The sequence below is a fragment of the Parabacteroides distasonis ATCC 8503 genome, from assembly GCF_000012845.1.
GTDB lineage: Bacteria > Bacteroidota > Bacteroidia > Bacteroidales > Tannerellaceae > Parabacteroides > Parabacteroides distasonis.
The window spans coordinates 57,672-115,342 of sequence record NC_009615.1 but is presented as its reverse complement, the minus strand read 5'-3'; the positions used below and the strand labels follow the sequence as shown (position 1 = coordinate 115,342).

At 46.5% G+C, this 57,671-nt stretch carries 50 protein-coding genes (2 of these 50 cut by a window edge); 26 read left to right on the top strand and 24 right to left on the bottom strand.

Annotated elements, in window-relative coordinates; genetic code table 11:
* The 5 genes from BDI_RS00525 to BDI_RS00505 form a co-directional block, all read right to left on the bottom strand.
* A protein-coding gene (locus BDI_RS00525) for a hypothetical protein (RefSeq protein WP_005865661.1) crosses the window boundary here: on the bottom strand, positions 1–215 show its 5' end (the start). 337 nt of this gene lie to the left of the window's left edge; the window shows 215 of its 552 coding nt (coding positions 1–215); the start codon lies at positions 213–215; its stop codon lies beyond the left edge, outside the window.
* A gap of 1 nt (position 216) precedes the next feature.
* Positions 217–765, bottom strand: a complete 549-nt coding sequence (locus tag BDI_RS00520; protein WP_011965888.1) for a hypothetical protein — start codon at positions 763–765, stop codon at positions 217–219.
* 152 nt (positions 766–917) lie between these two features.
* Complete coding sequence (locus BDI_RS00515; RefSeq protein WP_011965887.1) at positions 918–2,141, bottom strand: sugar MFS transporter; 1,224 nt, start codon at positions 2,139–2,141, stop codon at positions 918–920.
* An 8-nt stretch (positions 2,142–2,149) separates the two neighbouring features.
* On the bottom strand, positions 2,150–2,500 hold the full coding sequence (locus BDI_RS00510) for an L-rhamnose mutarotase (protein ID WP_011965886.1): 351 nt from the start codon (positions 2,498–2,500) through the stop codon (positions 2,150–2,152).
* Positions 2,501–2,543: 43 nt separating this feature from the next.
* Positions 2,544–3,170, bottom strand: a complete 627-nt coding sequence (locus BDI_RS00505; protein ID WP_005855292.1) for an NUDIX hydrolase — start codon at positions 3,168–3,170, stop codon at positions 2,544–2,546.
* A gap of 374 nt (positions 3,171–3,544) precedes the next feature.
* On the opposite strand from BDI_RS00505, the gene BDI_RS00500 reads away from it, so the two are divergent.
* Positions 3,545–3,973: an Hsp20/alpha crystallin family protein gene (locus tag BDI_RS00500; RefSeq protein ID WP_005855288.1), complete on the top strand. Its 429-nt coding sequence runs from the start codon at positions 3,545–3,547 to the stop codon at positions 3,971–3,973.
* 87 nt (positions 3,974–4,060) lie between these two features.
* On the top strand, positions 4,061–4,543 hold the full coding sequence (locus BDI_RS00495) for a ferritin (protein WP_011965885.1): 483 nt from the start codon (positions 4,061–4,063) through the stop codon (positions 4,541–4,543).
* Between the two features lie 82 nt (positions 4,544–4,625).
* Here the strand turns inward: BDI_RS00495 and BDI_RS00490 are convergent, their stop codons facing one another.
* From BDI_RS00490 to BDI_RS00470, 5 genes are all read right to left on the bottom strand, one after another.
* Positions 4,626–5,405 (bottom strand): SGNH/GDSL hydrolase family protein, encoded by a 780-nt coding sequence (locus BDI_RS00490; RefSeq protein ID WP_011965884.1) that lies wholly within the window; start codon positions 5,403–5,405, stop codon positions 4,626–4,628.
* The gene (locus BDI_RS00485; RefSeq protein WP_011965883.1) at positions 5,392–6,285 is read right to left on the bottom strand and encodes a glycine betaine ABC transporter substrate-binding protein; all 894 of its coding nucleotides are present in this window, start codon (positions 6,283–6,285) and stop codon (positions 5,392–5,394) included. Before BDI_RS00485 ends, BDI_RS00490 begins: the two co-directional genes overlap by 14 nt.
* A gap of 28 nt (positions 6,286–6,313) precedes the next feature.
* Entirely contained in the window at positions 6,314–7,147 is an 834-nt protein-coding gene (locus BDI_RS00480) for an ABC transporter permease (protein ID WP_005865644.1), read from the bottom strand.
* The gene (locus BDI_RS00475) at positions 7,144–8,370 is read right to left on the bottom strand and encodes a quaternary amine ABC transporter ATP-binding protein (RefSeq protein WP_005855275.1); all 1,227 of its coding nucleotides are present in this window, start codon (positions 8,368–8,370) and stop codon (positions 7,144–7,146) included. Before BDI_RS00475 ends, BDI_RS00480 begins: the two co-directional genes overlap by 4 nt.
* A 170-nt stretch (positions 8,371–8,540) precedes the next feature.
* Complete coding sequence (locus BDI_RS00470; RefSeq protein WP_011965882.1) at positions 8,541–10,409, bottom strand: sensor histidine kinase; 1,869 nt, start codon at positions 10,407–10,409, stop codon at positions 8,541–8,543.
* 172 nt (positions 10,410–10,581) lie between these two features.
* Here BDI_RS00470 and BDI_RS00465 point away from each other — a divergent pair, with 172 nt between their 5' ends.
* Entirely contained in the window at positions 10,582–11,214 is a 633-nt protein-coding gene (locus BDI_RS00465) for a peroxiredoxin (RefSeq protein ID WP_008774437.1), read from the top strand.
* A 38-nt stretch (positions 11,215–11,252) separates the two neighbouring features.
* On the opposite strand, the gene BDI_RS00460 is transcribed toward BDI_RS00465, so the two are convergent.
* Positions 11,253–11,729, bottom strand: a complete 477-nt coding sequence (locus BDI_RS00460) for a pyridoxamine 5'-phosphate oxidase family protein (protein ID WP_005855269.1) — start codon at positions 11,727–11,729, stop codon at positions 11,253–11,255.
* Between the two features lie 109 nt (positions 11,730–11,838).
* Here BDI_RS00460 and BDI_RS00455 point away from each other — a divergent pair, with 109 nt between their 5' ends.
* Positions 11,839–13,134 (top strand): M64 family metallopeptidase, encoded by a 1,296-nt coding sequence (locus tag BDI_RS00455; protein ID WP_005855267.1) that lies wholly within the window; start codon positions 11,839–11,841, stop codon positions 13,132–13,134.
* A 76-nt stretch (positions 13,135–13,210) separates the two neighbouring features.
* Here the strand turns inward: BDI_RS00455 and BDI_RS00450 are convergent, their stop codons facing one another.
* Positions 13,211–13,924, bottom strand: a complete 714-nt coding sequence (locus BDI_RS00450) for a pirin family protein (protein WP_005855265.1) — start codon at positions 13,922–13,924, stop codon at positions 13,211–13,213.
* A gap of 160 nt (positions 13,925–14,084) precedes the next feature.
* Between BDI_RS00450 and BDI_RS00445 the strand changes: the two genes are divergently transcribed.
* From BDI_RS00445 to BDI_RS00420, 6 genes are all read left to right on the top strand, one after another.
* Entirely contained in the window at positions 14,085–15,578 is a 1,494-nt protein-coding gene (locus tag BDI_RS00445) for an IMP dehydrogenase (protein WP_005855263.1), read from the top strand.
* Between the two features lie 70 nt (positions 15,579–15,648).
* Entirely contained in the window at positions 15,649–17,847 is a 2,199-nt protein-coding gene (locus tag BDI_RS00440; RefSeq protein WP_011965881.1) for an alpha-galactosidase, read from the top strand.
* Positions 17,848–17,865: 18 nt separating this feature from the next.
* On the top strand, positions 17,866–18,744 hold the full coding sequence (locus BDI_RS00435) for an AraC family transcriptional regulator (protein ID WP_009276811.1): 879 nt from the start codon (positions 17,866–17,868) through the stop codon (positions 18,742–18,744).
* 364 nt (positions 18,745–19,108) lie between these two features.
* On the top strand, positions 19,109–22,342 hold the full coding sequence (locus BDI_RS00430; protein ID WP_009276810.1) for a SusC/RagA family TonB-linked outer membrane protein: 3,234 nt from the start codon (positions 19,109–19,111) through the stop codon (positions 22,340–22,342).
* A gap of 12 nt (positions 22,343–22,354) precedes the next feature.
* Entirely contained in the window at positions 22,355–24,133 is a 1,779-nt protein-coding gene (locus BDI_RS00425; RefSeq protein WP_005855257.1) for a RagB/SusD family nutrient uptake outer membrane protein, read from the top strand.
* 27 nt (positions 24,134–24,160) lie between these two features.
* Entirely contained in the window at positions 24,161–25,009 is an 849-nt protein-coding gene (locus BDI_RS00420; RefSeq protein WP_005855255.1) for a hypothetical protein, read from the top strand.
* Positions 25,010–26,434: 1,425 nt separating this feature from the next.
* Here BDI_RS00420 and BDI_RS00410 read toward each other — a convergent pair.
* From BDI_RS00410 to BDI_RS00365, 10 genes are all read right to left on the bottom strand, one after another.
* Positions 26,435–27,010, bottom strand: coding sequence for a uracil-DNA glycosylase family protein (locus tag BDI_RS00410; RefSeq protein WP_009276808.1), 576 nt, complete (start codon positions 27,008–27,010; stop codon positions 26,435–26,437).
* A complete protein-coding gene (locus BDI_RS00405; RefSeq protein WP_008774447.1) occupies positions 27,007–27,648 on the bottom strand; it encodes a hypothetical protein in 642 nt (213 codons plus the stop codon). The genes BDI_RS00410 and BDI_RS00405 overlap by 4 nt, the downstream gene beginning before the upstream one ends.
* Positions 27,649–27,711: 63 nt before the next feature.
* On the bottom strand, positions 27,712–28,374 hold the full coding sequence (locus BDI_RS00400) for an MgtC/SapB family protein (RefSeq protein WP_005855247.1): 663 nt from the start codon (positions 28,372–28,374) through the stop codon (positions 27,712–27,714).
* Between the two features lie 43 nt (positions 28,375–28,417).
* Positions 28,418–29,248, bottom strand: coding sequence for an N-acetylmuramic acid 6-phosphate etherase (gene murQ, locus BDI_RS00395; RefSeq protein WP_005855245.1), 831 nt, complete (start codon positions 29,246–29,248; stop codon positions 28,418–28,420).
* 3 nt (positions 29,249–29,251) lie between these two features.
* Positions 29,252–30,106, bottom strand: a complete 855-nt coding sequence (locus BDI_RS00390) for an ATPase (RefSeq protein WP_011965880.1) — start codon at positions 30,104–30,106, stop codon at positions 29,252–29,254.
* Positions 30,107–30,113: 7 nt separating this feature from the next.
* A complete protein-coding gene (nhaD, locus tag BDI_RS00385; RefSeq protein WP_005855241.1) occupies positions 30,114–31,541 on the bottom strand; it encodes a sodium:proton antiporter NhaD in 1,428 nt (475 codons plus the stop codon).
* A gap of 168 nt (positions 31,542–31,709) precedes the next feature.
* Positions 31,710–32,234, bottom strand: a complete 525-nt coding sequence (locus tag BDI_RS00380) for a biotin/lipoyl-containing protein (RefSeq protein WP_029257277.1) — start codon at positions 32,232–32,234, stop codon at positions 31,710–31,712.
* A gap of 17 nt (positions 32,235–32,251) precedes the next feature.
* Positions 32,252–33,763, bottom strand: coding sequence for an acetyl-CoA carboxylase biotin carboxylase subunit (accC, locus tag BDI_RS00375; protein WP_008774450.1), 1,512 nt, complete (start codon positions 33,761–33,763; stop codon positions 32,252–32,254).
* Positions 33,764–33,775: 12 nt separating this feature from the next.
* Positions 33,776–35,320 (bottom strand): acyl-CoA carboxylase subunit beta, encoded by a 1,545-nt coding sequence (locus BDI_RS00370; protein WP_005855235.1) that lies wholly within the window; start codon positions 35,318–35,320, stop codon positions 33,776–33,778.
* A gap of 141 nt (positions 35,321–35,461) precedes the next feature.
* Entirely contained in the window at positions 35,462–36,295 is an 834-nt protein-coding gene (locus BDI_RS00365) for a phospholipase A (RefSeq protein WP_009276805.1), read from the bottom strand.
* A 154-nt stretch (positions 36,296–36,449) separates the two neighbouring features.
* On the opposite strand from BDI_RS00365, the gene BDI_RS00360 reads away from it, so the two are divergent.
* Complete coding sequence (locus tag BDI_RS00360; RefSeq protein ID WP_011965879.1) at positions 36,450–38,258, top strand: MutS family DNA mismatch repair protein; 1,809 nt, start codon at positions 36,450–36,452, stop codon at positions 38,256–38,258.
* A gap of 45 nt (positions 38,259–38,303) precedes the next feature.
* On the opposite strand, the gene BDI_RS00355 is transcribed toward BDI_RS00360, so the two are convergent.
* Entirely contained in the window at positions 38,304–39,095 is a 792-nt protein-coding gene (locus BDI_RS00355) for a M48 family metallopeptidase (protein WP_009276803.1), read from the bottom strand.
* Positions 39,096–39,476: 381 nt separating this feature from the next.
* Between BDI_RS00355 and BDI_RS00350 the strand changes: the two genes are divergently transcribed.
* The 10 genes from BDI_RS00350 (at position 39,477) to BDI_RS00305 (ending at position 50,939) form a co-directional block, all read left to right on the top strand.
* On the top strand, positions 39,477–39,917 hold the full coding sequence (locus tag BDI_RS00350) for an arginine repressor (protein ID WP_005855227.1): 441 nt from the start codon (positions 39,477–39,479) through the stop codon (positions 39,915–39,917).
* Positions 39,918–39,945: 28 nt separating this feature from the next.
* The gene (locus tag BDI_RS00345) at positions 39,946–40,539 is read left to right on the top strand and encodes a GNAT family N-acetyltransferase (protein WP_005855225.1); all 594 of its coding nucleotides are present in this window, start codon (positions 39,946–39,948) and stop codon (positions 40,537–40,539) included.
* 38 nt (positions 40,540–40,577) lie between these two features.
* The gene (locus BDI_RS00340) at positions 40,578–41,777 is read left to right on the top strand and encodes an argininosuccinate synthase (protein ID WP_005855223.1); all 1,200 of its coding nucleotides are present in this window, start codon (positions 40,578–40,580) and stop codon (positions 41,775–41,777) included.
* A complete protein-coding gene (gene argC / locus BDI_RS00335; RefSeq protein ID WP_009276801.1) occupies positions 41,774–42,742 on the top strand; it encodes an N-acetyl-gamma-glutamyl-phosphate reductase in 969 nt (322 codons plus the stop codon). Before BDI_RS00340 ends, argC begins: the two co-directional genes overlap by 4 nt.
* Before the next feature lie 14 nt (positions 42,743–42,756).
* Complete coding sequence (locus BDI_RS00330; RefSeq protein ID WP_011965878.1) at positions 42,757–43,884, top strand: aspartate aminotransferase family protein; 1,128 nt, start codon at positions 42,757–42,759, stop codon at positions 43,882–43,884.
* Between the two features lie 184 nt (positions 43,885–44,068).
* Positions 44,069–44,671 (top strand): DUF4369 domain-containing protein, encoded by a 603-nt coding sequence (locus BDI_RS00325; protein WP_011965877.1) that lies wholly within the window; start codon positions 44,069–44,071, stop codon positions 44,669–44,671.
* Positions 44,655–46,220: a DUF6057 family protein gene (locus tag BDI_RS00320; RefSeq protein ID WP_009276799.1), complete on the top strand. Its 1,566-nt coding sequence runs from the start codon at positions 44,655–44,657 to the stop codon at positions 46,218–46,220. Before BDI_RS00325 ends, BDI_RS00320 begins: the two co-directional genes overlap by 17 nt.
* Complete coding sequence (locus BDI_RS00315; protein ID WP_041525531.1) at positions 46,217–47,689, top strand: TolB family protein; 1,473 nt, start codon at positions 46,217–46,219, stop codon at positions 47,687–47,689. The genes BDI_RS00320 and BDI_RS00315 overlap by 4 nt, the downstream gene beginning before the upstream one ends.
* Before the next feature lie 7 nt (positions 47,690–47,696).
* A complete protein-coding gene (locus BDI_RS00310) occupies positions 47,697–49,466 on the top strand; it encodes a DUF6057 family protein (RefSeq protein ID WP_011965875.1) in 1,770 nt (589 codons plus the stop codon).
* A gap of 6 nt (positions 49,467–49,472) precedes the next feature.
* On the top strand, positions 49,473–50,939 hold the full coding sequence (locus tag BDI_RS00305; protein WP_011965874.1) for a PD40 domain-containing protein: 1,467 nt from the start codon (positions 49,473–49,475) through the stop codon (positions 50,937–50,939).
* Between the two features lie 212 nt (positions 50,940–51,151).
* Here the strand turns inward: BDI_RS00305 and BDI_RS00300 are convergent, their stop codons facing one another.
* Positions 51,152–51,394: a DUF6722 family protein gene (locus BDI_RS00300; RefSeq protein WP_009018619.1), complete on the bottom strand. Its 243-nt coding sequence runs from the start codon at positions 51,392–51,394 to the stop codon at positions 51,152–51,154.
* 163 nt (positions 51,395–51,557) lie between these two features.
* Here BDI_RS00300 and BDI_RS00295 point away from each other — a divergent pair, with 163 nt between their 5' ends.
* From BDI_RS00295 to BDI_RS00275, 5 genes are all read left to right on the top strand, one after another.
* Positions 51,558–52,664, top strand: coding sequence for a glycoside hydrolase family 26 protein (locus BDI_RS00295; protein WP_011965873.1), 1,107 nt, complete (start codon positions 51,558–51,560; stop codon positions 52,662–52,664).
* A gap of 100 nt (positions 52,665–52,764) precedes the next feature.
* Positions 52,765–53,937 (top strand): glycoside hydrolase family 130 protein, encoded by a 1,173-nt coding sequence (locus BDI_RS00290; RefSeq protein WP_005855202.1) that lies wholly within the window; start codon positions 52,765–52,767, stop codon positions 53,935–53,937.
* An 18-nt stretch (positions 53,938–53,955) separates the two neighbouring features.
* Entirely contained in the window at positions 53,956–55,347 is a 1,392-nt protein-coding gene (locus BDI_RS00285) for an MFS transporter (RefSeq protein ID WP_005855201.1), read from the top strand.
* Positions 55,340–56,539, top strand: a complete 1,200-nt coding sequence (locus BDI_RS00280) for an AGE family epimerase/isomerase (protein ID WP_005855199.1) — start codon at positions 55,340–55,342, stop codon at positions 56,537–56,539. Before BDI_RS00285 ends, BDI_RS00280 begins: the two co-directional genes overlap by 8 nt.
* Positions 56,540–56,620: 81 nt before the next feature.
* Positions 56,621–57,671: the 5' portion of a sialate O-acetylesterase gene (locus BDI_RS00275; RefSeq protein WP_005855197.1), read on the top strand. 371 nt of this gene lie beyond the right edge of the window; 1,051 of the gene's 1,422 nt are visible here — the first part of the coding sequence; it begins with the start codon at positions 56,621–56,623; its stop codon lies off the right edge, out of view.

Genomic DNA, 57,671 nt, shown 5'->3' with positions numbered 1-57,671 from the left:
TAACCAAACTCATCCCCTACGTTATAAGGCAAACGTCCTTCACTAGTAGCCAGCTCATGCGCAAGAGTGAACCCTACAATATCCAAGGTATCACCACTTACGATCTCTATCGTCGGTTCAGAATGCAAATCATCCTTACCGAGATCCACCACCCGTGAGCAAGCCACATTAAGGCCCATCATAAAAGTCAGATATATAACAATTAAATGTCTCATATCATTCTATATTTTTTAATTGATCAAAGTCTTCTATTCGGAGATAACGCCATTGCAACTCCTCCGGCCGCACAGGAAGCCAGCGATCGATCTTCTCTCCATCCGAATTCTTCTCTACATATATTAAATAAGTACACGCCAGCACTTGCTTCTTATCCTTTTGCACGCCAAACGTACTGATAACGAAGCCATGCGAACTCAAATCCTCCGAGAATCCCGCTTTCTCATCCAAAAAGTGTCCTATACCTATATCATAAATGCTATCTTCCAATAAAACCACCTTTGCCTCATACGAGAAATAGAGATAAGAGGCATTCATATCAAACTCGCACGCAACAACCTCCGGCAATGTTCCCCATTTCGCGTCATACGCCTCACAAGCCGTGAAGCCCTTCACCAATATGGAATCCATCCCTAAGTCACCCCCCAGATGAATCGTATCCGGCCTTGAGTATAAAGTCATCTGATTAGCGATTTTAACCTCATCATCCCCACAACCAGCCAGAAATAGAGCTATAAATAGCCCACACAAAAACAAACCTTTATTCATATCCACTCTCTTTTATTTTATTTAAAATGAAAACGATATAGATAAGCAGATATTCTTGAGCGTAACATTTATCCCATGAAACCCAAGCCTTCATACACAAGCCATACTGGTTTATTATCCGGATTCCATAAGTAAAAAACAGCATTCCAAATTTACCGCTTGCATTTGATAGCGAAATACAAGATATACAAGAAAGCGATCAACGGGACGATGAAGCCCAGCGCCATATTCTCCTCGCCAATATATCCCATCAGCATCGGACTGAAAGCGCCGCCGGCAACTCCCATCACGATATAAGAAGAGGCTTTCTTGGTATAAACGCCCATACCTTCCAGCCCCAACGCAAAAATCGTAGGGAACATGATGGACATGAAGAAAAAGGATAAATAAAGAGCGTATAGTGAAAGCGTACCTACGGAAGCCACCACCAAAGCCATACAAACGGCACTCAACAAAGAATACCAAGTCAGCAAGCGGCCCGGAGCCAACCACTTCATCGTAAAACTACCGCTCAAACGCCCGATCATAAACAAAGCCATTCCACCGAATGCCAAAATACGAGACGCTCGCAAATTACTGATACCCGGGTCCATCTCCGTCACGTAATTAATAAAGAACCCGAAGATTCCCGTCTGCGCGGCGCAATAACAGAATTGGGCGACCACGGAACGTACAAACTGCCTACGTTTCCATAGGGAGGCAGCGGGTTTCTCCTCGACAATAGCGGTCACCTCCTTCTCTTCTTCCGGCTTAATTTCCGGCAACTTCGTGAAAAAGAAGAGCAACGCTACGAACAAGACGATACCACCTACCAAGATATAAGGTTTAGTCAACGCCATTGAATCTCCCTCCGGTGCCCCGAATATCAACAAACCACCTACCAAAGGCCCCAATATCCAACCTAATCCATTAAAAGACTGGGATAAGTTCAGCCGTTGGGCGGCGGAAGCGGACGGCCCCAATATCGTAGAATAAGGATTCGCCGCCGTCTCCAAGATACAAAGCCCGCAAGCGATCACAAACAAGGCGATCAGGAAAGGCGTAGCCGAATGCAAAAAAGCCGCCGGGATAAACCCGAAAGCACCGATAGCGAACAATAGCAAACCCATGATAATCCCTTTCCTATATCCGTAACGTTTCATGAACGCTCCCGCCGGCAACGCCATCAAGAAATAAGCGATATACGTAGAGAATTGCACCAAACCGCTCTCTGCCTTGGTCATCGTGAAGACTCCTTGAAAATGCTTGTTCAGCACATCCAAGAGTCCGTGGGCGAATCCCCAAAGCAAAAACAAACTCGTGATCAAGATAAACGGGACCAAATAAGATTTCCCTCCCGGGGCGGCCACCAGCGACTGTTTCTTTTGTTTTTCCATCCTTCCGTCTATTTACTCGCGCCCGGCAATTTAAACATACATTCCATTAACTGCCATTTCTCCGACGAGGAACTTCCCGGAACGGCTTTCTGATACTTCGCCACGAAGTCCTCCCATTCCGCTTGCTTATCCATCGTCGCCAAACGGGCGAACGACGCATCCCAACCAAAATCATCGGGCGTCTCCACGATCATGAACAACCGGGTTCCCAAACGGTAAATCTCCATATTCAAGATCCCTACCGCACGGATTCCTTCCGGTATCTCCGGCCAGATATGTTCCGGCGAATGCCAATAGCAATACTCTTTTATCAACTGCTCGTCCTCTTTCAGATCCAAGGTCTGACAATATCTTTTCATAACATTGTTTTTAAAATGAAGTCGCGAAGGTACAAAAGTATCCTTAATCCAGATAAACATCTTCGCCCGGATGCTTATAATAGGCGTACATCCGTTGGATCTGCTCCGGCAGCACACGCTCCAAGGACAACGGGGGCAACTCCTCCAATCGAAAGAAGCCTTTCCCCAAGATATCGAAGGTCTCGGTAAACGACCCGCCCTTCAACTCGCAAAGGATAAAAAACTTATATACATAATAAGGTATAGCGGGATGCGGATGCTTGCTCATATCCATCACGGCCAGCAAGCGGACCGGAAGCACATCCAAGCCCGTCTCCTCTTTCACCTCTTTCGCCGCTACCTCTTTCGGGGAATACCCCACATCGCTCCATCCGCCGGGCAACGACCAACATCCGTCCATTTTCTCACGGACCAGCAAAATCTCGTCTTTCTCGTTAAAGACAACCGCACGGATATCGACTTTCGGGGTTACATACTCTTGGGCCGGGCGGTAACCACTCGCCACATCATCGGGCTTCAATCCGGTAGCCAGAGCCGTTATCTCATCACTTAGGCGGCTCAACTCTTCATAACGTTCCGTATCGTACTCGCTTAATGAATAAACCAACCCCGTCTGAGACAAGGCCCGGATACGCTGGGCCAATAAAATCAATTCCTTACTTCTAGACATAATAGCTTTACTGTTTTAGATAACATGATCCCATATGATTCATGAATAGAACGTCTAAAGATAAAAGTTATTATCCAGTCCGTCATTCTATCGTGCCAAAATAACGTATATTATGCCAATATTACAGATTTCCGTTTCATTGTATTTTATTCCAGTTTCTAAAAGATATTATTCCCTGCACCCGTATCCCCCGAATCATAAGTTCCCCATGCGTGAGTTAAACCTTATTCAATCTCTTTTATCCGCATTAACACACACATTATCAGATTGGCATGCCATTTGAAGTATCTATAGCGAATTCGAGATTAAAAAGGACGAGTTCAGAAATAAGAATAGTAAATAGAATGTTTAACTAATAATTGGAGGACTGTATTATGACACCGATGAGAAGAAGTCAAAATTGGTTACCGTATGTATTCAATGATTTATTTGACAACGACTGGATGATAAAAGCAAACTCTACAGCTCCAGCCATCAACGTGATAGAATCCGATAAGGATTATCGAGTTGAGGTAGCCGCTCCCGGTATGACGAAGAACGATTTCAACATCAAGATCGATGAGAACAACAACTTGGTCGTATCTATGGAGAAAAAAGAAGAAAAGAATGAGGATAAGAAAGACGGACGCTATCTGAGACGCGAATTCTCTTATAGCAAGTTCCAACAAACCATGGTTTTGCCTGACAATGTAGAGAAAGACAAGATTGAGGCGAAGGTTGAGAACGGCGTCTTGAGTATCAGCATACCGAAAAGAACTGAGGAAGAGGCTAAAATGGCCGAGAAAGTAATCGAGATCAAATAACCTCGATACACTTTCCTTCGTAAAAACTCAACAAAACCGATAATGGCTTGTTCTATTTATAAACAACATAAAATAGAATAAGCCATTATGATTTTAAACAGAAAATTATCAGATGCTCTCAACGAGCAAATCAACATGGAGATGTGGTCATCCAACCTATATTTATCCATGTCGATACATTTCACTCAGATAGGGCTGGATGGTTTTGCACATTGGACGTTAAAACAATCGCAAGAGGAACTTGAACATGCCTATAAAATGATCGATTACTCCATCAAGCGTGGCGGACAAGTGACGATCGGAGTAATTAATTCCGTTCCCACAGCATGGGGAGAGCCGTTGGAGATTTTCCAGCATATCTACGAGCATGAGGTGCATGTATCCGGATCAATCGACAAGATTGTCGATATCGCTTCCGAAGAGAAAGACAAGGCGACACAAGATTTCCTATGGGGTTTCGTCCGGGAACAGGTAGAGGAAGAGGCTACAGCGAAAAATATTGTCGAGAAACTTAAATTATACGGAGAACATCATGCCGTATTAATGGATCATCGATTAGGAAAAAGATAAACGAATACCTGCTTGTCATACCTATAAATGGGCCTAAAAAGCCATGTCGTCTTCTTGGGATGACATGGCTTTTTTATAGAGGTCAAAGCCCTAAAGCCTGACGAATCGCCTCACTCCACAATTCGCCTAACCGGACCGCTCCTTTCTCATTCGGATGAAGATAGAACACTCCGGCGTTACCCTTCTCCGCTTGGAAATCTGTCAAATGGTTTTCCTTAAAGTAATCAAATCCCTTCGTATCTCCCAGAAAGACTTGTCCGGGAAAATGAGACGCATAATAATCGACTAATCGTTGTATTTGCGGATAATAATCTTGGAGCCTTCGTAAGCCTTCTTCCAAATATTTAGCCCCATTATACGTATTCGGGCTATACCATAAAGGACGATGCACCACAATACGGCAATTCGGGTATAAAGCTAATAAGCGATTGATAATTGTCTTCATATTCTCATAATACCGCTCGGGCGCTACCGGGCAACCGTTTGTGCCTTCTATCGCGCTATCGTTCGTCCCCAGCATAATAGAGAATACCAAATCCGCCCAAGTCTCATCCTTAAATTTATCGGCAGCACGTACGGCCCACGGGAAAAGCGTATTCGTATCCGGCAAATAATCAACGGTAGTGCATCCGCTCTGTCCTCTATTGGAATACTTGACTGAAGCCACTTCCGGGCACTTGCTTAAAAACAACGCAGCCTTTACAGGAGGCGCATCATGGACAGGCTTCGGTAACCCGGCGCCAAACGTGATACTATTCCCGATAAATACGATATTCACATAACGTTTATTGTTTGCGGCTGAAGCAGACCAACACATAACGATACTTATTAAAATACATATGATTCCCTTAATTTGTCTCATGGCTCCCATTCAATTGATTCTCCTGCGAAGGTAAGAATAATTTGATTATCTCGGGATGTTTTTCAAGCCAAGCACGGGCTGATCGCGATTCCGTACGTGTCCCGTCTTCCATATAATACATCAATTCGCTCAGTTGTTCATCGGTTAACTTAAAGTTCTTGAAAAAAGAGGCTGCATATGGATCTTTCTCAGAGAATCCTTTCGTAGCGATAACCTCGATATGCTCCGAGTCTCCAAATTCCTCTTTCGGGTCTTCCAAGAATTTTAACGGATAACGTGAGAACATCCAATGAGGGGTCCATCCGGTAACCACGATCCATTCGTTCGCATCAATCGATTTCTTCAAGAAAGCAACCATCGTAGCCCCACTGGAAGATTTCAAATCAAAATCCAAAGAATAATCTTGAACCGCCTTATCCGCCGAGTTCATCAAACCGGCGCCGGCATCGATCCCTATAATCTCACCTTTAAATTGATCTTTATGGGCATTCAAATCCTCGATGGAACGAATGGTAACGTACTCCGGAACTACCAAGCCCAATTTCGCATGCTCATAAACCGTTCCGAGTGTCTCAAGCCGGTCCCCGTATTGTTCCATATAATCCGCATGGGTCACCGGTAACCATGCATCCATGAACACATCCGCTTTTCCCGAAGCGACAGAAGTAAAGATCGGGGCGATATCCGCATTTTTTAATGTTACCCGATATCCTTGCTCCTCTAATATCACTTTGGCTAAGTTGGTCATAGCAATGCCCTCCGCCCAATTAGCGTACGCTATCGATATTTTCTTTCGATCCTTGCTATCCACACAACTGAAAATAAATTGTAAGGTCACCAAAAGCATACAGCATCCAATAATAATCGTAAATCGTCTCATATATCTATTTCTTTCTTTTCTATGTTTCTTATTTCTTTTGTTTATTCACTTTACCTTTCGCCCAGCCCTGCGTAATACGGTCCAAGATAATAGCCAAGATAACGACCGCTATACCTCCTTCGAAACCTAAACCTATTTTCATTTGGGTAATTCCTCGCAAGACAATCTCACCCAATCCTCCTGCCGAGATCATGGCCGCTATAACTACCATAGAAAGTGAAAGCATGATCGTTTGATTCACTCCCGTCATGATCGTAGGCAAAGCCAATGGCAATTGCACCTTATAAAGCAACTGAGAGGAAGTAGCGCCAAATGAGCGGGTAGCCTCCACAATATCGGCCGGGACTTGACGGATTCCCAGATCGGTCAGCCGTACAACCGGAGGCATGGCGAAAATCACCGTTGCGAAAGCGCCGGGTACCGGTCCCAAACCAAAAAACAAAACGGCTGGTATCAAGTAGACGAAAGCCGGCATCGTTTGCATCAAATCCAAGACCGGATGGATGATCTTATCCGCCCGATCACTGCGTGCGGTCCAAATTCCTAACGGAACTCCGATCATCAAGGCGATGATGGTAGAAGACAGTACCAAGGCCAAAGTCTGCATCGTTTCCACCCAGAAACCCATTCCGTAAATTAACAATAGACCCAATGCCGTGAACACGCCGACTCCTTTTCCTGCCTTGAACCAAGCCAACAATGCCAAGCCCAAAATCATCACATAAAACGGAATCCAAGTCAGCCCATCTTGAAAAGCATCGATAAATCCTCCGACCCCATCATTTATCACATCAAAAAAACGAGCGAAATGCTCAGTCAGCCAATTAATGGCAATCTCTATATATTTTCCTATATTTATCATAATTCTATCGCATTTTGAACAATTTGATCTATTTCCTCTTTATCCTTCCCCGTCATCTCGATTATAATCGATGAAGTAGAAACCAAGCCAGCCAATTGGTTGGCCTCATTAACGACCGGTAAGGCCTGCCGGATCTCCGGTAACAAAGGAAGCATATCCTCAACCGTCGTGTTTTCCAGAACCGAAGGAACCTCTTTCATCACAATCGACGAGAGATCATGATTCCCCGCTTTCCGAAGAGCCAAGACATCTTTCAAACGAACCTCGCCCAGAAATTGCCTATTTCCATCCACAACCGGCAATACATATAAGTTTTTCTCTTTCATTTTCCTCAACACGGTCTCCGGGCCATCTTTACGGATACGAGCGACAACCGGCTGGGTTATCATTATCGATGAGGCTGTAACGATACGTCCACGATCTACATTTTCCGTAAATCTAGAGACATAATGATTGGCCGGATCTGTCAAGATCTCCTCAGGGGTACCTACTTGCACGACCTCCCCGTCTTTCATAATGGCGATACGATCCCCCAACTTAATCGCCTCGTCAAGATCATGCGTAATAAAGATGATCGTTTTTTGCATCTTCTCTTGTAGTTTCAATAGCTCATCCTGCATCTGTACACGGATCAATGGGTCTAAGGCAGAAAAAGCCTCATCCATTAAGAGCACCTCGGGATCATTCGCGATCGCACGGGCCAATCCGACACGTTGCTGCATACCTCCAGACAACTCGCTAACCTTCTGGTTCTCGTATCCTTTTAACCCTACTAGGGCTACACTTTCCACAGCTTTCTGGTCTCTTTCTTTTTTAGGAACCCCTTGTAACTCCAAGCCAAAAGCGATATTACTCAATACCGTGCGATGGGGCAGCAATCCAAAATGCTGGAAAACCATAGCCATTTCCTTACGCCGTATATCCAATAATTCTTTATCCGAGGAAGTCGTTATGTTTTTTCCGTTGATAAAGACTTCTCCCAAAGAGGGCTCGTTCAATCGGTTAATACAACGTAACAGCGTAGATTTTCCACTTCCGGAAAGTCCCATTATCACAAATAACTCCCCTTCCTCAATTTTTAGGTTCGCATTACGTACAGCTACCGTGCAACCCGTTTCTTTCAAAATGTCTTGTTTACTTTTTCCCGCTACTAGCATTCTTTTCGCACGCATTTTCTCCGGGCCGAAAAGAATAGATAAATTCTTTATTTCTATTTTCGTCATATAAAATCTTTGATTACAGGTATGATACAAAAAGATTAGGCCATAAGTCCAGAATTTCTTATGGCAAAACATAAACCAAAAGCATATATAAGTTAATGCTTATTATGGAAATTGACTACAACCTAAATCATCTCTTATATAGACAACCGAATTTCAAAGAGTATTGTTCACTAGTTTTTCCAACTATTGGGTCTTTTCATAGGTAAAGTGAAAATAAATGTAGAACCAAATCCTTCTTTGGACATCACAGAAATATTACCGCCCATTTTTAATACCAGACCTTTACAAATTGCTAATCCCAATCCGACTCCTTGCTCAAAATCGCTTAATTGCACGAACCGAGCAAAGATATTATCCAATTCATCCTTGGGAATGCCACAGCCTGTATCCGAGACATAAAACTTAACCATTTTCCCCTCATCCTCAAGCGTATATCCAAACCAGATACTACCTTTCTTGGTATGCTTAACCGCATTCGTCAATAAATTCATGCAGATTTGCCATAATCGATTTCGATCTATATTAAATATGATATCGGGACATGCATCCAAGGTTATTTCCACCCCTTCCGGCTTACGTAATTGTATGGAGTTATATAGATCTTTCATAAAGGAAGGTAAATAAACATCCATATAAGTAAATGTCATCATATCAGACTCGATTCTGGAAATATCCAAAACATCATTGACTATACTTAAAAGTAAATCATTGTTCATCTTGATCAAGCTAATATAATTTTGACGCAATTCCAAATCCTCCTCCACTCCTAACAAATCAGAGAAACCGACAATAGCGTTCAATGGTGTACGGATCTCATGGGTCATATTCGCTAAGAAAGTCGACTTAAGCATATCCGCCTCCTCCGCTTTTTCCTTGGCTGAGATCAAGTCTTCCTCAAACTCCAATCGTTCTTGATCATCGATCATACAGCCAACAATCAAATTCGGGAAACCATTTTCATCCTTTTCATGCGTCTTACCGATCACCTCATAGATCCGATAGGTGTTATCATCGTTCTTTAGACGAAAATCTATTTTATATTCATCCAATTTATTCGTACGGATCGTATTGAATAGATAGAAAAAGTCGCCAGAATCGTCCGGGTGACGAAGTTGCGGCAAAGCCTGACAGATGAACTGATTACGTTTCAATAAACTATTGGTCGTGCCATAAAACTGGAAACAACGGTTACAATGTACTTTATCGCAAGACTTAAATCGGCTGAAATTAAAAGAATAAGTCGTAATCTTGCTATTCTGCAAAGCAAGCTCCATCATCATCCGACTTTCGGACAACTTACTGCTTAACGCCTCATTCGCTTTCTCCTGCTCAACGAGCTCCGATACATTCCGTATATAAATAATCACATACCGGTCATGTACAGGTACCAACCGTAGTTTAAAATAAACGACCGGAGCGCTATGTCCCGGAATCGATAAATCTAAATTCATGATCTCCGACTTATTCAAGCAACTTTGCACGATCGTGGCCACACGACGCTTAGTCTCATCCGGATAAATGAAACCCGGAAGATCATCGATACGCCGATTGATCGACTCCGGCGTTATACAAGTCTCCACAGCATAAGCGATAATCCGCTCTACGATCAATTGCTTGTTTACCAAAAGGATCGTATCAGGAACCGCTTCCGCCATCTTTTGCGACATGTCCGTCAATTCCTTCAATTCCCGGTCATAACCAGCCGCCTCCTGCCCGACCGCCGGATTACCCGTTAATAATAAGGTATATCCAAGAATCTCTCTATTCTCTTTCATTGAGGGGATGATAGAATACGGTACAGGCAAAGAACCGGAAACCACGCTTCCCCCACGCAGATATTGTTTTTGAAGATCGGTCAACAAATCTGTACGAAAAAGATTATTTAATAAGAAGTCCGCTTCATTTGTAAAAGGAAATTTCTCGTTTAAGGACTTATTTATATCAATTAGCGCACCGTTTTTATCATACAGAGCACCTCCCATGGGATAATATGTAAAAAAATCTGTCAGCAAACGCTGTTTTACCTCGGAAACCTCCATATACTTTCTTTATTAACATCAATAAGTTACAAAGAAATAAAATCTTTGAAAATCAAAGAAATTTTAAAGCATAAACTTTAGGTCTATTTCACAAGAAAATCAGTCTCTTTACTAAAAAGCAACAACAAACCTTCACTTACGCTTGTTACTTAACAAACAAATTAATTATAATATGAAAGCATTAATAGGTAAAAAGGCACCGGAATTCCACGCTCCGGCAGTAGTGAATGGCAATGAGATCATCGAGGATTTCTCTTTGGAACAATATGTAGGCAAGAAGTATGTAGTCATGTTTTTCTATCCGATGGACTTTACATTCGTTTGCCCGACAGAATTACATGCCTTCCAACAAAAGTTACAGGAATTCGAAAGACGTAACGTAGCGGTGGTTGGTTGCTCCGTTGATTCTCAATTTTCTCATTTCGCATGGTTAAACCAAGATAAGAATAAAGGAGGTATCCATGGGGTGACTTATCCACTCGTATCCGATTTTTCCAAAACCATCTCTGAAAACTTTGGCGTATTAGCCGCTGATTATATTACAAACGAAAGTGGAGAACTTATCTCCAGAGGAAATCCGGTCGCTTACCGGGGTCTGTTCCTGATTGACAAAGAGGGCTTGATCCGTCATTATGTAATCAACGATTTACCATTAGGCCGTAACGTAGACGAGGCTCTCCGTATGGTCGATGCCTTACAGCACTTCGAAGAATATGGCGAGGTTTGCCCGGCAAATTGGTCCAAAGGAAAAGACGCCATGAAAGCGACAAACGCAGGAGTCTCTAATTATTTAAGCCATCATTGATATATTGCAAGAAAGGGGGCTAGGCCCCCTTTCTTATACTATTGAGACAATCGTTTACACTTTCCCGAGATATGCGAGATATCTAGACGTAAGATATTAGTCCGGTAAAAAGATTTCTCAATATACTTTTCGCCGATCTCCTTAAACGCCGATGAATATTTATTCACGAGTAGCCGCAAGGCATACCGACGCTCTTCTTCCGGCAAATCCAAATGTATCTCTCCAAAAGCGATAGTGCTCTCGTAACCTGTCGTGAATTTTCCCGGAACGATTTGTGTAGCGCCAACTACCGTGAAACTCACTTTCGGGTTTTCTCGTAGACATTCCAGCTTATACCCTTCCGGAGCGCAATGGAAATAAATAGAATCCCCTTCCTTTACATAATTGATCGGGATTCCATACCCATACCCATTTATCCCCGACATGGCCAAAAAACCATATTCCGCCTCCTCCAATAAACGAATTGCCAACTCATTATCCAAAATCCGGTCTTTTCGTCTGATCTCTCTAAACATAGGTCTAATTTATTTATAAACGAGTATAATACACTAATCGTGGCAAATCTATAAAAAAATAATATACATTTGCGTCATAAAGTTGACACATGATAAATATTATAGATCTATGAGAGCAAGAATAACCTTATTATTATTATTCGCCATTCTTTTCAGTTTCACTTGTCTGGCACAAACTAATTTTGAAAAACACTTCACGAAGAAAAGTCTCCGGATTGATTTCGCATTGAGCGGGAATTGGGATTTCCAAGCCGCCGCTATACAACAACTCCGGGAAGAACCCGTCTGGGCAGGGCCGGTCAAAAACTTGATCGATCCGTTTGGTTATGGAGGGTATTATATTAATGTATATGATAAAGCCGGTAAAGAGTTGATCTACTCACGAGGATTCAATACGTTATTCGAAGAATGGAGAAGTACGGAGCAAGCGAAGACCGAGACACAATCTTGGACAAATAGCATCTCTATCCCCTATCCGAAAGCTCCTGTCATCATTGAGATTACGGCAAGAGACAAGGCCGACATGCAGTTCCATCTTTTATTGAAACAAGAGATTGATCCGGCCAGTATTTTTATTGACCGGGGAAAACTCAAGGAAAACCGGATCACAAAAATCCAATATAACGGGGATTCCTCCGGGAAAGTAGACCTCGTATTTTTGGCGGAAGGTTATACGGCGGATGAGCAAGAGAAATTCGTAGCTGATGCCAAACGTTTTACGGAGGCATTGTTTAAAACCCCGCCTTATGACACTCGCCGGGAAGATTTCAATATTTGGGCGGTAGATGCCGTTTCGGAAGAATCGGGAACAGATGTATCCGGTAAAGGTATATTCAAGAATACCGCATTGAATTCCGGTTATTATACATTCGGTGTAGATCGCTATTTAACCACCCCGGATATGAAGTCTATACGTGACGCCGTATGGAACGCTCCTTGCGACGCAATCTTCATCTTGGTAAACACGGACGCTTACGGTGGTGGCGGTATGTATAATTTTTATGCCATGGGAACCGCCGATAACCCACGTACCCCGGTCGTATTCGTTCACGAGTTCGGACATAGTTTCGCTGGTCTAGCAGATGAATATTTCAGTTCCGAGGTCGCTTATCAAGATTTTTATAATTTGAAGTACGAGCCTTGGGAACCGAACATCACGACCTTGGTTAACTTCGATGCTAAATGGAAAGATCTTCTACCAACTAATACACCGATACCTACCCCATTAGATGACGCCCATAAGGATAAGGCAGGCGTATTCGAGGGAGGCGGTTACATCGCTAAAGGCATTTATCGCCCGATGGATCACTGTATGATGCGTGATTACGCTCCATTCTGTCCAGCTTGTAGCCGGGCGATCTTAAAGATGATCGATTACTTCACGGATAAACCGATAAAACATTAACAAGGAAAGAGCGGGTACCCTAATAGCTTTGTTACATCAACTATTAAGATACCCGCCAGCACTAACCTATCAACATTTATTTCATCATCGGAATTTCTATCAAAAGAACTTTTGCGTGCTTCAAGACTTCTATCGTAATGCTATCGGTTTCCCAGAATCCGGCCCCGTCACGCTTAGACAGGATCGTATTACTTACCTCCACCTCTCCGTCGATCACGAATAAATAAACTCCATTATTTTTACTATGTAGCTTGTACTCTTTTACTTGACCGGCATCTAGGTTTCCTAAAGAGAACCAAGCGTCTTGGTTGATCGACGCAGGAGCGCTACCGTCCGGAGCGATGATCAAGGACAACTTATTCTTTTCCGAAGTAACCGGACGCACGTCATAACTGGCATAATGAGGCTTGGTATTCTCCTCACGGGGAAATACCCATATTTGCAAGAACTCCAATTGTTCATTACCGCTGTCGTTGAACTCGCTATGCACGATACCGGTACCGGCGCTCATCACCTGAATATCTCCCGGCGTAATCACCTCGCTATTCTTTATGCTATCCCCATGGCGTAAATATCCCTTTAACGGGATGGAGATAACCTCCATATTCTTATGTGGATGCATATCGAATCCCTCACCCGGCGCCACGGAATCATCATTCAATACACGTAGCATCCCGAAATGAACCCTTTCCGGATTGTAATAATTAGCAAAGCTAAACGTGTGATGTGTTTTCAACCAACCGTGATTCGCATACCCTCTGGATTGAGCCTTATCAACTACAACTCTCATATTTTCCTCCTTTTTAAATCTACATTAATAACAAATCCATAACTATAAATGTTGCGTGACGCATATTTCGAACATTTCATGTAAACATGTGATTCATATATGAACAGAAATCGCTACTTTTGCGCAATTAAAAAAACTCATCCTGTAAATATAAAATCTTATGGCAATCTACTTAAACGATGTATCGAGAACATTTGGTGAGTATTTACTTATTCCCGGTTTAACCACCAAAGAATGTATTCCCGCAAACGTTTCATTGAAAACGCCGCTTGTGAAATTCAAGTCTGGCGAGAAATCCGCTATTGAATTAAATATTCCTTTCGTTTCCGCGATCATGCAATCGGTTTCCGGCCCTAAACTGGCAATCGAGTTGGCTCGCAACGGAGGACTTTCCTTCATCTTCGGCTCGCAACCGATCGAGAGCCAAGCGGATATGGTTCGCAAAGTAAAGAAATTCAAGGCCGGATTTGTTATCAGCGACTCTAACCTTACGCCCGAGAATACCTTGGCCGACGTGCTTGAGCTAGTCCGCCGGACAGAACATTCTACGATTGGTGTGACAGATGATGGTACGCCTAACGGCAAATTGCTAGGTATGGTAACCAGTCGCGATTACCGTGAAGGCAAAGACCCGATCGACATGAAAGTGAAAGATTTCATGACCCCGTTCGCTAAACTAATCGTTGGCGAGCTAGGCATGACCTTGAAAGAGGCGAACCAGATTATCTGGGATCATAAGTTGAATACATTGCCAATCATCGACAAGGATCAGAAGCTTCAATACTTCGTATTCCGCAAGGACTACGATAGCCACCGTGAGAATCCGAAAGAGTTATCCGGCGGAGATAAGAAATTATTAGTAGGTGCCGGTATCAACACCCGCGACTATAAGGAACGTGTTCCGGCATTGGTAGAGGCTGGCGTTGACGTATTGTGTATCGACTCTTCCGACGGCTATTCCGAATGGCAGTACGAGACCTTGCACTGGATCAAGGATACCTACGGAGACAAGGTACTGGTTGGTGCCGGAAACGTGGTTGACCAAGATGGTTTCAACTACTTGGCTGACGCCGGAGCGGATTTCATCAAGGTAGGTATCGGTGGTGGTTCCATCTGTATCACCCGTGAGCAGAAAGGTATCGGTCGCGGACAGGCTACCGCCTTGATCGACGTAGCGAAAGCTCGTGACGAGTATTTCAAGAGACACGGCGTTTATATCCCTATCTGTAGCGATGGTGGCTTGGTACACGATTACCATATGGTATTAGCGTTGGCTATGGGTGCCGACTTCCTGATGATGGGCCGTTATTTCGCCCGCTTCGACGAGTCTCCTACGAAGAAGATGAAAATCGGAAACAACTTCGTGAAGGAGTATTGGGGTGAGGGATCTAACCGTGCGAAGAACTGGCAGCGCTATGACATGGGTGGAAACGAGTCCTTGAAATTCGAGGAAGGCGTGGACAGCTATGTACCGTATGCCGGAAAATTGAAAGATAATTTAAACGTAACATTGGGTAAGATGATCGCTACGATGTGTAGCTGCGGTTCCATCTCTATCCAAGAGTTGCAGCAGCATGCCAAGATCACGCTTGTCTCCTCTACAAGTATCGTTGAGGGTGGCGCTCACGACGTGATCCTGAAAGAGCAGAATTAATTACAATATGTATTCTAGTAGAGGCGTGGCACGCTACGTCTCTACTATTTACACATTCAAATAATTTACCATGAAAAATCTATTACTTACAGTTATCCTTTTGTGCTTTTGTTTGCCATTCGTAAAAGCCGCCGATCAAAAGATGATCTTAATCTCGACCAACGAGACGGACTTGATTTTACAAGTAGCCCCCAACGGACGGCTCTACCAAACTTATCTGGGAAATAAATTAGTAAACGAATCCGAATTTGAGAACCTCTCATGGAATATCCAAGCCGGAACGGATGGCAGCGTATCAACCCGTGGATGGGAAGTATATCCTTGCTCAGGAGCGGAAGATTATTTCGAACCGGCTTTCGCCATCCAGCATAACGACGGAAACATGACTAGCATATTCAAGTATGTTTCCAGCGAATCTAAGAAACTAGACAATAACGTTACGGAGACAATTATCTCCCTGAAAGACGATGTATACCCAGTGGAGGCTAAATTACATTATGTAACCTTCGCTAAAGAAAACGTGATCAAGGCTTGGACTGAGATTCGTCATATGGAGAAAAAACCGGTCACGATTACCCAATACGCTTCCAATATGCTTTATTTCGAGAGTCCTCGCTATGTATTGACCGAGTTTAGCGGTGACTGGGCCAAGGAAGTACAGATGAGCAGCCAAGACTTGAAATTCGGGAAAAAGATTATCGATACGAAACTAGGCTCCCGTGCCGCTATGCACGCTTACCCGTTTTTTGAGATTGGATTAGGTGCCCCGGCCAGTGAGAATACAGGAGATGTTTTAATGGGAACGATCGGTTGGACTGGAAACTACCGCTTTACGTTCGAGGTGGACAACGCCGGTAACCTTCGTGTCATCTCCGGCATCAATCCCTATGCGTCCGCCTATGAATTGAAACCGAACGAATGGTTCGTCACTCCTGAGTTTATCTTTACATTGAGTAATCAAGGAACCGGAAAAGCCAGTCGTGATATCCATGATTGGGCACGTAATTACCAGATCAAGGATGGTAAAGGCGATCGCCTTACCCTACTGAACAACTGGGAATCGACCGGTTTCAATTTCAACGAGAAGAAATTGGAGGAATTAATGAAAGAAGCCAAGCACCTAGGTGTAGATATGTTCTTGCTGGACGATGGTTGGTTCGCTAATAAATACCCTCGTCAAAACGATAAGGCCGGATTGGGCGATTGGGAGGTTACACACGATAAGTTGCCGAACGGCATTCCTCATCTGGTGCAGACCGCTAAAGATGCCGGCGTGAAATTCGGTATCTGGATCGAGCCGGAGATGGTAAACCCCAAGAGCGAACTTTTCGAGAAACACCCGGATTGGGCGATCCATCTACCGAATCGTGAGACTTATTACTACCGCAATCAACTTGTCTTGGACTTAAGTAACCCGAAAGTACAGGATTATGTATTCAGCGTGGTGGATAATATCATGATCGAGAATCCGGATCTGGCTTTCTTCAAATGGGATTGCAACAGCCCGATTACCAATGTCTATTCCCCCTATCTTAAAGAGAAGCAGAATCAATTGTATATCGACCATGTACGAGGTGTCTATAACGTATTCAAACGGGTAGCCGAGAAATACCCTCACCTACCGATCATGCTTTGCTCCGGTGGGGGTGCCCGCTGTGATTACGAGGCATTGAAATATTTCACGGAATTCTGGTGCAGCGACAACACCGATCCGATCGAGCGTTTGTATATCCAATGGGGATTCTCCCAGTTCTTCCCGGCAAAGGCAATGTGCGCCCACGTGACTAGCTGGAACAAGAATACCTCCATCAAGTTCCGTACCGACGTGGCCATGATGTGTAAGATGGGCTTCGATATCAGCTTGAAGGAAATGAACGATGACGAGATGAAATACTGCCAAGAAGCAGTTGCCAACTACAAACGTCTAAAGGGCACGATCCTCGACGGCGATCTGTACCGTCTAGTCTCCCCTTACGATACCAACCATTCATCCGTGATGTACGTGGATAAGGCAAAAAGCAAATCCGTCCTATTCGCTTATGATATCCACCCTCGCTTCGGAGAAAAGACTTTCCCCGTAAAGCTACAAGGATTGGACCCGAATAAGAAATATAAGGTACAAGAGATAAACCTCATGCCGGGCCAGAAATCGACCTTGGTTACCGACGGAGGTACCTTCAGCGGAGATTTCTTGATGAAAATAGGAATGAACGTGTTCTCTACGGCTCATGCCCATAGCAAGGTCATAGAGCTGACCGAGGCTCACTAACTAAATTGTCAACAGAGAATGGACATTATCCGCGAGATAACCCCACTATCGGAAAAGGACTGCTTTTACATCGTAGACCGGCGTAAGACAGAATTTACCTATCCGATCCATTGCCACTCGGAGTACGAGCTCAATTTCATTGAGCACGCTCCGGGGGTAAGGCGTGTGGTCGGTGACTCTGCGGAAGTGATCGGAGAATACGAGTTAGTATTGATAACCGGGAAAGAACTGGAGCATGTCTGGGAGCAGAACGCATGTAAATCGCCTTTGATCCATGAGATCACGATCCAGTTCTCTCCCGATCTCTTCGGGAAGAATCTATTGGAGAAAAACCAATTCAACAGTATCCGGAAAATGTTGGAGAAAGCCCAATGCGGCATCAGTTTCCCGATGTCTTCCATCCTGAAGGTTTACCATTTACTGGAAAAGCTGGTTTCCGAGGAGCAAAGCTTTTATGCGGTCATCAACTTCTTAACCATCTTATATGAGCTTTCTGTCGAGGAGAACTACAAAGTATTGGCCAGCTCCTCATTCGCTAAAATAACAGATATCCATTCCGAGAGCCGTCGTATCCAGAAAGTACAAAATTACATTAACGAACGATACCAACAGGATATCCGCCTAAACCAACTGGCGGAACTCGTAGGTATGGCCCCTTCCGCTTTCAGCCGTTTCTTCAAGTTGAGGACCGGGAAGACCCTCTCCGACTATATCACCGATATCCGTATCGGTTACGCCGCCCGCATGCTGGTGGACACGCAACGATCCATCGCGGAGATTTGTTATGACTGCGGCTTCAATAACCTCTCGAACTTCAACCGTATCTTTAAGAAAAAGAAAAACTGCTCTCCCAAAGAGTTCCGGGATAACTACAAAAAGACAAAAATCATTGTATAAGAGACCTTTTTAACAGGGATAAATACATATCCCCCCCTATTTCTATACAAAATCCCCCCTTCTCTTTTCCTTCACACATCTATCTTTGCGACCAGTCACAAAGGCTTTCATGCCTACGGCTACCCCATCGATGTGTTAAAAATACACTCCGGCAAAAAAGTATTATTCTTGGATAAAATAGTATTTGAACGCACTTGGGATCCGACGTAATTTTGCGACAGAAATTAACAATACATATTAACAACAAAAAACAATTGCCTATGAGGAAGGACCGAAAATCTAATGTTTTTAGCAGTTAACCGCTAATGACCCTATTGAGTAAATGAATTTTAGTTTAGCCTTATATGATTTAATGTAAAAAATAATGAATTCAACAATTAAGAAAACGACGCTGTTTTTAGGCGCATGTATGGCCTTCCAGCTAGGTGGCATACCACAAATGTTAGCCGCCCCTAGTACTTCGATGGAAGTCATGCAACAAACAAAAAGAATCACTGGTACCGTGAAAGACGCAACAGGAATGGAAGTCATCGGTGCCAATGTTATCGTAAAGGGAACGACAAACGGAGTGATAACCGATTTGGATGGTAAGTTCAGCTTAGAGGCCGCCCCCGGCTCTATCATAGAGATCTCCTACATCGGTTATATGACCCAAGAGATTCCCGTAACCGCCCAAACATCCGACTTACAGATCACCTTGAAAGAGGACTCACAGAGTTTGGACGAGGTAGTGGTAGTAGGTTATGGTGTACAAAAGAAAAAGTTGGTGACAGGTGCTACCCTTCAAGTAAAGGGAGAGAATATCCAAAAATTAAACACGACAAACCCGCTAGGTGCCTTGCAGAGCCAAAGCCCGGGCGTCAATATCGTAGCGAACTCCGGCCAGCCGGGTAAGAGTTTCGATATCAACATTCGTGGTGCCGGAACGAACGGCAGCACGACTCCGCTATACATTATTGATGGCGTCGAAGGCGACATCAATTCCTTAAGTCCCGCCGATATCGAGAGCTTGGACGTATTGAAAGATGCCGCTTCCGCCGCGATCTACGGTTCACGTGCGGCCAACGGTGTTGTATTGATCACGACAAAGCAGGGCAAACAGGGTAAATTACAGGTTAGTTACGACGGCTATGTAGGTTTCCAGAACGTATATAAGATGCCGGACTTGCTGAATGCAAAGGAATACATGGCAGTCATGGACCAACTGAACTTCAACACGGGTAACCAACCTTACACGTGGACGAATTACATGTCACAAGAACAGTACAACCGTTACATGAGCGGCGAGGATGAGGGTACCAACTGGCTTGACGCAATCCGCAACAAGAACGCCATTACTACCAGCCACTCCTTGAACTTGGCCGGTGGTACGGAACGCTCCAAATTCTCCACGGGTGTATCCTACACGAAACAGGAAGGTACGCTAGGCAAGCCGGTCGCTTCCGACTACCAACGTTTCACGGTTCGCATGAACTCTGAACATATTTTGTGGAAAGAGGGTGACTTGGATATCATCACATTCGGAGAAAACCTGTACTATAATCATAATGAATCTTCCGGTATCTCCGAGGGTAATCAATACGGTAACGACATCTCTTGGATGTTACGTGCCAACCCGCTGGTTCCTATCTATAACGAGAACGGGGATTACTATATGTATGACGACTTGAACAAGGCCGGTTGGTTCAACTACAACTCTTATACGAGTAACCCGATCGCCGCAATGGTCAACTCCTCCCGTGGAAACAACAAGAGCAAAAACTACGGATTAACTATGGTTGGCTACTTGAAGGTACAACCAATCAAGGGACTCGTCTATAAAGGACAGGTCAGCTACAAACAGAACTCCAGCTCTTACCGTGGCTACAGTCCGGCTTATAAACTAACCTCTACCGATCAAAAACTAACCAATGAGGTTACCCAGAACATGACGACTGGTTGGGACTGGCAGATCGAGAATACGCTTAGCTACACCTTCAACATCGAGAAACACAACTTCGATGTATTAGTCGGTCAATCCTTCAAGAAGAGCGGTTTCGGTATGGGTGAGTATCTGGAGGCAACGGCGAACGACCTTCTGTTCTCCGACTGGGACCGGGCTTATATCAGCAATAGCATGGCTTCTCAGCCTACCTCAGCCAAAGGATATCCGACAGGGGATAACGCCTTAGCGTCATTCTTCGGACGTATCAACTATAACTTCAACGAGAAATACATGGCTAGCGTGATCTTACGTACGGATGGTTCCTCGAACTTCGCCCGTGGTAAACGCTGGGGTACATTCCCTTCCGTATCGGCTGGTTGGGTCGTGAGCAATGAAGATTTCATGGAAAGCACGCACGACTGGATGGACTTCTTGAAGATCCGTGCCAGCTGGGGTCAGAACGGTAACTGTAATATCGATAACTTCCAATATTTCTCGACCGTAGCGTTCGACCACCTCGGACAATATTCCTTCGGCAACAACAAGGGTACGGCCACGCAAGGCGGTTATGCCAGCATCATGCCGAACGAGGACGTGACATGGGAGACTTCCGAGCAGTTAGACCTTGGTCTGGATGCCCGTTTCCTAAGCGGCCGATTGAGCTTGAACTTCGATTGGTACAACAAGAAAACCAAGGACCTGTTGATCGTTGCCCCGATCCTAGACTCTTACGGAACGAACGCTCCCTATATCAACGGCGGTACCGTGGAAAATAAAGGTGTCGAGATCGGCTTAGGCTGGAACGACCAGAAGGGCGACTGGACGTATGGCGTGAACCTAAACCTTGCCCATAACAAGAACGAGGTTACGCAGATCAACAACAAAGACGGTTACATCCTAGGTCCGGACAAGGTACTGGCCGAGAACACACGTCCTGTATCCCGTATGGAAGTAGGACACCCGATCGGTTATTTCTGGGCCTATAAAACGGAAGGTGTCATGCAAAACGCCGACGACGTGCAGGCTTATCTGGATAAGAACTGTAAAGGCAACGCAGCCAACTCCCTGCAAGGTAGCTCCATCCAACCGGGTGACTTGAAATTCGTAGACGTGAATGGCGACGGCGTGATCAACGAGGACGACAAGACCGAAGTCGGCAACCCGCACCCGGATATCACGATGGGTCTAAGCTTCAACGTTGGTTACAAAGGATTCGATTTAGCGGTAACCACCTATGGGGCCTTCGGACAACAAAATATGCGCTCTTATCGTAAGTTTACCGACGGCAACGTGGAGAATTACACCTCCGAGGTATTTGAGTACTGGCACGGTGAGGGAACCTCCAATCGTTATCCTCGTCTGGTTCCGGGTAACACAGGTGTCAACTTCCAACAGATATCCGATATCTTCGTGGAAGACGCCAGCTATTTCCGCATCCAGAACGTTACTTTGGGCTACGACTTCAAGAACCTATGGAAGAACTGCCCACTGCCGCAATTACGTCTGTACGTAAGCGCCCAGAACCTCTTCACCTTCACGGGATACAAGGGTATGGACCCCGAAATCGGTACGAACGATAGTTATCGCGAGGACAATCCTTGGGCAAGAGGTATCGACTTAGGTTCTTATCCTTCACCCAGAACTTATATGGTAGGTGTTAACATTAAATTTTAAGAGAAAAGCAACATGAAAAAGTTAATATATGCAATATGTATGGGCGCTGCCGTAGCCTTCTCCAGTTGTGAGGACATGCTCGACACGACCAATTACACAGAGAAGACAACCGCTACATTCCCGGAGTCGTACGACGATGCCCAGCAAATGATAGCAGGCGTTTACGCCAGCATGGCATCCGTTTGCGCCAACCCCGAGAGATCGTTCCTTTATTACGCCCAACTAGCCAGCGATGACGCGCTAGGCGGGGGCGGCTCGAACGACAAGCTGATGCAGGCCATGGACCTGCTCTGCAACTATCAGTCCGACATGACCCGCCAGTTCTGGAAAGACCGTTATGCCGGCGTATTCCGTGCCAACAGCGCCATAGAGACCTTGGATAACTGTCCGGACTTTCCTTCCACGGAAGCACGTAACCAATTGATGGGCGAGGCTCTCTTCATGCGTGCCTATTTCTACTACGAGCTAGCCTCGATGTACAATCGTGTACCCCTAATCACTACATCCCAGACAAGCGATGTGCCACAGGCAAGCCCCGCCGAGATCTGGGGACAGATCTTGCTAGACCTTAAGACAGCCGCCGACATCATGCCCGCATGGCGTGGAGGTACGTCATCCCTTGAGGCAGGACACGTCGACAAGTACACCGCCGAGGCCATGTTAGGCCGTGCTTGGTTGTTCTACACCGGCATGTACGGGAATGGCGAAGATATAGCCGCCTTGACCAGCGCCACTTACAACCCGCTGACCTCCGTCACCTTGGCCGACGGCTCTACCCTAACGAAGGATCAAGTGATCTCTTATATCGATGATTGCGTGAACAATTCCGGATATTCCTTAGCATCCGACTTCCGTAGCCTTTGGGCTTACACGAACCGTTGCACGGTGAACGATTTCGAATACACCGCCGGAAAAGGATTGAAATGGGTAGAGGATGATAACGCCGTCAACCCGGAATCTATGTTCGCCATCAAGTTCAATAAGCTGGCCAGTTGGAATACTACCATCGCTTTCGCCAATGGTTACGCGCTTCATTTCGGTCTTCGCGGAGATCAAGACGTAGCAAATACCTTCCCCTTCGGACAAGGTTGGGGAGCCGGGCCTGTAGCACCGAATTTCGTGAACGATTGGGCAAGCGCAGAACCAAATGACATGCGTCGCGACGCTTCCGTATATCGTACGGACAAATTACCCGCTTATAACAAAGGCGGTTGGGCGGACTTCGTACAGGAAACGGACTACTATGCCATGAAATGGTCTCCTGTCGCATGCAAGACATCCAATGACGAGAGTGGCTACTTCAAGACCTTCGAGAACGAGATGTACGGAATCGATGGCTGGACGCAAGGCGCGAATAACCAAGCCTTGGACAACATCCACGACTTGGTATTGATCCGCTTCGCTGACGTTCTCTTGATGCAATCCGAGCTCAAGGGAGATGCCACCGGTATGAATAAGGTGCGGGAGCGTGCCGGCCTTCCGGCTATCGGCTACTCGCTCCAAGCTCTGCAAAACGAGCGCCGTTGGGAATTAGCTTTGGAGGGTACCCGTTGGAACGACATCCGCCGCTGGCACATTGCCGCCGCTGCCTTGCAGAAACAGATAGGTACGCCTATCTACATCGCTGGTAATCCTGCCACGAACAAGGCGCAAAATGGTGGTTACGCCTCCCGCTACAACACCTCCGCCGGTTTCATGAAGATACCTGAGAGCCAGATCTCACTCTCCAGTGAACTCCAGCAGAACGAAGGTTGGGGAGCGGACGCCGAGTACAATGGCTGGGCTAATTAATAACTTTTTAATTCAGAATATACAATCATGATAAAGAATATATATTATATAGTAATGGCATTGATCGCAGGAATGATGGTTTCCTGCGACCCAATCACAGAAAGTGATCCGGGCATATCCGCCAACTTAACCGAGGCGGATCTGCAAGCCCGTGTAGCGCTTACGCAAACGACGGCCGGACAAAACAAGTTCACCTTCTCCACCAATCCCACACTGACGGTACAGGTATTGGATCAAGACGGGGCCATCCTAGCCACCGGAACCGAGGGTTCCATCATTGGCACTCCTCCCCTCACGAGCTTGACCGTCCGGGCTATGAACCAAGACGGCTCCATCACCTCTTTCTCTAACGATGTGACGATCTCCGAGTATGTGGATGTGCCTTCTATTTATGAAGGATTATTCGGACCGGAGTATAATTCTGTAACTTGGGTTTGGGATACAGATGCCAGCAACGGCCTTTGGGGAAATGGTGCTTATATGGAAAGCACAGGTCCGGAATGGTGGCAAGTTCAAGCCACAGACATCGACCAACAATGTACTGAGAAAGGATATGCCAAAGATGGGTTAGAAGGTTGGATGACTTTTACCTTGGCTGGCAAGAAAGTAGAAACCAGCCGCGGTCAATCCGGAACAATCGCATGGGACTTATCCGCTGTAGCCAAAGAAGGTTGGGATCAAGGTACATTAACGTTCACCGGAACCATTCCTTTATTAGGACTGGTGAAAATGGGAGACACAGATGATACCTTCGCTCCTCAATATGAATATCACATCTTGGAAGCGGATGGTGAGCATCTTAAACTAGCGGCTCCGAAACCCGGCGCAGGTGATTGGGGAGAGGCTTGGTTCTGGAATTTTAAAACAAGAAAATAAAGAAAATATATCATGAAGAAAGTATTATTCATTCTATATTGCACTATTAACAACAACTGTTATTAATATCAATGCTGACGTAAATGGTCCATCACCTTCCTATGCCGCAGAAAGAGAAGGGTATTCAAAAATGTACGTTACAGCTCAAAATCAGGACGCCCATATATCAATGGTTATTGAAGATCAAAATTTCATGGAATATACTATCACCAGTGGTTTTTATAGTGGAGGTCCATGGGTTTACTTTGTTGAACATGGAAAGTATAAAGTTGTTTCCATAGATAAGGGATATAGAGTCTCTTGTAATGGATCTACAGTTCAAGTAGGATCTGTCATAACTTTTAGCGGCGCAACTGGGCATATTGGATTTTACGTAAATAATTGATCTAAAAATGAATATCACGATACTCAATGTTCTCCGTGACATTGAGTATCTCTGATCGGATAAATGAAGAAGATGTATCTCACTAGCAATATTTTATGATGAGATTATCCCAATAATTCATTCATTCTTGTTATATAAGAGGGGCGGAGCGTTTATCGTTCCGTCTCCTCTCTTTTTATCTTACACGGTACTCGCCCTGCAAATATCCTTCCGTCAACCAAACCGCTCTCCGGCCATCTTTTTGATTTCCATAGAGCATTTACCTTGACACACCTATTTTCCAAACCTAGCGAAATAGCGAGAAAGCAGTAGCAATAAGCACCCCTTTTTGTTAAAATACAGCGTTTTCCACACACAATAGGTGCCGGAAGCCTGCGTAACTAGTCGTATTAGGCAACGCCGATACTGCCGTTGGGCATCGTAAGTAGTCAAGAATAGGGTTATGAGTAGTTGCGAATGGGCATTCTTACCCTGTTATAACCCTATTGTAGCACCGTTTTTCTTCCCTTCCTGCCCCCAAAACATGAAATACGATGAATAAATTCCGCTAGAATAAAAGGCCGTTATTCAACATTAGCCTATCAACCAATCGATTGTCGTTTTTTTCTTTCGTTTTCGGGAGCATACCTTACCTTTACCCGAAAGAATCGATTCTCCATGACTTAAATTTACAAACTGTCACTTTGCTAAAAGACGCAAGACAAGGAGATGTCAAGTATCCGTGAAAGATGATACATCTTACAACGGTAATATAATACATCCTACAACAGTAAGATCATACATCTTACGGCGATAAGATGCTACAACTGTACCTTACTGAAAATAAGTTCGTGCATTAAACTCCATAATCGGACGTTTTAAACTGAATAACGTCGCAAATATCGCAGCGTTTCTCCTGTTCTAATGTCGCATCAAGTACTTAAAATATGTATATACACGAAAGAGATAATTGGACATCATTCAGATAGGACGTTTCCGAGCTTACCGCACTCCTTGAAGAGGTGGGGCGTAAACGAGGAATGCTGTATGGCAGACTTGCCTCACACCATCCCCAACGTCTCAAACATCCCCCGGTAAACGGCGGCCTTCTCCTCCAACGGCCTCGGATAAGCTCTAGAGGATGAAGGCATACGGAACAGCCTCATCGTCCTTCCCATACAAGAAAATTCCGACGAGAAGCCCACTTTCGGCTCCTCCGTGCCGGGCAATACGGAGAGGAGGGTATCCATCGCTTTCTGCCCGGTTACCACGATCGCCACGCATTCCGGTATCTGGGACAAGACCTTTTCCGGATCGATCGGCCGTACCACCTCAAGGAACTTATCGGAGGCATTTGCTTTCAAGCGGATCACCTCCATGGCGGTATCACCGATCCCGATCCCCTTTTCCCGGCAGAAAGCCTTCGCCTTCTCCTCGCTGAACGCCTTCTTGTCTCGCAGGAACGCATCCTTGTTCCCATAGAAAATCAAGCCAAGGATGCGCCACATATCATTCTGGATATTCGGGTAATAAAAATCCATGCTCCAACGAGCTCTTGGAGGCGGAAAACTTCCCAGCATCAGCAATCTCGTATTCTCCGGGAGGAAGAAACCTAGCGGATGCAGCTCGGTGGTCATGCTTCCTTGCTCTTTTTGAGTTCCTTCTTCTGATCCTCTTTCGCCAGAAGCACGACGTTATACACGAAGTCCGTGATCCATTGCTCGGAGTAGCCTAGTTTCTCGGCATACTTACGCACGCTCCATGCGGCCTTCTGCACGCTGATATCCTTCCACTCGGACTTGGTCAAGATATCGTGAACCGTCTTCGTCGTCATATTATACAGCAACTTCTTCACCAGCATGGAGAAGCGGAACTTCCACTGCATCAGATTGCCAAGCAAGTTGAACAAGTCATTGCAGAAACCTTGGAACATGAAGAAATACGTCTTGATATCGTTCTGGTTCTTGCAGTTCTTCTTCACCGAGCTGTCGATCTCCTTGAAGAAAGCCTCGCTTAGGCCGTAATCCTCCATCAACACCTTGCGCACACGGGATTTCTCGGCGACACCCAATTTGTTATTCTGGGTCGGTATCTTCAACATGCGTTTGAACAAAGCCATATCGGCGAGCATGTTCAAGTTGGTGATACCCAAGTTCACGGCCATAACGGCTTGATAATATACACGGATTAAAGATACGAACTCCTCCACGGAACCTTTGCCGGCCTCTTCCGCCTCAGATACGTTCTTCTTGAATAGCTTAGAAATAAAATTCATCGTACGATTATTAAATAGTTTCGAGCCGCGAATATACGAAAACTTACCGCCAATACAGAATAACTATTCAATTCTCTCCACCGTAACCTCCGGAAATTGCTCCATCAATAGCAACAGTGGACTTTCCTCCGTGTTTTTACGGGCTTTCAACACGATGCTGACGACGTACTCGTCCTTCTCCTGATGCCCCAGTCTTTTCATGTCATAGCTTACCAACAGGAAACCTTTCTCGTAGATAACACGGGCGATCCGGTTGATCGCCTCCTTGTCGGAGGTAGAGAATACCACCAAGGAACTTCGCATCCCGATGCTTTTAAAAATAACGCTCAACAGCTCCAGCCCGGCGAGCGTCAACAAAGTGGCGGCGATACCGAGCCCGTACATGCCTGAGCCGACGGCCAGACCGATACCGGCGGTCGCCCAGATACCGGCGGCGGTAGTCAATCCCCGTACGAATTGTTTCTGGATGATGATCGTACCCGCCCCGATGAAACCGATGCCACTCACCACTTGGGCGGCCACACGGCTCGGATCGAGACTTACGCTATTCTCTAGGATGACATCTTGGAAGCCATATTGGGAGACAACCATGATCAACGCGCTACCCAACGAAACAAGGAAGTGAGTCCGGTAACCCGCCTCCTTCGCACGGTACTCACGGTCTAGTCCGACAACGGCGCCCAGAATACCTGCCACGAAAAGTCTTAGTATGAAATCCCACATCATAATCAACGATCTTTTAGGTTTTACCCCGAAAGATAGGAATTATTTATTGATTCAGCCGCCATTCACGGTGATAAGAATCGATCGCCTCCCGGACGGAGCCATGTAGGAGCAGGAGGTTCTTGCTCTGCTCGTAATCCAGACGAAGCTCTTCCATGATCATACGGGTGCCACGGTCCACCAATTTTTGGTTGGTCAGTTGCATGTTCACCATCCGGTTCCCCTTCACCCGGCCAAGCTTGATCATCGTGGAGGTCGTGATCATATTCAGCACCATCTTCTGGGCCGTACCGCTCTTCATCCGCGTACTTCCGGTGACGAACTCCGGACCTACTACCGGCTCGATGGCGATCTCCGCCTCCGCCGCCATCGGAGAGTCCGGGTTGCAGGAGATAGAGGCCGTCAGGATTCCCTCGGAGCGTGCCTTACGCAGGGCGCCGATCACGTAGGGAGTCGTACCCGAGGCGGCTATCCCCACCAAAGTATCGTTCGTATTGATATGATATTGTTGAAGTTCCTCCCAAGCCTTATCCAGATCGTCTTCCGCCGACTCCACTGGATTCCGGAGCGCCCGGTCGCCGCCGGCGATCAAACCGATCACCAAGGTATTCGGCATACCATACGTGGGAGGGATCTCGGAGGCGTCCAAGACGCCCAAGCGACCACTCGTACCCGCCCCGATATAGAAGAGCCTACCGCCTCTCCGCATTCGCTCTACGATACGGGTTACCAGCTTCTCGATCTTCGGGATCTCCCGGCCAACGGCGATCGCCACTTTCCGGTCCTCGTTATTGATGCCTTCCAGCAACTCCCGGACAGACATCTGATCCAGATTATCGTACAACGATTCCGACTCGGTTATCTTTTGAAATGCCATAACTCATTCATTTTTTTCTTCGTTCATAAAATGATACCGGATCAATCCGTTCATGGGAGCCTGTACGACCGTACCGACCTTCAAGCCTAAGGATAAGGCCGCCGCTCTCAATACCTCCTGATAATAATAGGCGATAGAGCCTACGAAATGAATCGGGTACGTATCAGCTCCCGGATATAACGCCACGTTACGGAGGAAAAAGCTACGGAAACTCGTATAGACCAAATTATAAATCGGTTGCTCGGTGATATTCTCCAACAAGAAACGGGACAAGGTAGCCAAGAAACGATTCGGGAAAGGTTGTTTATATACCCGCTCCAACAATAAGGCGGGCGTCAACTCATATTGATCCATAAACTTCCGAACCAAAGGCGCCGGCAACTGACGCTTCAAGCAATCCCCTACCAATAACTTCCCGAGCACGGCGCCACTACCCTCATCCCCCAGAATGAATCCCAAGGGAGAGATATGCTCCGTTATCTCCGTCCCGTCATACAGACAAGAATTCGATCCCGTCCCCAATATACAGGCGATTCCCGGACGGCTCCCGCATAAGGCACGAGCAGCCGCCATCAAGTCACTATACACCTCTATGGGAGCCGGGATATAAGGCGTAATCGCCTCTTCCACGATCCGGTTCTTCTCCGGGAAGGCGCAACCGGCGCCATAGAAGTAAATGGCATCGATCCGCTCACCCTTCAAGGCGGGCAATAAGGCATCCCGGATTTCTCCGGCGATCTCCTCCCGTGTCTGGAAGAAGGGATTGATACCCGCCGTCACGACCGTACGCACCGGTCTGCCTTGATCCGCCAGGCACCACTCCGTCTTTGTAGATCCGCTATCCGCAATTAATATCATACACTTATTATAATATCAAATTCTGGAGAATATATACCACCGCACCAGACAAATATCCCGCCAAGGCCAGCAGCGAGATATTCTTCAAGTACCAAATGAAATTGATCCGCTCCAGGCCCATCACGACGACTCCGGCGGCGGAACCGATGATCAACATACTTCCACCTACTCCTGCGCAATAAGCCAAGAACTGCCAGAACACGCCGTCTTGCATGAAGTTCGCCAGATAAGCCGGATCAGTCGCCGCAGCCACCATAGCGTCCGTAGCCACCGGGTACATACCGATAGCACCCGCTACCAACGGAACATTATCCACGATAGACGATAAGGCGCCGATAATCAGGTTCACCGCATACACATTGCCTACCGTATCGTCCAGCCAGAAAGCGAAATCCGACAATACGCCGCTGCAACGCAAGGCATCCACCGCCAAAAGGATTCCGAGGAAGAATAACAAGGTCGCCCCGTCTATACGGTGAACCACCTTGGACAAGCGCAATTTCAAGTCCTCGTCGATCGGTTTACGGGCGTATAGCATCTCCGTATAGAACCAAAGAATACCCACTCCCATCAAGATACCCATAAACGGGGGAAGATGAGTAACCGTCTTGAATACAGGCACGAACAATAAACACAACACACCGATGATCAAGATCGATAACTTCTCCTTATCCTTCAATTTCTTCAGCAACTCATTGTCCGCCTCCATTTGCGAGAATGCGTTAGGGGGCGTCACGTTGCCATGCAAGAAACGCATGGCGATCAAGACCGGGATCAACGCCGATACGATACTCGGCAGGATCAAATGGGGGATCGTGGATGAGGTGGAGATATTTCCCCTTACCCAAAGCATGATCGTAGTCACGTCGCCGATCGGTGACCAAGCGCCACCGCTATTCGCCGCTATAATAATGATACTGCCGAACACCCACCGCTCTTTATAATTCCCGAGCAACTTACGGATCAACATGATCATGACGATCGAGGTGGTAAGGTTGTCCAACACGGCCGACATAAAGAACGTGATCACGGCGATCAACGCCAGCAGTTTCTTCTTTTTCTTCGTGGTAATATGATTCGTGATAAACATGAAACCGCCATGGGCATCGATCAGCTCCACGGTTATCATCGCCCCGATCAGGAATATAAGTGTCTCGGCGATCTCTCCGATACTATCCAGAACCTGATGCTCCACGACGAACCGGGTACATTGTTCCTTAAACGTTAAAGAACCCAAAGAGGGGAACGATTCCAAGAACAAGCTGAATTCCTCTGCCGAGGCCCTCGGGATGAAAAACGGGGCCGCATACGTGTACATAACCCATAAGACCGTACCGATAAGCAAAGCCGTTCCCGCCTTGTTTATCTTTAGAGGATGTTCCAATGCGATCATCAAATAACCGACAAGGAACACAATGACCATTGCTGTCAACATAACTTCATGATTTAGGTTTAAACGCTACAAATGTAGAAATAATAACTCTGTAACACGATAGAAAGACGGAATGTTTTTTAAGATAATTTTACCAAACATGCGAAAGGAACCGGACTGCTCCGATTCCTTTCCTATTCTCTCGAGGGAAAACTATAACCCCGAGACAACTCACTCTACAACCAACATCTTATCACCCACGGAGACCTTGTCCGTCTCATTGACATACACCTCTTTCACCACCCCATCGATCGGCGTACGAATCTCGTTCTCCATCTTCATGGCAACCAATACGCAAAGCGGGTCTCCCGCCTTGACCTCATCGCCTACCTTGACATATACCTTCTGGATCACGCCCGGCATCTGGGCCTGTATGACCTGACGGCCGACCGTCTTGGAACTGGTTCTCGACAGGCGTAATTTCTTCAACTCGTCAATCACCTGTACTTGGAAATAATCACCTTTATTCTTTACCTCATAGGTGGAATCTCCAACACTGGATATTTGTACGCCATGAGATTTATGGTTCATGATGATCGAGTGGATCGTATCTCCGCCCAGATTGTAATCTACATCATAAACGGTACCGTTTACGGATACTTTCTTGATAGGCCCGTCTTCCAGAATCTCTACCTTGAACTCTGTGTCGGGAATATCGTTAACCGTGGCAAAATAAGTCGCTAAAGCCTTTGACATAATCATTCCTCCTCTCATTAAAAGTTATTGGCTAACATTTGTAACTTCCCGTAGTGTTTCCACAGGGACTCCCCTACCAGCGGAACGGTCGTCGCACGGGCGGCCGCCTCTTTCTCCTCCTCGTAATGCTTCAAGGCGGCGGCGATCACGGCGACGGTCGGGTCGCTGTTCTGGCGACGCTTCAAGTCTTCCTTATCGAACTTAGTGTCGATAAAGGTCGTATCGTAATTCCCCTTCAAGAAAGTCGCATTATGCAACACACGCAGGTGGAAGGGAATCGTTGTCTTGATTCCCAAGATCTTGTATTCCCGCAAGGCACGTATCATATTCGAGATGGCGGACTCACGGGTCCGGCCCCATGTGCAAAGCTTGGCGATCATCGGATCGTAATGCAAGGACACCTCGAAACCGGCGTAAGCGGCGCTATCCAGACGTACGTTACGTCCCTCGGGAGCCTCACGCACCTTGATCACGCCCGGAGAGGGCATAAAGTTATTTTCCGGGTCCTCCGCATAGATACGGCATTCCAAGGCATGCCCTCGGCAAGCCACATCTTCCTGCTTATAAGGCAGACGATTTCCTGCGGCCACCAAGATCATATCGCGAACCAAGTCCACGCCCGTTGTCTCCTCCGTCACCAGATGCTCCACTTGAAGGCGGGTATTCATCTCGAGGAAATAGAAGTTCTGGTCCTTATCCATCATGAACTCCAACGTCCCGGCACTGTAGTAACCGATTTTCTTGCAAGCCTCCACCGCTACGGCCAACATCTTCTGGCGAGCGGCCTCCTTCACGAATGGAGAGGGCGCTTCCTCGATCACTTTCTGGTTACGGCGCTGGATGGAGCACTCACGCTCATACAGATGGATCACGTTCCCATATTTATCCCCGAGTACCTGCACCTCGATATGATGGGGGTTCTCGATATACTTCTCGATATAGATGGCATCGTTTCCGAACGAGTTGGCCGCCTCGGAACGAGACATACGGAAAGCCGCTTCCATCTCATCCTCGCTATGTACCAAACGCATACCCTTTCCACCGCCTCCGGCAAGCGCCTTTAGCATAATCGGATAACCCACCTCGGCGGCAACTTTCTTGGCATCCTCTATGTCCGTCACCGGCTTTTCCGTTCCGGGTACAACCGGCACACCGGCTTCTTTCATGATCTTACGGGCCTCGGTCTTGATACCCATCTTGGCGATCACGTCGGCGCTCGGGCCGATAAAGATCACGCCCTCCTCCTCGCAACGACGGGCGAAGTCGGCGTTCTCCGACAAAAAGCCGTAACCCGGATGAATGGCGGCTCCTGTCTTCTTGGCGATCTCAAGGATCAAGTCCGGCTTCAAGTAAGAGGTATCCGCTTCATCTTCCGAGATGCAGTAGGCTTCCTCCGCATAACGTACATGTAATGCTCCGCGATCCACATGCGTATAGATCGCTACGGTCGGGATGTTCATCACCCGGCAGGTGCGGAATATCCGCATCGCTATCTCGCCACGATTGGCTACTAATACTTTCTTTATCATAAGGATTCGTTTTTAAAGAGGAATATTGGAATGCTTCTTCGGAGGATTGGATTGCCGTTTGTTGGCCAGCAACTCAAAACTACGGATCAAGCGGCTGCGTGTGATAGACGGCTCGATGATCTCGTCTACATAGCCTAACTCAGCGGCCCGGTACGGGTTAGCGAACTTCTCCCGGTAATCGGCTTGCAATTCCTTCCGTTTGCCTTCGGGATCTTCCGCGGTCTTCAAATCCTTACGGAACAAGATATTCACGGCACCATCCGGTCCCATGACAGCGATCTCGGCGGTTGGATAAGCGAAGTTGATATCGCCCCGGATATGCTTGGAGCTCATCACGTCGTAAGCGCCACCGTAAGCCTTTCGGGTAATGACGGTCACTTTCGGCACGGTAGCCTCGCAATACGCATACAATAACTTAGCGCCATGACGGATAATTCCCTCGTACTCTTGGTTCACGCCCGGCAAGAAACCCGGTACATCCACCAGCGTCAACAACGGTATATTAAACGCATCGCAGAAACGGACGAAACGGGCGGCCTTTACGGACGCGTTGATATCCAGCGTACCGGCCAACGCAGCAGGTTGATTCGCCACGACACCGATCGTCTTTCCATTCAAACGGATATAACCGATAATGATATTCTTGGCATATTCCTCTTGTATCTCGAAGAAGTTTTGATCATCAGCCACGGAAAGGATCAACTCTTTCATGTCGTACGGCTGGTTGGGATTGGTAGGAACCAGCAGATCCAATTGCGGATCGATGCGGTTCGGGCTATCGGTGGTAGGGACGAATGGCGGCTCTTCCATATTATTATTCGGCAAGAACGACATCAACTCACGTATCTTCAAGATACAATCCATATCGTTATCCGCCGTGCAATGAGCCACTCCGGAACGGGTGCTATGCACTTCCGAGCCTCCCAGATTCTCCATCGTAACCTCTTCTTGCGTCACGCTTTTCACGACCTCCGGGCCGGTGATAAACATATAGCTCGTTTGTTTTACCATAAAGATAAAGTCCGTCAACGCCGGCGAGTAAACCGCTCCACCCGCACACGGGCCCATAATAGCGCTAATCTGCGGGATCACGCCCGAAGCCAACGAGTTCCGGAGGAATATCTCGGCGTATCCCGCCAAGGAACGAACCCCTTCTTGAATACGTGCGCCTCCCGAATCGTTCAACCCGATCACCGGAGCGCCTAGTTCCGTTGCCATGTCCATGATCTTACAGATCTTACGGGCATACGTCTCAGACAAGGCCCCACCGAATACCGTGAAGTCCTGAGCGAAAACAAATACCGTGCGTTGCCCGATCATTCCGTAACCGGTGACCACGCCATCCCCTAATGGACGCTGTTTTTCTAAACCGAACTCATGGCACGTATGTGTCACGAACTTGTCGATTTCCACGAAACTACCTTTTTCCAATAGTAGTTCGATTCTTTCTCTAGCGGTTAGTTTACCTGCCGCATGTTGCTTCGCGATGCGGTCTTCTCCGCCCCCTAACTCAGCTTTGTGGTTGAGAGCTTTTAATTGTTCAATTTTTTCCTTCATGGCGTATCTCTTTAATTATCCGGGAAACGTTCAATATATTAGAAAACAAAGTCTGTAAATGTATTGTTTCCTAAAGAAACGAAATGTATCATATATTACATCTATCGCCCGATCAATGAGATCTATCAAGAAGGATATTTTTTAGTAAATACTGAAATCTTGCGGCTTGATCACGAAACCGATCCGCAGCATGCTTTTGTATTGATTGTATTCCAAAAGGTTCTCACCGTAACCATTATAATATTGCAGGAAGAAATATTGGTTCTCGTTATTATTAAACTTATAGCTCAACTCGATCTGAGTGTTAAAGCTGAACCAAGTCTTTCGTTTGGTCAAGATAACCCCGCAGTTAAAGCGCCTGTTGTCTGTCCGGTAATTGGCGGCTACTTGGAATATACCATTATATTTAAGGATGTCTTTATTTTCCTTGCCATCCACGATCGGTATCCAGCCCTTGAATTGAACTTCCCAGTTCTTATTCAACAGGACAGCCGCCGCTAGGGTGATCTTGTTCCAACTTCGGGAGAAGATGCTATCTTTACCGTTCGACTCGTGCTCGACCATCAAATAGCCTTTCCCGATATATTTATTCTTATGCACGATAAGGTGCCCCAAACCGATACCCGGATTAAAATTCAAGTCGCGCATCGGCAAGGACTCTTGAAAGACATTCCAAAAAGCCTTTTGCGTGTATTGCAAGAAAAGATAGGTATCGAAGGGGAGTTTACTTTTCGTAAGACGTTGGGCGATGCTCAACTGGAATTTAACGTCGGAGTTTCTCGCCGTAGGCTTGTTGCCGATAGGGATACCGCCAATAAAATAATTGTCCTTGAATAAGGTAAAATAAGGTGACTTATCCAAAATCGCACGAATACTATCCGCGTTATAACTCTCTTCCGGCCCTTTCGCTAAAACTTGCGAATGTGCCATACCGCAAACAAAAAGGAAGAGAAAGGATATAATCGTTTTTTTCATAAATGATCTTAAATTATAAATGTGTCCGCGAATATAGGGGAAACGGCAGTTGGCTTTATCGCCCAAATTACATGAATAATGGTCATTTCACCTATGAATATAATATATAAACCAAAATTCAAGAGGTTAGTTCATTTTTCCTATATTCGCGGCTATGGAAGAAATCTATAGTTATTACAAAGAAAATATCGACGCTTATACACGGCGCTTGGGTAATTTGAAAAAGAATATCCATTTGATGGGGAGTATCCGGTTGGCTTTAGTGGTGGGAGCGATCCTCTCCTTATGGATATTCAGGGATGAGAGTTGGCAATGGCTGACAGGGATCACCTTCGCTTATATCATCCCGTTCGCGCTCCTGATGTGGTACCATAATAAAATGTACGCACGAAAAGTATACGCCGAGACCTTGATCAAACTGAACGAGGATGAGCTAAAAGGACTGGACTATGATTTCAGTGCGTTCGACGGGGCGGCCGATAAGATCTCGGGCGAGCACTCTTTCTGCTTGGATCTGGATGTGTTTGGAGACCGCTCCTTGTTTCAATCGCTCAATCGTACCGTAACCGGGTTCGGGCGGGAACGACTGGCCGGTTGGCTCTCGAATCCCTTGACGGATAAGAAGGAGATCGTCAAACGGCAAGAGGCTGTCAAGGAATTAGCGACTTTATCCGCCTTACGGCAGCATTTCTATGTGACGGGAATCATCCGGCAGGACACGCAAGATACGAGAGACAACGATATCAACTTTATGGACCGACTCACTCAGCGTAAGCATAAATTCGTTGATAGCCTACCGTGGAAACTATTGATCTGGGCGGTCCCAGTGTTGTGGATCGTATTGGGTATCGCTTACTCGCTGGATTGGATCAGCGGGAGTTTATTGAATATTTATTTCTTAATCACGTTAGTGATCGCTTACGGACGAGCCAAGGAAATCAATGCGCTTTACGCGACCGTCAATAAGATGGAGTCTATTTTCAATCGGTACTCAAAGCTGATGCAATGTGTGGAAGAAGATAATTTCCAGTCGGAAGAGCTGAAAGAGATCAGCGGGCAATTAGCGAATGAGAAGGAATTGGCCTCGCATGCTATCAAACGCTTGTCGTCGTATATCGGAGGATTAGACCAACGATTCAGTTTGGCGGGTATCATTTTCAATCTCTTCTACTTGCGGGATACACGCCATGCCATCCTTTTGGAACGCTGGATTCAGACTTACTCCGATAAACTTCCGCTTTGGTTCGACGCGCTGGCTCGTTTCGACGCGCTGAACTCGTTGGGTGGTTTCGCTTTCAACCATCCGGAATACATCTATCCGGAGATTGCCGACACTTATTTCCAGATGGAAGGCAAGGCTTTGGGACATCCTCTTTTGAACCGGGAAGTCTGCGTAAAGAACGATATCGATATCCGCAAAAGTCCTTGGTTCCTGATTATCACCGGAGCGAATATGGCCGGAAAAAGTACATACCTCCGGACGATCGGTGTCAATTACTTATTGGCTTGCGTAGGCGCTCCGGTCTGCGCCGCCTCCTTGACGGTTTATCCCGCCCACATGGTTACCAGCTTACGTACCTCGGATTCCTTGGCTAGCAACGAGTCTTATTTCTTCGCGGAGTTGAAACGGCTGAAAATGATTATCGACAGGCTGCAAAACGGGGAGAAGCTATTTATCATCTTGGACGAGATCTTGAAGGGAACAAATTCTATCGACAAGCAGAAAGGCTCTCTTGCCCTTATGAAACAGCTGGTCGCTTATAAGGCTTGCGGCATCATCGCCACCCACGATTTAGTGTTGGGTACTTTGGAGGAAGAGTTCCCGGAACAAATAAAGAATTACCGCTTCGAAGCGGATATAAAAGACGAGGAGCTATCCTTCTCTTATCAACTAAGAGAAGGAATAGCCCAGAATATGAATGCTTGTTTCTTAATGAACAAGATGGGAATCTTGTTTAATTGAAAATTGAGACAAGTGATAAAATAACTGTCACTTGTCAACTGCCAACTACTTTTTGTATTTGGTTTTGATTGCGGGTAGGACTTTTTGGATTTCCGCTATACGAGTGGCATCACTGGGGTGCGTACTCATAAATTCCGGCGTAGAGCCACTCTTTCCGGCGGACATCTTTTGCCAGAAGTTGACTGCCACGTCCGGATTGTATCCCGCCATAGTCATGAATACCAATCCCATATAATCCGCTTCCGACTCGTGCTTACGGGAGAAAGGAAGCATTACGCCATACTGCGCTCCCACACCATATACCGTATTGGCCGCTTGCTGTACCGCCGCACTCTTATTGCTTACGGCCGCACCTAAAATAGCCGCCCCGTATTGGGCCATTAGTTGCTGGCTCATACGCTCATTGCTGTGTTTAGCTACGGCATGGGCGACCTCATGCCCGATGACTACCGCCAATTCATCGTCCGAGGAAACCAATGGCAGCAATCCCTCGTACACCACGATCTTGCCGCCTGGCATACAGAAGGCGTTCACCTGCGGATCATTCACCAAATTAAACTCCCAAGAGAAGTTTTTTACCTCATCCGCCATCCCGTTCGCCCGCAAATAGTCCTCCGTAGCGGCGGCTATCTTCTTTCCGACCCGGGTTACCATAGCGCTCTTGTTCACGTTCGTCGATTTTTTCGCCGTCTTTATATAATCGTTATACTGGGTAAGGCTGGACGATAACACCTCTTGGTCCGAAACCAACAGCACTTGCTTACGTCCTGTCAACGGTACGCTGGAACAGCCTGCCAATAAAAGCAAGGCCACGAATAAACTTGCTATTTTTCTCATATCCTTTTACTTGAAATTAAACCTGATACTCTCTTTTTAATAACGCAAAGATACTACCATTTTGTTCAAAACGACCACACCCTTTCGTTCTTTCTATAGGAAGTATTAGCCTTTCCTTTGAATGACATTCATCATCTATCATCCGTTGCATGATCATCCACCAATTGGTAGATGATCTTCTAACAGCTGTTGCATGATCATCCAATGGCTGATAGAAGACGAATATAAATAGATGAAATGCCTAACACTTACAGTGATTAAACCTAAGCTAAGCAGGAAAATCCCTTACCCCCTACTTATATCAGAAAAAAAAGCCCTTGATTGTATATTTATTCAACAATACTCTTTATATTTGCAGCCTGTTTTGCATAAATATACAACATGAGTACAAAGAAGGAACGATTGGATGCCATTTGCGGTATTATACAAACGAAGGTGATAAGTAATCAAGAAGAACTGCTTAAAGAGTTGGAAGATAGCGGATTCTCGGTTACGCAAGCTACGCTTTCCCGCGACATCAAGCAACTGAAAGTAGCCAAGGTACACGACGGAAACGGAGATTATGTATATCGCCTTCCCGAAGAGAGTATAAGCAAACAAGCACAGCCTGAAGGCAAGAAAAAGCCGAATATCGAGTTTTCCGGAAACTTAGCGGTGGTGAAAACACGACCGGGTTACGCCATGGGAATCGCCTCGGACATAGACTCCCATGCCCCCAGCGAGATACTGGCCACCATAGCCGGAGACGATACGATCTTGGTAATCCCCCGCAACGGTGTGAGCCAAGAGAAGGTGATTGCCGCTTTATCACATTTTATATAAAAGGAAAAAACTAAGAACAAACAATAAAATGGAACAAGAAATAGAAATTGATGTTATGATCGCTGATGCCTCTCACGAGGTATATGTGGATACGATCCTAGATACGATCGAGTCTGCCGCTAAAGTCCGGGGCACGGGTATCGCCAAACGTACGCACGAGTATGTGGCCCAGAAGATGAAAGAGGGCAAAGCGGTGATCGCCTTGGCGGGAAACGAGTTCGCCGGGTTTAGTTATATCGAGTCATGGGGAAACAAGCAGTACGTGACTACCTCCGGCTTGATCGTGCATCCGGATTTCCGGGGCTTGGGTATAGCGAAACGCATCAAAGACATGACCTTCCAGCTTGCCCGCATGCGCTGGCCGAAAGCAAAGGTATTCAGCCTTACCTCCGGCGCTGCCGTGATGAAGATGAATACCGAGCTGGGATATGTACCGGTTACGTTCTCCGACTTGACGGACGATGAGGCTTTCTGGCGAGGTTGCAACGGTTGCGTGAACCACGATATCTTGGAACGCACCGAACGTAAGTATTGCATCTGCACGGCCATGCTGTTCGACCCAGCCGATCCGCATCGTGCGCAACGAGAGCGGGAGGCCCGTAATCAGACTAAAAAGGACTAAATTAATACGATAGAAAAACAACATAAAATAAAGAAACGATGAAGAAGAAAGTAGTAGTAGCGTTCAGCGGAGGTTTGGATACCTCATTCACGGTCATGTATCTGGCTAAAGAAAAAGGATACGAGGTATACGCCGCTTGCGCTAACACAGGTGGTTTCAGCGAGGAACAATTGAAACAAAACGAGGAGAACGCCTATAAGCTAGGCGCCACGAAATACGTGACGATCGACGTTACGAAAGAGTATTACGAGAAGAGCTTGAAGTACATGATTTTCGGAAACGTGCTGCGTAATGGTACGTATCCGATCTCCGTAAGCTCCGAGCGTATCTTCCAAGCCTTGGCGATCGCCCGCTACGCAAACGAGATTGGCGCCGACGCTATCGCCCATGGTTCTACCGGAGCCGGTAACGACCAGATCCGTTTCGATATGACTTTCTTGGTATTGGCTCCGAACGTGGAGATTATCACGTTGACCCGCGATATGGCCTTGAGCCGCGAGGAAGAGATCAACTACTTGAAGGAGCACGGTTTCGAGGCCGATTTCACGAAGTTGAAATATTCCTATAACGTAGGTCTTTGGGGAACCTCTATCTGCGGCGGCGAGATTCTTGATTCCGCGCAAGGATTGCCCGAGAGCGCATATTTGAAACAGGTGGAGAAGACTGGCAGCGAGCAATTGCGCATCGAGTTCAAGAACGGTGAGGTTCATGCCGTGAATGGTGAGGTGTTCGAGGATAAGATCGCCGCTATCCAGAAGATCGAGGAGATCGGGGCCGCTTACGGTATCGGCCGTGATATGCACGTGGGCGATACGATCATCGGCATCAAGGGACGGGTCGGTTTCGAGGCTGCCGCTCCTATGTTGATTATCGGGGCGCACCGCTTCTTAGAGAAATATACGTTGAGCAAATGGCAACAATACTGGAAGGATCAGGTAGCGAACTGGTACGGCATGTTCTTGCACGAGAGCCAATATCTGGAACCGGTGATGCGCGATATCGAGGCGATGTTGCAAGAGTCTCAGCGTAACGTGAACGGTACGGCTATTCTGGAGCTTCGTCCGTTGTCCTTCTCTACCGTTGGCGTAGAATCTGAGGATGACTTGGTGAAGACGAAATTCGGTGAGTACGGAGAGATGCAGAAAGGCTGGACCGCCGAGGACGCTAAGGGCTTCATCAAGGTTCTTTCTACTCCGTTGCGTGTTTATTATACGAACCATAAAGACGAAGAGATATGATTAAATGCGGAATTATAGGCGGAGCGGGTTACACGGCGGGTGAATTGATCCGCCTGCTCCTAAACCACCCTGATGCCGAGCTTACATTTATAAACAGTAGCAGTAACGCCGGTAACAAGATCACGGACGTGCATGGTGGTCTTTATGGCGAGACGGATTTGGTGTTCACCAGCGAGTTGCCGTTAGATAGCATCGACCTTCTGTTCTTCTGTACCGCTCATGGCGATACGAAAAAGTTCATGGAGAACCACACGGTTCCCGAGAACGTGAAGATTATCGACCTGAGCATGGACTACCGGATCGAAGGCCCGGAGCACGATTTCGTGTACGGCCTGCCGGAATTAAACCGCCGCCGAATTTGCAACGCCCGGCATATAGCGAACCCCGGTTGTTTCGCTACTTGCATCCAATTGGGCGTATTGCCGTTGGCGAAGCACTTGATGCTGAATTCCGACTTGCATGTCAATGCCATCACGGGTTCTACGGGAGCGGGCGTGAAGCCTTCTTCCACCTCTCACTTTAGCTGGCGCAACGACAACATATCAATCTATAAGCCTTTTACGCATCAGCACTTGGCCGAGATCAACCAGAGCTTGAGCCAGTTGCAGAAGAGCTATTCAAGCCGGATCAACTTCATCCCCGTACGCGGTAATTTCTCCCGTGGTATATTCGCCACGACATACATCGATTGCAAGATTGACTTGGTGGAGATCCGACGTATTTATGAGGAATATTATGATGATCACAGCTTCACGTTTATCACTGATAAGAACCCGGATTTGAAACAAGTGGTAAATACGAATAAATGCTTGATCCACTTACAGAAAATAGATGATAAGCTTCTTATTATCTCTATGATCGATAACTTATTGAAGGGTGCTAGCGGCCAAGCGGTCCACAACATGAACTTATTGTTCGGGTTGGAGGAGACGGTTGGCTTACACTTAAAACCCTCCGCGTTTTAAAAAATACTATAAAGATGAATTTATTCGACGTATATCCATTATTTAATATAGAGATCGTACAAGGCAAGGGATGTCATGTATGGGATAGCGAGGGAAACGAGTACCTCGACTTATATGGCGGCCATGCCGTGATCTCGGTGGGGCACAGCCACCCTACTTACGTAAAGGCGATTACCGAGCAGGTAAATAAATTAGGCTTTTACTCGAACTCGGTTATCAATAGCTTGCAACAAAAATTAGCGGATAAGCTAGGGAAGGCTTCCGGCTACGATGATTATTCGTTGTTCTTGATCAACTCCGGAGCGGAGGCGAACGAGAACGCGTTAAAGCTCGCCTCTTTTCATAACGGGAAGAAGCGGGTGATCGCATTCAAGCACGCCTTTCATGGACGTACCTCCGCCGCCGTTCGTGTCACGGATAACCCGAAGATCATCGCTCCGGTAAATGAGGATCTAGCGGTTACTTATCTTCCATTGAACGACGCTTCCGCCGTAGAGGAAGAGTTGAAGAAGGGGGATGTATCGTCCGTGATCATCGAAGGTATCCAAGGTGTAGGTGGCATCCAATTGCCAACGGATGATTTTATGCGTGAGTTACGCAACCTGTGTACGACTTATGATGCCTGTCTGATCTTGGATGAGATTCAATCCGGATATGGAAGAAGCGGTAAATTCTTCGCACATCAATATGCCGGTATCAAGCCGGATTTGATCTCGGTAGCGAAAGGTATCGCCAATGGCTTCCCGATGGGTGGGTTATTGATCAGCCCGAAATTCAAGCCGGTTTATGGTATGCTCGGCACTACTTTCGGCGGTAACCATTTGGCTTGCGCAGCCGCTATCGCCGTTCTCGATATTATGGAAGACGAGCGTTTGATTGATAACGCGGCGAAAGTGGGTGCCTATTTATTGGATGAGCTTCATAAACTTCCGGGTATCAAGGAAATTCGGGGCCGTGGTTTGATGATCGGTATCGAGTTCGAGGAATCTATCAAGGAAGTACGTAGCAAACTTCTCTTTGAGGAGAAAGTGTTCACGGGCGTAGCCGGAACCCATACGATCCGTCTGCTTCCTCCGCTTTGCTTGACGATGGATGAGGCCAAGGAATTTATCCGTCGCTTCAAGAAAGTCCTAAACGCTTAATTGTTCTTTATTTCATAAAAAGGGAGGATGTCTGAATTAGTGTCCTCCTTTTTTCCATTCCTCCCCAACAGCGACGTAAATTAAGTATCACCCTTTGTCAAAAAAACATCATTCCCTTTTCCGAAAAAATACTAACTTTACGCAGTCTAAACTTTGAGTCTCTAATTACTAATGAACACGATCGATGAAATATCTATTTATAGGAGTATTCACTTTATTGTGCCTATTTGCCTGTCAATCTAACGATTCCAAATACATCATAGAAGGCACCCTACCCACCGCACAGCAGGATGGGGAATGGATTTATCTGGCACCCATGGAAAACGCCTCAATCGAAAATATCGATTCTACGAGAATAGAGAACGCACGGTTTACTTTCCAAGGAACGGGAGAAGAGATGAAAGTCCTCCGTATGCGCATCCTTTTGCGTCTCAAGTTCCAAGAGCTACTGGTCGTAACGGAACCGGGTGTGACCTCAGTACGGATAGACTCCATCAGCTCGGCCTCCGGTACACCGCAAAACGACGCCTTGCAACATTGGAAAGACCGTAAGCAAAAGACCGATGGCGAATCCTATGCCCTATGGACAGCGCTTAAGACCTGCTCGCCGGGAGATTCCATCCGCATCAAGCAGACATGGGATTCCTTGAGAGTAGAGACGCAAGCTTTTAATTATGCGTTCATGAAAGAACATATCAACCAAACGGTCGGGAAATTCCTCTATAAGATGATAAAAACCTCCTTGACCGAAGAGCAACGAAAGGAACTGGATGAAGCGAATCATTAAACAGGATCTGTCGATCACGCTAGCGGTACTGGCGATAGCGATCTTCGCTTTCTTCTTCTGGATGTACCCCTATCATTTGTTCCACAAAGAGCAAATGATGCTGTTCTTGTACAGCGGCGAGTTTCTCCGTGGATATTTTCAGGAGGAAGCGTGGCTGGCTTGTCTCACCGGCGATTTCCTCACGCAATTCTTTTATTATATCGGGGGAGGCCCGTTCATCCTAAGCGTTGTCTTAACTTTATTTGCCCTGCTTACCTATCAGACATTCCGGCAATTCGTCAGCAAGAGATACGCCCTTCCTCTTATGATACTACTTGTATTATGGGAGGCCGGAAGGTCTTGCGGACTCGCCTATCCGTTATCCGCGACTCTCTCCTTGATCGGAGCAGAAGGTGTTTTCCTGTTATATAGCCGGAGCCAAACTGAGGGGCAACGTCTTCTTACCTGCATTCCCGCCATGCTTCTTTGCTATTGGTGCTTCGGGTACGGGGCATGGCTCTGTCTGGCCCTTATGCTGGCCGCCGGAATCATAGCGCACCATCAAAAGCTAAGTGCCCTGCTTGCGGCAGGTATATTACTTCTTCCAGCGACCCAATATCCCGCTACCACTTGGTGGAGTAAGCCGGATCTCGACCGGGAGTATGTACTCAGCCTCGATGTGGAACATTATTTCGGAAATATACAAAAGATGAGGAAACATCTCGAGACAGACCGCCAAATCCTTTGGGTGACCTATTACCGGAACCTGTACAATGCCACGCATCCGTCCGAGATCAACTCACCCGTATCTCTCTCCCGGAACCTCCTAGCGTGGAATCAACCGGGTACGAATGGGTTGATCCTCCCCGTGAACCCATCCGCTTCTTTTCTCTCTATCCTATTCGCTAACGAGTTATGGTTTACGTTAGGAGATATGACCATGGCCGAGCATTGCGCCATGCTAAGTATGATCTTCTCTCCCCGCAATTCGGGTAGCCGTATGATCAAACGGCTGGCTGAGATCAATCTGGTCAATGGGGATGATGAGGCAGCTCTTAAATATCTACGTATATTAGACAAGACACTCCTTCATAAAAGCTGGGCCGAAAAGAGAATACCCGGTCAGCAAACCCCGCGAGTAAAGGAGTGGCTGGAGAAGAAACGCAGAGACATCCCGACCCAAGACCATCTACGTTCCGGTAACGATGCCGTGACTTCCTTACGGAACTTAGTCGCCTCGAACGCCGGCAATCTCCGTGCTTACGAATACTTACTCTGCTATCATTTACTCTCTAAAGATCTCCGTTCTTTTGTAGAAGATTATGTACCGGGTAAGGTCTCTAGTTCCATTTTCGCCGAGGCCCTGCTGATCCATCTCGCCCGCCAAGGTAATATCCGTGCGGAAGAGCTTATAAAATACCAAATCCCGGTAAAGATAGCGAAAGAATTCGCCGATTATACCCGGCTTTATGAGGCAAAGGACACGAGTTTGAAAGAGAAATACGGCAAGACCTATTGGTTCTATTATCATTTTGCGACCACAGAGCCCGGAAAGGAGAGTAAGCCATGAAAGAAGCAAGAATCATGAAAGAGAACATAACCTATTACCTCGTCTGGATAATCTGCTTGCTGGCAGGATGTACCCCTACCCCGAAGCAAATAGAGGATACCACAGACCCAATCCCCATGTATCCCGATTATACGGATATCATGATTCCCACGAATATTGCCCCTCTCAACTTCTTATTGAGAAACGATGCGGACGCTATGCAAGTAACCTTAAAAGGGAAATCAAAAGAGATACAATTATCTTTCGGAAAGAAAGCTATTTTCCCTTTAAACCTATGGGAAAGCCTTTTAGAGCAGGAAGTGGGCAACCGCCTGCAAATAACCGTAGTCGCCCGTATCAAGGGTAAATGGCTCCGTTACCCCTCTTTCTACTGGCAAGTAGTTCCGGAGAAACTGGATAGTTATATAAGCTACCGGCTTATCGAACCGGGTTACGAGGTATGGAACAAAATCCAATTATGCGAACGGGAGATTAATTCTTTTGAAGAACGGATTATCGCCGACAACAAAGATACCGACGGTTCTTGCATGAACTGCCATATTTACGGAAATAAGAAAGGAAGTTTATCCATGTTCCATTTACGGGGAAAGCAAGGAGGCACCCTGCTGAACCGTAACGGACATTTGAGGAAGTTGAAATTGAGCAACGACAGTCTGCCGAATGGGGCTGTCTATGGCGATTTCCATCCATCGGGGCAGTTCGCCGTTTTTTCCACGAATATTATCATCCCTGCTTTTCATTCGTTAGGAAGTAAGCGGTTGGAAGTCTATGACACAACCTCCGACCTAGTGGTCGCCGATTTCAGAAAGAAACAACTCATCACCTCCCCATTGACTAGCCGGAAGGATGAGTTAGAGACCTTCCCTACCTTTTCGCCCGATGGGAACTGGATCTATTATTGCTCCGCTCCCATCCAGCCGTTGCCCGATAGCATCCATAACCTAAAATATTCCCTATGCCGCATATCTTTCCATAAAGATACCAAGGAATGGGGCCGACAGATCGAAACCGTATGGGATGCCCAGAAGCATAATGGCTCCGCCTGCCATCCCAAGATATCGCCCGACGGTAAATACCTACTTTTCACGGTAGCCGATTATGGAACCTTCCCGATCTGGCACCGAGAAACAGACCTGCATATGATGAACCTCCAGACCGGGAAGATAGATACCTTACCTGCCGTCAACTCCGATAAATCGGATACCTACCATAGTTGGTCCTCTAACAGCCATTGGTTTGTCTTTGCCAGTAAGCGGGATGACGGACTATACGGAAAGCCTTATTTCTCTTACGTGGATAGTACGGGAAAAGCCTATAAACCTTTCGTTCTCCCGCAAGAGGATCCGGAACATTACGATATCACGTTGAAATCTTATAATATACCTGAATTATCCACTAGCGAGCTTCCTTTCGACGCTGAAGATGTACAAGAAATCTACTACGACGAGGAAGCTGAGACTTTTAAATAATAGAATCATGGAAAATACACGTAAATATAGATACATAAGAGGAATCGCCTCCTTATTATTCGGCTGTGCGATTTGCCTGTTTTGGGGACTTTATTATCCTCATCATTTACATTACCACGAGCAATTCCAGTTATTCCTGTTCACGCCGGAATATGGAATCGACAAATGTCTCCATCCCGGAGGCATCGCTGAATATATAGCGGAGTTCCTGACGCAATTCTATTATTTCGCTTGGGCAGGGGCTACGATCTTGGCGATCGTTCTCGTGCTTATCCAACGGCAAATAAACTGGCTGGCCAAACAAATGGGGGCTTCCGACTTTTGGTATCCGTTCAGCTTTCTCCCCTCTATCCTGCTCTGGGTATTTTTATGTGATGAGAATGCCCTGCTGGCATTCCCTGTCTCCATAACTCTCGCCCTCTTCGCCTTAATCATCCAGCGAAAAATCACTCATCCATGGGGACGAATAATCTATACGCTCCTAATAATGCCGGTACTCTACTGGATCGTAGGTGGTGGGGCCTATTTCATCTTCGTTATCGGAGTAGCAATCGGGCATTGCATCAAACCCGTACCAATCGTATCCAACAAATCCTATATATGGATTCCTATCTACATCTTGCTTGGAATCCTATGCCCCCTATTGGCACAAAGCCTTACGCAATATCCATTGCTTAGCCTCATGACCGGCATCGATTATTATCGTTTCCCCATGATCGTTCCCAACACCCTGTTACTTGTTATTGCTACCGTTGCCATAACCCCCGGGGCACTTGCTTTACTTCCCCCGCCCGTAAAGAGCACTAAGGCATGGATGGGTATTATCTCCACCCTGCTCCTTATCGGTGGCGGCACATGGATCTATGCCGCCAGCAATTCGGATAAGGAGGAGGCTATGAAATACGACTACCTCACCCGCATGAAACAATGGAACCAGATCATCAAGGCGGCGGAAAACAAAGAGCCTAATTCTCCTTTCTCCGTGACCTGCTTAAATCTGGCTCTCGCCAAGACCGGGCAATTAGGGGATCGCATGTTCCATTTCTACCAAAATGGAACGGAAGGATTGATCCCCACCTTCCAAAGAGATTTCACCTCACCGCTCCCTACCAGCGAGATATTCTATCATCTGGGAATGATCAACTCCTCACAACGCTATATGTTCGAAGCGATGGAGGCTATCCCCGACTATAAGAAAAGCGGACGTGCCTATATGCGTCTGGCCGAGACCAACTTGATCAATGGACAATACGCTGTCGCCGCCAAATACCTGCGGGCTTTGCAGCATACCTTGTTCTATAAGAAATGGGCGACCAACGCCATGAGCTATCTAAATAACGATGAAAAGATAGAGAAGCATCCCGAATGGGGATGGTTGAGAAAAGCCCGATATACAGAAGATTTCTTGTTCAGCGACACGGAAATGGATGTCATGCTAGGCTTATTGCTGCAACATAACAAAAGTAACCGGATGGCTTTCGAGTATATGTTAGCCTATGTCTTGCAAAAGAAGGATCTGGAACGTTTCATGAAATATTATCCGCTGGGAAAAGATCTGGGCTATAACCACATACCCATCTCTTATCAAGAGGCATTGATTTTCATTTGGACACAGCAGCATCCTAATTTCCAAGGCCTTCCTTGGAGCATCTCCCGCAACGTATTGGAAGGGGTAAGCGAGTTCGCCCGTGTTTATATGACGCAGAAAGACTCCGAGCCTATCCTTCGCCCAAAATACGAGAAGACATTTTGGTATTACTTATTATTCAGAAAATAAACGGCCATGAGAAAGCTTATCTTATTATATAGTATATGTATAGCGTTATTTACCGCTTGTGGGAATTCGGTAGTATCCCCCGAACAAATAGAGAAATACCCGTCCATCTATCCGGATTATATCGGGGTGACAATACCCGCCACGATAGCACCTATGAATTTCTCTTATACGGATACCTCCTATGAGCGGATAGATGTTATCGTAAAAGGGCACCAAGGCAAAGAGGTACATATAAACGCAAAGCATGTCAATTTCCCGGAAAAAGAGTGGAAACAACTGCTCAACTCCAATCAAGGCGATAGTTTACTCTTTACTGTCAGTATCAAGCAAAAGGGTAAATGGAGTACTTACAAACCTTTCCCCATGTACATCAGCCCCCACCCGATCGATTACGGCCTAGTATACCGAAAGATCGCTCCCGGTTATGAAGTCTATAGCCGTATGGGTATTTATGAGCGTGATCTATCGTCTCATAAAGAAAGACCTTTGGTGGAAAACACGCTGGTCAAAGGTATGTGCGTAAACTGCCATGCCTTCAATCGTACGGACCCGAGCCATTTCAGTCTTCACATCCGAGGGACGCATGGAGCCACTTTTATGAGAACCGGCAATAAGGATGAATACCTCAACACGAAAACAGATCAGACAATCGCCGCTTGCGTCTATCCCTACTGGCATCCCGGAGGCGAATATATAGCGTATTCCACGAACAACACCCGGCAATCGTTCCATACGGTTAAGGACGAGCGGGTAGAAGTCTTGGATTTGGAATCTGATGTAGTCGTTTATCATCCGGCAGATCATCATCTACTTCTTTGCGATTCTTTGCAAAAGAAAGACAGGTTCGAGACCTTCCCCGCATTCTCCCCGGATGGTCGTACGCTTTACTTTTGTTCCGCCGAGGCTAAAAAGATTCCCGAAGAATATAAAGAGATAAGATATAATTTATGTAGTATCGATTTCGATCCCTCTACCGGTACATTCGGGAGCCGTATCGATACGTTGGTGAACGCTGAGGCTTTAGGGAAAAGCGTATCTTTTCCCCGCCCTTCCTATGACGGCAAATATATTATGTTCACCTTATCCGATTACGGAAACTTTTCGATCTGGCATAAAGAGGCGAATCTATGGTTACTGGACTTGACAAGCGGAGACCTCCGCGAGCTATCCGAAGTAAATAGCGATGATACCGAAAGCTTTCACAACTGGAGTAGCAACTCCCGCTGGTTTGTCTTCAGTAGCCGCCGGGGTGACGGCCTTTATACCCGCCTTTATCTGGCAAGCATGGATGAGAATGGCAAGATAAGCAAGCCCTTTCTCCTTCCCCAGGAAGATCCGGAAACCTATTACGATCGCTCTGTCTATTCCTATAATGTCCCGGATTTCGTCAATGCCCCTATTCTGCTGGACACGAAAGTATTTGAGAAGAGGATAACTTCAAAAGAGCGTATACAGGTTCAAGTTGGGAACTAGAAACCAAGGGTTACCAAAAACAATACACGGATCTTATAGAAAAAATAAATAATTCCATAAGATCCGTGTATTGGGTATAGTTCTATATCTAGATGTTCGCTATAGGTTCTTCAGCCATTTCTTACCGGATTTGGTATAAGTCCATGCAAGAAATATCCCCATTACCACGATAATAATTAAAAACAAAAATGTCATGTTATTCATATCTGTTATTATTTAAATATTCTATTTGCACAAACCGCAATCATTCCTGTACCTCCTAAACCTGTTATGAGCATTACCCACTGTGAAAAATCATTCGGATTCTTATACAACGGGATAACCCCACATATAACTACACCCGCAAAAGTCAGTTTCGCCAAATCATAAAAGAACTTTCCCAAATTCTCCTTTCGGGCTTTCTCTCGTTCTCTCCCTTCCTTCACTTGTTCTTGTAAATCATTCCATTTTCCCATAGTCATTCTATTTGATTAATTAACATGCACAAAGATAACAATGAATTCCAAATCAAACAACCGTTCCGGTTAAAATAAAAATAATATCGCTATCCGATAAAATAATACTAGATTGTCTGCCCGATACCTCTTACATTCGCGTTCATAAAGAAAGACAGTTATCATGAAGAACACGAAATTAATTACCATGTTATGCCTAGGGGCACTAATCGCCTGTTCACCGTCGAAGAAAGGACTAGAACCGACAAGCGAACAGGTTTCGCCGAGAGAACGTTTAATAGAGAACCTACGTGCGATTCCACAAAAAGGAATCATGTTCGGACATCACGATGATACGGTTTATGGCATCGGATGGGAATTTGACGAAGGAGGCTCAGACGTGCAAAAAGTATGCGGCGATTATCCGGCCGTTATCAGCTTTGATCTTGGAGAGATCGAACTCGGGGGAGATAAAAGCCTTGATAAAGTACCTTTCGAGAAAATACGCAAGGAAATCATCAACCAATATAACCGGGGAGGCTTGGTATCTTTAAGTTGGCATCCCCGTAACCCTAAAACCGGAGGGGACGCTTGGGACGTATCAGACCATGCTGTCGTGAAATCGATCCTTCCGGAAGGGGAGAACTATGAGAAATTCCAAAGTTGGCTAGGCAAAGTGAATGATTTCATCCTTTCCTTGAAAACAAGCGATAGCACCAAGATTCCCGTCCTATTCCGTCCTTGGCACGAACACACCGGAAGTTGGTTCTGGTGGGGACAGAATTTATGTACCACGGATGAATACAAGGCGCTATGGCGAATGACCGCCGATTATCTAAACGCTCACGGAGCGGCAGACCAGATCGTTTACGCTTATTCCACAGGTACGGAGCCGCGGGATCAAGCGTCTTATCTGGAACGTTACCCCGGACATGACTTGATCGACGTCCTAGGCTTCGACGCTTACCAACGGGAAGATAAGGATTTCTTCTTGAAAAGCATGGATACCAGTCTTTCCGTAATAGACAGCATAGGCAAAGCCAACCATAAGATCATAGCGATCACGGAGACCGGCTACGAAGGGGTACCAGACTCCACATGGTGGACGGGAACCCTGCTGCCTGCCATGGAGAAATATCCGGTCGCTTATGTATTGGTATGGAGAAACGCCCGTGAAAAAGTCACTCACTTCTTTGGCCCTTATCCCGGACAAGCCTCTGCCGAGGATTTCAAGAAGTTCTTTGAAAATCCGAAAACATTGTTCGCCTCCGATATCAACCTATATAAATAACATCATACATAAACCAGATAAATCACGTCATATCTAGTTGTAGAGACGGGGCGTGCCCCGTCTCCCACCATCTGATAATATCATTTAAAGCAAAAACATCATGGAACAATTTCAAGAAAAAGTAAACGAACTCTTCGCTAAACACGAAACCTTGTTAAGCCGGAAAAATATCCCTTTAGAAGACGGAAACGGAATCTTCACCCGTTATCAACACCCTGTACTGACAGCTGCGCATACCCCGATCTTCTGGAGATATGACTTAAATGAAAAGACAAACCCCTACTTGATGGAACGCATCGGCATGAACGCAACCATGAACTCCGGTGCGATCAAATGGAATGACAAATATATATTAATGGTACGTGTAGAAGGAAGCGACCGTAAATCCTTCTTCGCCGTAGCCGAAAGCCCGAACGGAGTAGACAATTTCCGCTTTTGGGATTACCCGGTAACCATGCCGGACGATCTTGTCCCGGCCACGAATATTTACGACATGCGCCTAACCGCTCATGAAGACGGCTGGGTTTACGGAATCTTTTGCGCCGAGCGCCATGACCCGAACGCAGCTCCCGGAGATCTATCCTCGGCAACCGCCACGGCAGCTATCGCCCGGACAAAAGACTTGAAAAACTGGGAACGTCTCCCGGATTTAAAGACCAAGAGCCAACAACGTAACGTCGTATTACATCCGGAATTCGTAAATGGTAAATACGCCCTTTACACCCGCCCCCAAGACGGATTTATCGACGCAGGAAGTGGCGGTGGTATCGGATGGGCCTTGATTGATGATATCACGCACGCCGAAGTCAAGGAAGAAACCATCATCGACCAACGTTACTACCATACGATCAAGGAAGTGAAAAATGGCGAAGGCCCCCACCCGATCAAGACACCGAGAGGTTGGTTACATCTCGCCCATGGCGTACGGGGATGCGCCGCCGGATTACGTTACGTGCTTTATATGTATATGACCGCATTGGAAGATCCCACGAGACCTATCGCCACACCCGCCGGCTATTTCATGGCTCCGGAAAATGAGGAACGGATCGGCGATGTATCCAACGTTTTATTCTCTAACGGATGGATCGCGGATGAGGATGGAACCGTGTATATTTACTATGCGTCTTCCGATACCCGTATGCACGTGGCTGTATCCACAATCGATAAATTGGTAGATTACTGCATGAACACTCCGGCCGACGGGCTGACTACGACCGCATCTGTCGAGACGCTGAAAAAGCTAATCGATCGAAATCTTCCACTCCTGAAATAACCTACAAAAACCACTCATATGATTAAACTAACAGAGAAGATAGGCTACGGTTTCGGGGACATGGCATCGTCCATGTTCTGGAAACTGTTTGGCGCTTACTTGATGATTTTCTATACGGACGTATTCGGATTACCGGCAGCAGCCGTAGGTACGATGTTTTTGATAACTCGTATATGGGACTCGGTCTTTGACCCGATTGTCGGCGTTGCGGCGGATCGTACGCAAACACGCTGGGGAAAATTTCGCCCTTATTTGCTTTGGCTGGCGATCCCGTTCGCCGCTATCGGAGTGCTCACTTTCATGACTCCTTCTTTCGGACAAACAGGTAATTTGATCTATGCCTATATCACCTATTCCTTGATGATGATGGTGTACTCCGCTATAAACGTGCCTTATGCGTCCTTGCTTGGAGTAATGAGCCCGTTGCCACAAGACCGTAATACCCTTTCTACGTACCGTATGGTATTCGCCTATATTGGCAGTTTTATAGCCCTGTTGCTATTCATGCCGATGGTGCGTTTCTTTAGTGGAAATAGCGATGAATTGGCGGATCAACAACATGGATGGACCATGGCTGTCGTAGTTATCGCTATCCTGTGCGCCATTCTCTTTTATGGATGTTTCGCATGGACAAAAGAACGGGTAAAACCGATTAAAGAGCAACAAGGCTCGTTAAAAGATGACTTGAGAGATCTATTGCACAACAAGCCTTGGTGGATACTATTGGGAGCAGGTGTCTCCGCTCTGGTTTTCAATTCCATCCGCGACGGGGCTACCGTATATTATTTCAAATACTTTATCATTGAGGAAGCCTATGCCAATGTATCTCTTTTCGGAGTCTCCTTCGTCTTAAGCGGATTATATCTGGCGGTAGGACAGGCGGCCAATATTGTCGGCGTGATCTTGGCCGCCCCATTAAGCAACCAGATCGGAAAGAAAAGAACCTATATGGGCTCCATGCTGATCGCCTCGGTTTTAAGCATCCTCTTTTTCTGGCTCGACAAGACGGATCTAGCCCTGATATTCACGTTCCAAGTGTTCATCAGTATTTGTGCCGGTAGTATTTTCCCCCTACTTTGGTCCATGTATGCCGATTGCACGGACTACTCAGAACTAAAAACAGGGAACCGTGCCACAGGATTGATCTTCAGTTCCTCGTCCATGAGCCAGAAATTCGGATGGGCGATCGGCACGGCAATCACAGGCTGGCTACTCGCTTTCTTCGGGTTTCAGGCCAATACCGTACAAAGCGAGGAAACGATTAGCGGAATCAAGATGTTCCTCAGTTTCTTACCGGCCGTAGGTACGATCCTGTCCGTTGTATTTATCGCCTTCTACCCGCTTAGCGAGACAAAGATGAAGGAAATCACCGCTACGTTAGAAACCAAAAGAAAAGAAACAAATGAATAAAATCACCGAAGATTTACAAAACGAGGTTCAATGGGAGCTAGAGAACAATATCCTCCCTTTCTGGATGAACCGAATGATAGATAGTGAGTATGGTGGTTTCCATGGGCAAATCACGGGAAACAATCAACGAGTCGTACATGCCCCTAAAGGCGCCATCTTGAACGCCCGTATCCTATGGACATTCTCCGCCGCATACCGTTTATTACGAAAGCCGGAATATCTGGAAACGGCGACCCGTGCCAAACGTTACCTTATCGATAAATTCTACGACCAAGAATTCGAGGGTATTTACTGGGAATTAGACTATACCGGTCAACCCGTGCAAACCAAAAAGCAAATCTACGCCTTAGGATTCGCTATCTACGGATTAAGCGAGTACAACCGGGCTACCGGAGATAAAGAAACGTTGGATTATGCGATCCGTCTCTTCAAGGCAATCGAACAATATAGTTTCGACCCGGAAAAGAACGGTTATATGGAAGCCTTTACGAAAGACTGGAAACTGATAGAGGATATGCGACTAAGCGACAAGGATGAGAATGAGAAAAAAACTATGAACACCCATCTGCATATCCTCGAACCTTATACTAACTTGTATCGGGTATGGAAAGACGAGCACCTCAAAAAACAACTCCGAAACTTGATCCTGATTTTCACCGACAAGATTCTGGATCACCGTACCTATCATTTAAACCTCTTTTTCAACGAGGATTGGGAAAGCAAATACCGTATCATCTCCTATGGTCATGATATAGAGGCATCTTGGTTACTGCATGAGGCCGCTATCGAATTGGGAGACAACGAGATTCTTCAGAAAGTAGAGCCCTTGGTTCAAAAGGTAGCGATAGCGGCCGAAGACGGGTTATTAGCGAACGGTAGCCTCATTTACGAGTATCACCCGAATGAGAAGAAAGCCGACACGGACCTGCATTGGTGGGTGCAAGCCGAGAATGTAGTGGGTCATTTCAACTTGTATCAACATTTCGGAGATGAGCCTGCCTTAGGCACAGCCTATACATGCTGGAAATTCATTCAGCGTTATTTGATCGACAAGGAACAAGGGGAATGGCATTGGAGCGTATCGCTCGATCACGAGATCAATCGCGAGGATGACAAGGCCGGTTTCTGGAAATGTCCCTATCACAACGGACGGATGTGTATGGAGATTATCGAACGACTTGCCGGCGAATAACCGTCCGGCAGACCGCCTGCCGGCTCTTTTTTATCAGATTAACAACCGTCGGAAGCTTCCGACATCAAAAAAACAAGCGATATGAACAAATTCTATTGGATGGTGATAGGCCTCCTTCTCGGTTTGGTGAACCTCCGGGCCGAGATCAAGCTGCCAGCTTTGGTAAGCGACAACATGGTACTCCAACAAGCCACTAAAGTACGGCTCTGGGGAAATGCAACCCCAAATTCAAGCCTGAAAGTCCGTAGTTCTTGGGACAATACGGAATACACGGCCCAAGTAAACGATCAAGGCAGATGGGAAATCTGGGTTCAGACGCCCTCGGCCAGTTTCGAAAAGCAACAGTTAACATTAAAGAATGGACAAGACAAGATTGTCTTGCATGATCTTCTGATCGGCGAGGTATGGTTCGGTTCCGGCCAATCCAATATGGAAATGCCATTAAGAGGTTTCTGGCACTGCCCTATCGAGGGAGGAAACCACGCTATCGCTACATCCGGGAAATATAAGAACTCGATCCGTTACGCTACGATCCAACGGGTCGGAGCCTTGGAACCGAAAGATTATCCGGTAGGTGGCGAATGGAAAGTATGTGATCCGCGAAACGCCCCGGAGTTCGGAGCTACCGCCTATTTCTTCGCGACCCTATTGACCGAGGTATTGAATGTCCCGGTAGGTATCATCAATTGTAGCTGGGGCGGTTCCACGGTTGAAGGTTGGTTGCCCAAAGACATCCTGCGGAATTATAGCGATATCGATCTATCCTTAGCGGGTAACGATGAGAAAATCCATCCGATGCTACAACCCATGATCATGTATAACGGAATGCTGAAACCGGCCAGCAAATATACGGTCAGAGGTTTCCTATGGTATCAAGGAGAGTCAAATGTCGGACACCCGGACTACGCTAAACGCCTAGCGACAATGGTAGAACATTGGAGAGGATTATGGGGACAAGAAGAATTACCTTTCTATCTGGTAGAAATCGCCCCTTACGAATATGGAGAAGGAGACCAAGCCGCGTACCTTCGTGAAGAGCAATACAAAGCTACCCGGTTGATCCCCAATAGCGGTATTGTTTCCACGAACGATCTGGTACAGGATTACGAGAAACGGCAAATACACCCCAAAG

Coding starts and splice junctions, on each gene's coding strand:
- BDI_RS00520 (WP_011965888.1), bottom strand. CDS start 765: ATGAATAAAGGTTTGTTTTTGTGTGGGCTATTTATAGCTCTATTTCTG.
- BDI_RS00515 (WP_011965887.1), bottom strand. CDS start 2,141: ATGGAAAAACAAAAGAAACAGTCGCTGGTGGCCGCCCCGGGAGGGAAA.
- BDI_RS00510 (WP_011965886.1), bottom strand. CDS start 2,500: ATGAAAAGATATTGTCAGACCTTGGATCTGAAAGAGGACGAGCAGTTG.
- BDI_RS00505 (WP_005855292.1), bottom strand. CDS start 3,170: ATGTCTAGAAGTAAGGAATTGATTTTATTGGCCCAGCGTATCCGGGCC.
- BDI_RS00500 (WP_005855288.1), top strand. CDS start 3,545: ATGACACCGATGAGAAGAAGTCAAAATTGGTTACCGTATGTATTCAAT.
- BDI_RS00495 (WP_011965885.1), top strand. CDS start 4,061: ATGATTTTAAACAGAAAATTATCAGATGCTCTCAACGAGCAAATCAAC.
- BDI_RS00490 (WP_011965884.1), bottom strand. CDS start 5,405: ATGAGACAAATTAAGGGAATCATATGTATTTTAATAAGTATCGTTATG.
- BDI_RS00485 (WP_011965883.1), bottom strand. CDS start 6,285: ATGAGACGATTTACGATTATTATTGGATGCTGTATGCTTTTGGTGACC.
- BDI_RS00480 (WP_005865644.1), bottom strand. CDS start 7,147: ATGATAAATATAGGAAAATATATAGAGATTGCCATTAATTGGCTGACT.
- BDI_RS00475 (WP_005855275.1), bottom strand. CDS start 8,370: ATGACGAAAATAGAAATAAAGAATTTATCTATTCTTTTCGGCCCGGAG.
- BDI_RS00470 (WP_011965882.1), bottom strand. CDS start 10,409: ATGGAGGTTTCCGAGGTAAAACAGCGTTTGCTGACAGATTTTTTTACA.
- BDI_RS00465 (WP_008774437.1), top strand. CDS start 10,582: ATGAAAGCATTAATAGGTAAAAAGGCACCGGAATTCCACGCTCCGGCA.
- BDI_RS00460 (WP_005855269.1), bottom strand. CDS start 11,729: ATGTTTAGAGAGATCAGACGAAAAGACCGGATTTTGGATAATGAGTTG.
- BDI_RS00455 (WP_005855267.1), top strand. CDS start 11,839: ATGAGAGCAAGAATAACCTTATTATTATTATTCGCCATTCTTTTCAGT.
- BDI_RS00450 (WP_005855265.1), bottom strand. CDS start 13,924: ATGAGAGTTGTAGTTGATAAGGCTCAATCCAGAGGGTATGCGAATCAC.
- BDI_RS00445 (WP_005855263.1), top strand. CDS start 14,085: ATGGCAATCTACTTAAACGATGTATCGAGAACATTTGGTGAGTATTTA.
- BDI_RS00440 (WP_011965881.1), top strand. CDS start 15,649: ATGAAAAATCTATTACTTACAGTTATCCTTTTGTGCTTTTGTTTGCCA.
- BDI_RS00435 (WP_009276811.1), top strand. CDS start 17,866: ATGGACATTATCCGCGAGATAACCCCACTATCGGAAAAGGACTGCTTT.
- BDI_RS00430 (WP_009276810.1), top strand. CDS start 19,109: ATGAATTCAACAATTAAGAAAACGACGCTGTTTTTAGGCGCATGTATG.
- BDI_RS00425 (WP_005855257.1), top strand. CDS start 22,355: ATGAAAAAGTTAATATATGCAATATGTATGGGCGCTGCCGTAGCCTTC.
- BDI_RS00420 (WP_005855255.1), top strand. CDS start 24,161: ATGATAAAGAATATATATTATATAGTAATGGCATTGATCGCAGGAATG.
- BDI_RS00410 (WP_009276808.1), bottom strand. CDS start 27,010: ATGACCACCGAGCTGCATCCGCTAGGTTTCTTCCTCCCGGAGAATACG.
- BDI_RS00405 (WP_008774447.1), bottom strand. CDS start 27,648: ATGAATTTTATTTCTAAGCTATTCAAGAAGAACGTATCTGAGGCGGAA.
- BDI_RS00400 (WP_005855247.1), bottom strand. CDS start 28,374: ATGATGTGGGATTTCATACTAAGACTTTTCGTGGCAGGTATTCTGGGC.
- murQ (WP_005855245.1), bottom strand. CDS start 29,248: ATGGCATTTCAAAAGATAACCGAGTCGGAATCGTTGTACGATAATCTG.
- BDI_RS00390 (WP_011965880.1), bottom strand. CDS start 30,106: ATGATATTAATTGCGGATAGCGGATCTACAAAGACGGAGTGGTGCCTG.
- nhaD (WP_005855241.1), bottom strand. CDS start 31,541: ATGTTGACAGCAATGGTCATTGTGTTCCTTGTCGGTTATTTGATGATC.
- BDI_RS00380 (WP_029257277.1), bottom strand. CDS start 32,234: ATGTCAAAGGCTTTAGCGACTTATTTTGCCACGGTTAACGATATTCCC.
- accC (WP_008774450.1), bottom strand. CDS start 33,763: ATGATAAAGAAAGTATTAGTAGCCAATCGTGGCGAGATAGCGATGCGG.
- BDI_RS00370 (WP_005855235.1), bottom strand. CDS start 35,320: ATGAAGGAAAAAATTGAACAATTAAAAGCTCTCAACCACAAAGCTGAG.
- BDI_RS00365 (WP_009276805.1), bottom strand. CDS start 36,295: ATGAAAAAAACGATTATATCCTTTCTCTTCCTTTTTGTTTGCGGTATG.
- BDI_RS00360 (WP_011965879.1), top strand. CDS start 36,450: ATGGAAGAAATCTATAGTTATTACAAAGAAAATATCGACGCTTATACA.
- BDI_RS00355 (WP_009276803.1), bottom strand. CDS start 39,095: ATGAGAAAAATAGCAAGTTTATTCGTGGCCTTGCTTTTATTGGCAGGC.
- BDI_RS00350 (WP_005855227.1), top strand. CDS start 39,477: ATGAGTACAAAGAAGGAACGATTGGATGCCATTTGCGGTATTATACAA.
- BDI_RS00345 (WP_005855225.1), top strand. CDS start 39,946: ATGGAACAAGAAATAGAAATTGATGTTATGATCGCTGATGCCTCTCAC.
- BDI_RS00340 (WP_005855223.1), top strand. CDS start 40,578: ATGAAGAAGAAAGTAGTAGTAGCGTTCAGCGGAGGTTTGGATACCTCA.
- argC (WP_009276801.1), top strand. CDS start 41,774: ATGATTAAATGCGGAATTATAGGCGGAGCGGGTTACACGGCGGGTGAA.
- BDI_RS00330 (WP_011965878.1), top strand. CDS start 42,757: ATGAATTTATTCGACGTATATCCATTATTTAATATAGAGATCGTACAA.
- BDI_RS00325 (WP_011965877.1), top strand. CDS start 44,069: ATGAAATATCTATTTATAGGAGTATTCACTTTATTGTGCCTATTTGCC.
- BDI_RS00320 (WP_009276799.1), top strand. CDS start 44,655: ATGAAGCGAATCATTAAACAGGATCTGTCGATCACGCTAGCGGTACTG.
- BDI_RS00315 (WP_041525531.1), top strand. CDS start 46,217: ATGAAAGAAGCAAGAATCATGAAAGAGAACATAACCTATTACCTCGTC.
- BDI_RS00310 (WP_011965875.1), top strand. CDS start 47,697: ATGGAAAATACACGTAAATATAGATACATAAGAGGAATCGCCTCCTTA.
- BDI_RS00305 (WP_011965874.1), top strand. CDS start 49,473: ATGAGAAAGCTTATCTTATTATATAGTATATGTATAGCGTTATTTACC.
- BDI_RS00300 (WP_009018619.1), bottom strand. CDS start 51,394: ATGGGAAAATGGAATGATTTACAAGAACAAGTGAAGGAAGGGAGAGAA.
- BDI_RS00295 (WP_011965873.1), top strand. CDS start 51,558: ATGAAGAACACGAAATTAATTACCATGTTATGCCTAGGGGCACTAATC.
- BDI_RS00290 (WP_005855202.1), top strand. CDS start 52,765: ATGGAACAATTTCAAGAAAAAGTAAACGAACTCTTCGCTAAACACGAA.
- BDI_RS00285 (WP_005855201.1), top strand. CDS start 53,956: ATGATTAAACTAACAGAGAAGATAGGCTACGGTTTCGGGGACATGGCA.
- BDI_RS00280 (WP_005855199.1), top strand. CDS start 55,340: ATGAATAAAATCACCGAAGATTTACAAAACGAGGTTCAATGGGAGCTA.